Source organism: Clostridium muellerianum (assembly GCF_012926525.1).
Taxonomy (GTDB): Bacteria; Bacillota; Clostridia; order Clostridiales; family Clostridiaceae; genus Clostridium_AM; species Clostridium_AM muellerianum.
This window is the reverse complement of record NZ_JABBNI010000020.1, coordinates 1-57671: the sequence shown is the minus strand read 5'-3', so window position 1 is coordinate 57671 and position 57671 is coordinate 1. Positions and strand designations below refer to the sequence as shown.

Below are 57671 nucleotides of genomic sequence, written 5' to 3'. Positions count from 1 at the left end.
CAGATTTGCTGGATCCAGAAGTAATAATTGCAAGTCAAATGCTGGATTCTATTTTGGATGAGTATTACAGAATTATCCAAAAGGAAAACATCAAGAAGTAGCTAAAAAACAGGAGAGGTAATAATAGGACAAGCAGATTACAAGAACATAATGAACAATATATGAAAATACTGTAAAAGATGAAAAAGTAAACATTAAAGGAGATATGATTACCTCTTCTTTAAATAAAAAGTATTGAGTTTTTATACACAATATATATAATATAAATTGTTGAATATATAGAAAGTAGAAATATCTACAACTTTGATATAAGTTGTAGTATTGAGGTAGGTAGTCATCGGAGATTATATTGGGGAGGAAATTTAATGATAAAACTTATAGCAAGTGATATGGATGGTACTTTGGTAAATGATGAGGGAAAGATAAACGAAAAAATGTTTGGATTAATAAATGATCTTCAAGAAAAAAATATAAAATTTGCAGCAGCTAGTGGCAGATTTTATTCACAGCTTAGCAAAAATTTTAAAAAAATAAAGACAAGCATTATATTTATATCGCATAATGGTGCACTAGTAAAATATAATAATAAGGGAGAAACTCTCTATTCTAGCTGTATTTCGCCAAAAGATATAGAACATGTAGCAAATTTGAAAAGAGATTTTGGAGAAGAATTATTTTTAGGAGCTGCAGAGGATGCATATATAGTAGATCCATCGCAGACTATATTGGAGGAGTTTAAATTTGTTGAAGTACCTTGGGTAATAGTAAAAGCTTTTAAAGAAGTAAAAAGTTCAATTTATAGAATGACTTATTATATAAAGGATGGTGTAAAACAAGAAACTGTTGAATATTTAAAAAATAATTTAAATGAAAATCTTGAATTTGTAGTGTCTGGTGGCAAGTGGATAGATATAATGAATAAGGGTACTAGTAAAGGAAATGCCATAAAAATACTTCAAGAAAAATTTGATGTAGATGAAAATAATACAATGGTCTTTGGAGATTATTATAATGATTTAAGTATGTTTAAAGAGGCATATTACAGCTATGCTATGGAGAATGCTCCAGAAGATGTTAAAAAACATGCTAATTTCATTGCAGAAAATAATAATAAAAATGGAGTGTACAATGTAATTCAGGAATATGCTGCTTCTATTTAAGCGGGAGATCAAAATCCTGATTTTGTGCTAATGGTTTACTCCTATGAGAAAATGAAAAGGAGTTTCCAATAAAATTGTAATAAAAGCATTATGCCGTACAATGTAGTCCAAGTAACTTTCAATTGTATTATATCTGATATGTGTTTTGAAGGAACTGCTCGCTCCAAAACATATATCAGCCTCCATACAGTTGAAAGTTATTTCTTAATTCAGTACTTTTGTTAAAAAAATATATACAAGTTAAGTATTGAAATAATATAAGGTTGGAAATTTACTTTGAATTTCCTAAGAAAGATGATCTATTTTTAGTTTAAACCAAAATGTACTGCTTTTACCAATCTTGGATTTGTATATTGTTAATTGTTCAAATTTGGGCTATAGTATTAATATATTTTTTTACATAAGAAAAAACTAATTATAAATACAAATTATAAGAAGTAGAGGAGAAATATTTGTGGAAAGTATAGATAAAGTTACTGATGATGCATCATTTTCAGAAGAAAACTATTATAAATCAATAACAGTTTTGGGTATTCTTATTTGTATTCTATGGATTTCTATAGTAAAGACTCAGCCTTTTTCAGATTTTGCATATTATAATGGCATTGCAAAACAGATTGCTAGGGGGGGATCCTGGGGAAATACCTATACTTCTGTGGGATATTCCATTATCTTAGGAGGCATATATAAAGTATTTGGAAGCAGTTTAGCAGTGGCAAAGGTATTTAATTTAGTTTTGACATTTTTCAATTATATGTTAATATATAATATTTTAAAAAATACAAATTTAGAGACAAACAAACGAAAACTAATATATACATTATTTGTGCTTTTTCCAGACAATATTTTTTATAACAGTATTTTAGGAACAGAAATACTATTTACAACTATATTGCTTTTAATAACATTAGTATATCATAAAGATATTAAACACAAATATATAGTTATCGGTATTCTAACGGGTGTAAATACTATGATTAAGCCATTCTTTATAATATTTTTCTTCGCTGTATTTATCATAGAGATAATTTTAAAAATTAAAGCTATAAAGGTGATAAAACATTCGCTAATAATTTTAATCACTAGTGTATTAGTTATATCACCTTGGATATATAGAAATACAAAGCTAATAGGCCAGTTTACATATGTATCAAATAATAGTGGTATAGTTTTATACATAAATAATAATTCTCAAAATCACTATGGTGCATGGATGCCTGCAAGTGAAGTTGAAGATTCAATTGTAAACAAGAAAGAGTATATAAAAGCTAATATGACAGAAAAGAATAAAATGCTAAGTACTGCAGCTAAAAAGTGGATAAAAGATCATCCAATGCAGTTTATAGAATTAGGATTTAAAAGATTATACAATACATATCTTGGTGGGTATTCTATAAGCTACAGCTTTAATGGAGCTGGTTTAAATAAGTATATAGAAGATGGTTTAACTGTTTATTCAAGTAGCGTATCAATATTTACAGCTTTAATATCAATTATAGTGATGATTGTATATAGTAAAAGGATAATTTGCAGCATGTTTAATAAAGAAAAGATTAATCCATACAGCGTTTATAATTTAATTTGCTTTTATATGTTTTCATGTGTGTACTTTATTACGGAAGGACAGCCTAGATATAATTTTCCTGTTATATTTATAATGGTTTATTTCTTTTCAAATTTAACTGAAATTAAAAGAGTTAAGGTATATGAAAGAAAATAACAAGTCAAATATATTCAATATACTATTTACAATAATAGTAAAAAGCGTTATACTAATTATAAGATAACGCTTTTTATTATAGTTTTAAAAAGTAAATAAAGGATAATACCAGACTTGAAATATAATTTCTATATCTAGTTTAGGAGTTATAAAAAGCCAAGGTATTACCCATTAAATAATTGTATTTTTCTTTAAGAAAATTTATTTCTAATCTATTTATTATGGCAATGCAATTAGTTAAAAAAAATAAATTAGCCCAAAGATATTTATAATAATCTTTTTTAGGGAGAGTAGTACTAAGGCATCTTCAAAAAATAATAAGTCCATTTACTATTTTATTTTGCGTCATGCGGCGTCAGCAGAATCCTTAGATAGTTTATTATCTGCGGAACCTGCCTCCTTGCCAGATGCAAAATATCCTTCGCATTTGGAAATATTATTTTCTTTCAGATGCCTAAGAGAAAAAACTATAGAAATAATTAAGCATTTACTTCATAAGTATCTTTTACTACTCCCATTTTTTTACGCAATTCAGTATACTTTTGTGCTAGTTCTTTTTCAGCTAAAGCTTGATCAGGGAAAGGTTCTACTTTAACTGCACAATATTTATATTCTGGAGTTTTTGATATAGGATCTAAGTTGTTACAAGTAAGTTCATTACAAGCTCCAATCCACCATTGATAAGTCATGTAAGTATCGCCACTTCTAACTCTATCAGTGACTGATGCCCTTGACATAACAGAACCTCTTCTTGAACTTACCTTTACTAAATCTCCATTTTTGATTTTAAGTTTTTTGGCATCAGAAGGATTCATCTGTATTTTACCAGGTTCATCCTCAAGCATCTTAAGAGCACGACAGTTTCCAGTCATTGTTCTTACAGAATAATGTCCTATTTCTCTAACTGTACATAAGCTTAGTGGATATTCATTATCTGGGGATTCTTCAGTAGGCCTCCATTCAGAAGCAAATAAAATTCCTTTTTCACTTGGTGTACTAAATATGTTATTTTCATAAAGTACAGGAGTTCCAGGATGATCTTCAGAAGGACAAGGCCATACTATTCCTCCTAGTTTTTCCATTCTTTCATAGGATGCACCAGCAAATTTTGGAGAAAGACTTCTCATTTCGTCCCATATTTCCTTTGTATTATTGTAATACATTGGATATCCCATAGCAGTAGATATTAGAGAAATTATCTGCCAATCAGGTTTAACATCACCAGTTGGCTCAATAGCCTTACGGAATATTTGGAAACCTCTATCTGCACAGCTGTATACACCTTCATGTTCACCCCAGGAAGTGGCAGGAAGTACTACATCAGCATGTAAAACTGTTTTATTCATAAATATATCTTGAACTATTACAAGCTCTAATTTATCCAAAGCTTCTTTTACTTCATTTGAATTTGGATCACTTTGAACAGTATCTTCTCCCATTATATAGTAGGCCTTTAGTTTATTTTCCTTTAAAACCAGTCTAGGAACTTCAGTTAAGTGATATCCAACTTTATCAGAAAGTTTTACATTCCAGGCTTTTTCAAATTTTTCACGAGCAGTTTTATCGGTAACTTTTTGGTATCCAGGAAAACAGTTAGGGATAGCACCCATATCGCAAGAACCCTGTACATTATTTTGGCCTCTTACAGGTCCTATACCAACACTAGGTCTTCCATAATTTCCTGTTAATAAAGCTAAACCAGCCAAACCTTTAACTACATCTACAGCCTGACCAAATTGACATACTCCCATACCGTAAAGTATCATTGGATTTTTTGCACTGGCATACATTCTCATTGCCTGTTTAATATTTTCAACAGAAACATTTGTTATTTTCTCCACATATTCAGGAGTATATTTATTTACAACAGCCTTGTATTCTTCAAAGCCTTCAGTATATTTAGAAACATATTCTTTATTGTATAAGTTTTCATTAAGAAGTACATTGGCAAAACCATTTACAAGTGCCATGTTAGTTCCGCCTTTTAGCTGAAGCCATAGATCTGAAATTCTTACGCTTTCTGTAACTCTAGGGTCTACAACTACAATTTTTGCACCTTTTTCTTTTGCCTTTACTACTCTTCTGGCAACTATAGGATGAGATTCCGCAGGATTATATCCAAAAATAAGTAGTAAATCCGCGTTTTCAATTTCGGGAATGGTATTGGACATTGCACCGTTACCAAGAACTGTAGCTAGTCCTGCTACAGAAGGACCATGACAAACTCTAGCACAGTTGTCCACATTATTAGTACCTATTACAGCACGTATAAATTTTTGCATTACATAGTTTGTTTCATTTCCAGGGCCTCTAGAACAGCCTGTACCCATTATGGAGTTTGCACCATACTTATTTTTTATTTCTGTTAACTTTTCTGCTGTAAATTTAATAGCTTCATCCCAGGTAACTTCTACTAATTCTCCATTTTTCCTGAGCATTGGTTTCTTTATACGGGCAGTTAAAAGCTGAGGATCGTTTAGAAAATCCCACCCATAGTATCCTTTTAGACATAATTCTCCTTCATTTGTTCTGCCATTTGCAGGTTCTGCTCTTTTAATTTTGCCGTTTTCAACTACTAAGTACAAATTACAGCCTGCACCACAGTAAGGACATACAGTTAAAACTTTTTCTTCCATACTTTAATACCCCATCATCTTAATATTTTTGTAAGTATACTTACCTACTTTTACTATACATGGATATGATGCGCAATTCAAAAAATATAAAAAATTGCTATTGCTTTACGGCGTGATATAAGCATTTGTAATAGTATCTATAAGAAATTATAATAACATCTATAAGTAAATTAACAAAATAAAGTTGTTTGTGTTTATTATTGTAAAGTTATAGGCGGCTTAAATAGTCATTTAAACCGCCTACAGATAGTACATTTCTAATTTGTAAAAATATGAAAATTTATAAAGTTTTATTATAAGAAATTACTATTTTATATTAATTGAATGAAAGATTTTTAGAATTTGTAACAATCCAAGGATTTTTTATACTGCTATCAAAGATTACATTTTTAAAGGTGCTATTGCTCATATAAGATATTTTAGCTGGTTTAGTATCTTTAAAGGATACATTTTCAAAATGTATATCATCATGATAAGCTCCAGCCAATCCACATACAAAGATAGCATTATTTTTAGAGCCGTTAACACTGCAGTTTGTAACAAAAATGTGCTTAAACTGTGGTAAGTTTAAAGCAGGTTTATAAGTACTAACTTCACTTGCATTAGAATAATCAGAAGTAAATATAAATGGTTCACCAGCACCATCAGTTATATTTTTAAGTGCAGAGTCACGGAAGATAATATTTGTTGCTCCACCACCTACGTTAGGAGCTGTTTTACAACGAAGGCCTGATCCTGTACCATTTAATACATTATCTTCTGCTAATATGTTTTTTATCCAGGCAGCTGTATTACTACCTGCCACTACAGCACCGTGACCTCGCCCAAAGTAATTGTTAAATATCCATACGTTATTTACTGGTTTACGGTTTTTTTCAGCATCTGCTCCTTTTCCAGCAGTAAAGTTTATATCATCATCACCAGTATCAAAAACACTATTTAATACAGTCAAACCCTCTGAGTCAAAATCTATTCCATCGCCATTATTGCAATCAAAGGTTTTAATTAAAGCATTATTTATAACTACATTATTACAATTACTGCTTCCTATAGTTTGTTGAGATGGGTTAACGAAAAAAAGTCCATCACCATAATATACATTGTCTACATGACTAATTGAAATTAAATTGGATCTTGTTGAATATGCTTTAGTATCAGAAAGACCATTACTTTTAGCTAGTTTGAATTGATTAGCTGCAAGAATACCATTCGCTTCAACTGTTTTTAAACTACTTTTTAAAGAGTTCGGAAATCCAGTTGTTGCTTCAGGGGTGCCTTGTTTCCATCCATTTCCGTCAATTACACCGTTTCCTATGATTTTAATATTCTTAGTTTTTTCATTTCCAGTACCATTGGCATTAATAAGTGCATTACTTTTAATACTCTTTTTTGTAGTGCTATTGCTATTTAAATAGTCCTGTGGGTTTTCAGATCCCAAAAGTTTTCCATCAACTTTGAAAATAATATCGCTTTTTAACCAGAGAGCTCCTGATTTAAAGGTCTTTGTTGAAGGAAGTAATACTTCTCCGCCAGGTGTACAGGCATCAATGGCTGCTTGAATAGATTTTGTATCAAGAGTTTTTCCATCACCTACTGCTCCAAATTTAGTAACATCAAATACATTTGGAACTTTAGTTGTGCGTTGTACTACAGCATTGCTAGCTTTTAATTCATTACCTTTATTATCAACAGCTCTAACTGTAAAATTATAAGAAGTGTCAGGTTTAAGTCCTGTAACGGTATAAGTGTGATTGCTTATTTTTACAGCTGAACTGTTGCTTGAATCTTTATAAAAATTATCAATAAATGGTTTAGCTTTTGAAGTTGTATTATTATTTGCGTTACCTATAAGTTTTCCATTCATATAGATATTATAATTTACAATATTGTTGTAGTTGCCTGATTTATGCCATGCTAATGTAATACTAGTATCATTATAAGATAAAGTGGGAACTGTTAAATTTTCAGATTCGGATGCCTTTATATCTACTAGATTTGCAGCTGTTGCATTTACATTATGGGATTTAAAAGAAACAAGTCCTAGAATTAAGGCGGCTAAAGTAGGTAGAGCAATTATTTTCATTATTTTTATTTTGTTCAATTTATATGCATCCCTTCCATACAATTTATTGTTTTTATATTTGAAATCTGTTGTGGAAAATTTTAATAATTATATTTTACTACAGATTATTTGTACATAAGTTAACGATTTATGAATAATGAGTTAATAATATCAACAATAAAGAGTATTTTAAAATTGTAATTGTTTAAATATATTTGTATGTATTATTATGATTTTGGGTTGAACTTGCTAAAAAATGTAATATGATTTATTCTTATTTATGATAAACAATATGAAATTCAATGTAATTTAGATGTATTGAGAAATAGGAATACAAAAGTTAGTTATTATAATTTTTTATATACATAAGTATAGATAAGAGAAAGGACTTTGATTATTTTGAACAGCGAAAAGATTTTTACAGACCCCAAATTTGTTGCTATTATTGCAACAATATGTTGCTTATTATGGGGAAGTGCTTATCCTGCAATAAAAATCGGATATGCACTATTTAATATTTCTCAATCTGATGTATCATCAGAACTTGTATTTGCAGGTTATAGGTTTACTATAGCAGGTATAATTTTGCTTATTATTGCACAAAAGTGTGGAAAAAGCGTATTTAACATTTCAAAAAAGAATGTTCTAGAATTATCTCTATTGGGTTTTACTCAAACTACATTACAATATATATTTTTTTATATTGGAGTTGCCAATACTACGGGCGTTAAAAGCTCTATAATGAATTCTACTGTAACATTTTTTAGTGTTATTTTAGCTCATTATATATATGTAGATGATAGAATAAATAAGCAAAAGGCAATTGGATGTATTGTAGGATTTATAGGAGTTATAATAGTAAATTTTAATAATAATTTATTAAATTTTTCTTTTAGCTTTCTTGGAGAAGGATTTGTAATAATTGCAGCATTTATTTTTTCGGCTTCTGCTATTTATGGAAAAAAACTTACTAAAAGTATGGATGTAATTATAATAACAGGTTACATGCTTTTTATAGGAGGAGTAGTTTTAGTACTTATTGGGGTTTTATTTAAAGGAGGAGTTTATCATTTTACAATGGAATCTTCTTTAGTGCTTATTTATCTGGCTTTATTATCTTCAGCAGCATTTTCATTATGGAATTTGCTTTTAAAATATAACAAAGTAGGTCCAATATCTATGTTTAATTTTTTAACTCCAATATTTGGAGCAGTACTTTCAGCAATTTTTTTGGGAGAAAAGATTCTTGAATTTAAAAATATTATTGCTCTCATATTAGTATGCTTAGGTATATGGATGGTTAATAGAGAAAAGATTAGTATTTGTCAAAACCCAGTGAAGTTTCAACATGGTAGAAACTGAAAGTGTATAAGGCACATTCAATAAAATAACTAATCAGTATGTTAGCCTATTTTGCATCATACTGCGTCAGCAGAACCCTTTGATAGAACAACTATCAGCGGAACCTGCTTCCTTGTCTGATACAAAATAGACTAACATCTTTGACTAGTTATTTTATTGAATGTGCCTAAATGAATGAAAAAATTCTCTGTACGATTGTAGTGGTGTTGTATAGAGATTTTTTTATTATGCAATTATAAATTCTAATATAATTTAATAAATAACAAGTAGCAAAATTGCAGTTTTTATGTGTTAAAATTTTCATATTTATGTTGACATGTGGAAACCACTGTGCTAAACTAACACTGATTTACATAAAGTGTCCTTCGTGGGATGGGTGAAATTCCCTATCGGCGGTAAAGCCCGCAAGCCTTATAAGGCATGATTCGGTTAAATTCCGAAGCCGACAGTATAGTCTGGATGGAAGAAGGTGAATACAGTTATATGTATTTTTTAGTATGTATATTTATTGTATTTGCAAATCCCCTTAAGGTTGCTTAAGGGGATTTTTTACATGTAATTTGGGAAAAGTTCAAAAAATATATAACCACCAGTTAAAAACCAGTGGTTATAAAAAATTATAGAAAAATAAAATTTAACTTTTATATATAATGAATAGAGTCCAAGCTATCATTATATAAAAGAAAAGTTAATTTTTATGGAAACAGAGTTCTTGTTTATAATCATGTGCATCTGATATTTAGAACCTGTTATCCAGTGACAAAACTACTCTGTACTTTCAACTGAAAAATGTGGAAGTATTAGAAGTAGGGAGTCATCGGATAAAAGTTTAGCATATAGAAAACAGATGTGCAAGTATTATGTTACATTTACAGGTGAATTTCACAGTAAAATAATATAAGTCCAATTTTAAAGAGAAGGATATTTTATGTAAAATTTATTTTAATTTTGGAGGTAATTTTTATGAATGGATCATTATTAAGTCAGTTTGGAAACTCTTTAGAACGTATGGAAAAGGCATTAAATAATCTTAAACAAGGAAATGGAATACTTCTTGTTGACGATGAAAATCGTGAAAATGAAGGAGATCTTATTTTTCCTGCAGAAACTATTACACAACCTCAAATGGCCATGTTAATAAGAGAGTGTAGTGGTATTGTTTGCCTTTGCTTAACACATGAAAAGGTTGAAGAATTGAATTTGTCTCAAATGGTATCTAAAAATACATGTAAGTATGAAACTGCATTTACTATATCAATTGAAGCTAAGGATGGAGTAACTACAGGAGTTTCTGCTGCTGATAGAGTTACTACAATTCTTACTGCGGTAAAAGACAATTGCAGACCTGAAGATTTATGTCATCCAGGTCATGTTTTTCCACTTTGTGCACGTAAAGGTGGTGTTTTAGTTAGGCGTGGTCATACAGAAGGTACTGTTGATCTTATGAGTTTAGCAGGTTATAAGCCAGCAGGAATTTTATGTGAACTTACAAATTCTAATGGTACTATGGCTCGTTTACCACAAATAGTTGATTTTGCTAAGAAACATCATATGACTGTAGTTTCTATTGAGGATATTGCAGAATATAAAAAGAATATGTAATATACTTTTAATACTGCTATTTTGAAAATTTTTAATTATAATTTCAACTTGAAATATAATTTACTGAAATATTTATATTATGCTATTTATACTTAAAAATGTTTAATGATAAATAGTATAATGTTAATGTATATGAAAATTATTTGTTGAATTTAGGTTGAAGGAAAGAGGAAAGATGAAACAAAATATTTATGATAATAGTACTTTTTATAACTCGTATATTAATTTAAGGATTAATTCTAATGGGCTTAATGATGTGTTAGAGATTCCAGCATTTAGATCTTTATTACCAGATTTGAATAATAAGGAGATACTAGATTTAGGATGTGGGTATGGTGAAAATTGTAAGTGGTATGTTTCTCAGGGAGCTAAAAAAGTTGTTGGAATTGATATTTCTGAAAAAATGATTGAACGAGCTTTAAAACTATATAGTGATGAGAAAATAGAGTATAAAAATACATGTATGGAGGAAATAAAATTTAGAAGAGAAAGTTTTGATATGGTACTGAGTTCACTGGCTTTTCATTATGTGTATGATTTTACAGACATAGTAAAAAGAATTAGTAATGTACTAAAACCAGGTGGTATACTTATTTTTTCTCAAGAACATCCAATTGCTACTGCAAAAAAAATTCCTAATGGTTGGTTTCAAGATGAAAATGGAAAGAGACTTCATTGGATTTTAGATAATTATAATGAAGAAGGTATTAGGAAACAACAGTGGTTTGTTGATGGAGTGATTAAATATCATAGAACAACTTCTACTATTGTAAATACGCTAGTTGAAAATGGTTTTAATTTAGTTAAAATGTTAGAGCCTACTGCAACTAAAAAAGCTGAAAATTTAAATACTAAATTAAAGCAAGAAAGAAAAAGGCCTCCATTTTTAATAATAAAGGCACAAAAAGTTAATTAGAAATATAATCAAACTTTTTTATTAATGCTTGTTTTTTAAGAGAAAGTATAAAATTTGATATAGTTATATTAGCTAAGTAATAGAAGCTTTTTATTTTTATCAGTAGAAGGTACAGTATTGCCAGGATGCGCAATACTGTACCTTCATTTTACACAAGTATTTTTGGCTATTTTCAATAGGAGAGCAACAATCTTTTAGATATTTATAGGTAGTAAATTTGCTAGAAAAGCAAACAGGTATGTAGTTAAATTTCTATCTTAATGCCTTTTCTTATTTGCACATGCTTTATTTACCAGCCCAGAATAGATATAAAATTTAAGTTAAATTGAATAACTCTTAGTGATGCGAGGGAAAATTATATAGCAGGAGGTTAAAAAAGGAGTGTGATGGGTTAATAATGATAAAAAAATTTAATTATATAATCTTTTTTACTTTGGCTATAATTATTAGTTTTATTCTAGGCTATAAAGGTGAACTTAATTATATTAAAGAAGCACAATTAAAGAAACCTTCAAAAGTTGTGAGTACAGAATCAAATGGAAATAGATTATATAAAAATAGTGCACAAATTAATAATTGGCAAAAGAATAAAATTGTGCAGAGTACTATTGAACCAGGTAATAAGAAAGAAAATGAGCCAGATTCTAAAAAACAAAATTCAATTGAAAACATTGATGAGAATCAATTAAAATCCGAACTTGAAAGAATATATAATGCGCGTTCAGCGGCTTTTGTATCTGGAGATGTATCACCTTTAAAAGCACTTTTTGATACCTCACAAAGATATGGTAAGTGGGCACTGGAGCATGAGATTAAACGAGTAAAATATCTTAATGATTGGGCAAATCAAAGAAATATAACCTTTGGCAAAGTAGAATCTAAAGTGAGAATAAAGAAAATTTATCCTAGAGGCAGTGTAATAAGAATAGCTTTACAAGAATCATACAAGTTTGATTATGTTTATAACAATGACGATAATTCTCCAATTAATTCTTTTGGAGTTGGAATAAGACATACTACCAGTTTAACTAAAAAAAATGAAAAATGGATTATTTATAATGATTGGTATACTGATTGTTTTGAGGATGCCTTACATGGTTATTCTATTACTACTGATAGTATTCCAGAAACAACAAACACTATTTTGGATATAGATAACAGTTATAAAGAAGTAGACTATAGAAAGCGTTTTTATGATAGAGAGAAGGCAGCTTTTTATGCAGATAAATACTGTGGAGCTGCCTGGGGAAGTAGTAATAATTTTAAATACAACAAAAAATATAGTGATTATAATGGTATAGGAGGAGATTGTAGTAATTTTGCATCACAAGTTTTGGGAGATAAAGAAGGCGGAGGCATGCCTATTGGCGGTTCGTGGACTCCAGGCAGTAGAGCGTGGTCTAATGCAGATGGTTTAAAAGATTATTTAATAAGTAGTGGAAGAGGAAGCGTAATTAGTGTTGGTACCTTTAAGGAATTAACTAAGTCTTCAGAAAGACTACCAAGTGGTGCAGTTGCGAAATTACAAATTGGAGACTTGGTTGCCTATGAGAAAGGTAGAGGTAATATAGACCATTTTGCAGTGGTAACAGGCTTTGATAGTCACGGTTATCCACTAATAAATTCTCATACTACAGATAGATATCATGTGCCTTGGGATTTAGGCTGGGGTGATGCAAAAATTAGATTTTTTCTTATACACATAAATGGATAAGATATCTTTTGGGATATCTTGTCTTTTTATAATGCATTTTAAAATTTTTAATAATTTGAAAACTTTAGATGTTATAAAAAAGAGTTATCTCTAAATTCTGAGATAACCCTTTTTTATATTAAATATTTTATTAGTGTACACCCTGTCCGTGATGATATTGATATCCTTGTTGCATTCCCTGTTGGCTCATTTGACCCATTTGACCCTGTTGATTCATTTGACCTTGCTGGCCCATTTGATTTTGCATTCCTTGCTGACCTTGTTGATTTTGTTGAGACATTTGATTTAATTGACTTTGAACTTGATCTATAAGTTGATTAGTTTGTGTAAGTGCATAATTTGCATTTATTTGATCATTAGCTTCATTTAAAGCACACATAGCCTGTTGAATAGAAGACTGTAACTGCTGCTGAACCTGTTGCTGTTGTTGTTGAGCACGAGTTCTAAGTCCTTGAATTTCAGTTTTGAGTTCACTTGAAATTTGTTGATTATTTTGAGATTGACCTTGTGATTGAGACATTCCTTGAGTTGAAGAACTTTTTTTGTTTAAAGTACTTCCTAATGTTGATTTAATTTCGTTTAATGTATGTTCTAAAGAATCCTGTTGATTTTTAACAGTATTTAGTTCTCTTGCAACTTCTGCATCTGTCTTTTTTTCTTTGAAGCTTTTTAAAATTTCTTTATTTTTTTCATCCATGTTTTTTTCCTCCTTTATAATTTATCACAAAAATATATTTCCCTTTATAGTTACATCTATACTTTATTATTAAAAAAGTTTCTCTCCAATTACAGGATAATTCGGAAATTTTTTTAAAGTTTTGGAATTTTAATGTATATAATCAATGATGCTGCTAATAGAACAAATGATAAAATAATTGGTTACATAATAATGTAATAAAATGAGGTTAAAGTAAATATTTTGACACTTAGCATTATATGGTATAATTTTACTGGACAAGGATTATAGTTTTAATTGAAATGTAAGTGTGGAGGAACAAAAAAGTGAATGAAAAAATACTTTTAGTAGATGATGAAAAGAGCATTTTAGATGTAGTTACTTATGCACTAAAAAGAGAAGGATATTTGGTGGAAAGAGCTTATGATGGTGAAGAAGCACTTGATAAAGTAGATATTTATAAGCCACATATAGTAGTTTTAGATTTAATGATTCCTGTAATAAATGGATATGATGTTTGTAAAAAGTTAGAAGATAAAAATATTGGAATTGTTATGCTTACAGCAAAAGAAGATATTGTAGATAAGATACTTGGGCTCGAACTTGGAGCAGACGATTATATAACAAAACCTTTTGATATAAGGGAACTTATTGCAAGAATTAAGTCTCTTATAAGGAGGCTTAATAAAACTATTGATGAAAAAAAAGATGTTGGAACTATAAATATAGGTGATCTCAGCATCAATAAAAAAAAGAGAACTGTAAGTATAAAAAATTCTTTAGTAGAATTTACACCTATGGAATTTGATTTATTGTATTTACTTCTTTCAAATTCAGACATAGTGTATTCTCGTGAGCAGATCTTAAACATAATATGGAATATGGATTATGCTGGAGGAACACGAACTGTAGATACACACATTCAAAGAATAAGAAAAAAGCTAGGTAATAGTTATCAAGATTTAATACAAACTGTATATGGTATTGGTTATAAAGGGGTTGATGAATTAATTGAAAATGGGAATTAAATTTAAGCTAATATCTTTTACAGCTTCACTATTACTTATTGTAATATCATTTTTAAGTTTTTTTGTGCTTAGTGGAATAAAGGGATATCAGGATAAAGAGACACAAACTATTTTATTTAAACAAAAAGATATGTTTGAAGAATATTTTAGTGAGCGAATGAGTTTAAATAAAAGTGCTAATTATAGTAGTAGTTTAGCAAGAGGAAGCATTTTTAACAAGACATGGTTAAGAACTATACCTGCTAATATATATAATACAAAAGGAGAACTTCTTTCAGGATTTAAGACAGATGCAAAATTAAATGAAAATGATGAGAAAAAAATTATGATAGGCTATGCCAATAAAAATAAGGTATCTTTTAGAGAAATTAAGGATGTAATATATTTTTATTCACCAATTAAATATAATGGAAATACAGTAGCAATTTTAGAATTAGAATATTCAATTAAGGAAAATAATTTGTTTTACAATAATATAAAGAAGTTATTCTATGGTATAGGTTTTTTAGCTTTGATACTTGGTATAGTTGTGGAAAGTTTTTATTTTTCTAGGCTAACTAGAGATATATATGAAATGAAAAATTTAGTAGAAGGTATCCCCAGAGGTGAATTTAGTAAAGTACATAAAATAAACCGAAATGATGAATTAGGTGAATTGAACAATGGTCTTATATTTATGAGTAATACTATAGAACAAAATATTAAAGATCTTAAAGTTGAAAGAGATTCTTTAAGCAGAGCAGTGGATAAACTAAGAAAGATGGACAAGCAACAAAAAGAGTTTATAGGAAATGTAACACATGAATTTAAAACTCCAATTACCAGTATAAAGGCTTATGCAGATGTTATTGGAATGTATAATGATGATGTAAAATTAATTGAAGAAGGAACTTTAAGTATATCTAAAGACTGTGAGCGGCTTTCAAGCATGGTAGATAATGTATTGAATTTATCTGCTCTTGAAAAATATGATTTTGAAATTGAAAAAAGTGAAGTTAATTTAAGAAGATTATTAAATGAAACATGTAAATCAATGATGGCAAAAATAAAGAAAAATAGTTTGATTTTAAAATGTAATGCTGAAGATATTGATGCAAACTTGGATGAGGAAAGTTTAAAACATGTTTTCATAAATTTAATTGACAATGCTATAAAATATAATAAGTTAAAGGGAAGTATAAATATTGAATGCTATAAAAATGACAAAGGCAGAATAATCATAAGTGTTGCAGATACTGGAATAGGTATGAGGGAAGAAGTGCTTACTAAAATTTTTGAACCGTTTTACAGGGCTGATAAACATAGAAGCCGTGAAACTGGAGGAGCTGGATTAGGACTAGCCTTAGTTAAAAAATTGGTTGAAAAACAAGGAGGAACTATAAGTGTAAATTCTAAGTTAAATGAAGGTACTACCTTTTATGTTGAATTTTCTCCATAAAGTTTACAAGATTGTGACATTTGTTTATAACTTTGTGAAAAAATTTTGATAACATGAATTTATCAATAACATAAGGGGGAAAATTCAATGTTAGGTAAGAAAATTTTAGCTTTGATTTTAGTTACAGGAGTTATAGGAGGTGTAAGTATATTTAAAGTAACCAGTGATGTATCTGCTAAGTCTACCAGTGATATAAAAGTTATGGAATATAAGCCTTCTGCCAAAATTAATGAAAATGGATATCAAATTGACAAGTACGAGAATATTGAGAGTGCAGCATGGATGAATGAAAATGAGGTTTTGACTTTAACTAAAAAAAGTGAATTTAAAAATCCTGATTCCACTACAATTATAAGATATTGTAGTATATATAATTTAAATACAAAAAAATCTAGAGATTTTAAAAATGTTAATATAGATGAATTTTTAGGAGTGTCACCAGATAAGAAATATGTTCTTTATGCAGAAGCAAGGAGTATTCCTAAAATTGAAAGTGAAGAATGGAAAAAAGCCCTTGAATCAGGGGATCTTCTTCATAAAAATGTAAAATTATTAAATTTGTCTACAGGTGAAATTAAAGATGTAAATACTGAAAAATTAAATAGTGATGCTCAATTTATATGGATAAGTAGCAATAAAATCTTAGCAAATTACTTCAATCATTGGGCAGTAATTGATATAAGTGGAAAGGTATATACTGATGGAAATTATAATGGTGAAGAACATGATAGTGCATGGATATCTGGTGTAGATGATATTAAAGATTTAGGAAACAGTGTAGAAGGTAAGTTTTATTATACTCAATATAAAAATGGTAAAGAGGGAGCAAAATTATGCTCCATAGATGTAAAAACTAGGGAAATAAAGGATATTTATTTCGATAAATATTCTTCCCATGCAGATAAAAAAGGAAAGATAATTATTATGGATAAGCTTGATAATAATGGTGATGCAATTAATGGAGTTTATATAAATAGAACTTTTGGAGCACTTATTATGAATGAATCTGGTAAAGTATTGGAAAATGTTAAATTACCTAAAGGTAGAATAGCTTCAGGATCATTTACATCTAATTACATACTCTCACCTGATGGAAGTAAGGCTGCCTATGTAGAGAGTAATAATCAAATAAATTCTAATAGTAATAAACCAGATGCGTCAGTCAAGGTTATAGATACTAAAACTGGAGACATAAAGGAGATAGTAAAAGCATCTAGTTTAAAAGATAAAAACGAAGAAAATAACTACGATACAATTAAAATTGAAGATAAAGATGGTAATATGAAAGAAAAGAAAATTAAAAGAACTCCTTGTATTTCAAATATTTGTTGGGATAGTGCAGGAACCGCATTATCATTTACTTATGGTGATTCCTTTGATATTATTAATAAAAATAACGTAAATACTTATGTAGTTACATTTGATAAATAACAAATTTATTCTAGATAGGTATACAAAAACAAGATATAAAATAATCTGTGTAAAATTTATAAGAATATTATAATGTTTTTATAGGTTTTATGCAGATTATGTTTTTTTATAATAAGTATTTATTTTTTTTCTACATGACAAAGTATAAGATTATCTTATATAATAGTAACATGCTAAAAATTTTTGGGAGAAGGTAAAAGAGGATAATGAAGAAAATAAATGAAATTTTTAGTGATTATGAAGTAGGTGGAAATATAAATAATGCCACTGTAGAATCTGTAGTCTTAAGTAAAAAAACTAAAACCTTAGAAATGAAAATCAGCTCAGATAAATATATTGAAATAAAAGAATTTGAATATCTTAATAAGTTTATAAGAGAAAGATTTGCATTAAATGGTTCTAGAATTGCTGTAAAGTATGCTGAAGGAACGGATAAAAAGCCTATAGAAGAGGAATTGAAAAATATCGTATTTTCAGTGTCAAATAAATATCCTGCCTTAAAAGCAGTGATAAATAATAGTGAATATAAAGTGTCTGAAAATACCATAAGTTTCAATTTTAAAATCCCAGTATCGAACTTTTTAAAAACTATGGATTATGATAAGAAAATCCATAAAGCCGTAAAAAACTTATATGGTACAGAATATAAGATAAGTTTTGTTGATGATGTAAGTGGTGAAGAATTATTAAAGATGGCAGAGGACAAACGTGCAAGTGAAATGTTATTTATTAAAAAAGAAATTAATAGCACATCAGATATTAGTGCTCCTAAATTGCCAAAGATGGTTCTAGAAAAAAAACAGGAAGTAAAATCGGAAGCTGTCTTGAAAAAAGGAACTTCATGCTTAATATTAGGGAGAAATGCTAATATTAAGGAACCTATAGTGAAAATTACCGATATCACACCAGATGAGGGTAGGATAGCCATAGAAGGTGAAATATCTAATATAGAAGCAAAGGAATTAAGAAGTGGAAAAACGTTAATTTCTTTTGATCTATATGATGGATCAAGTTCAATGACCTGTAAGGTTTTCTGTAAGCCTGGTGAAGAAGGTGGCGTATTATCAAGGCTTAAAAAAGCTAAGGGTATTAGGCTTGCTGGAAATTCAGGCTATAGTAAGTTTTCTGATGAAATTGAAATTATTGCTAATACTATAATTGAAACAGAAGGTATCAAGAAGTTTAAGAGACAGGATAAGGCAGAAGTGAAGAGGGTAGAGCTTCACATGCATACCCAAATGAGTCAGATGGATGCCATGACCAGTGCCACTGACTTGATTAAAAGAGCTATGAGCTGGGGAATGAAATCAATTGCCATAACGGACCATGGAGTAGTTCAGGCATTTCCTGAAGCACATAAGCTTTTAGGAAGAGATAACCCTGATATGAAGATTATATATGGAGTAGAGGCTTATTTGGCACCAGATAAAAAGCCATCTGTAACAGATATCAAGGGACAGAGTATTGATACTACCTATTGTGTGCTGGATTTGGAAACTACAGGTTTTTCTCCAGTTATAGAAAAAATTACTGAAATAGGAATTATGAAAGTTAAAGATGGAAAGGTAATAGATGAATTTAGTTGTTTTGTAAATCCTAAAAAGCCTATTCCACCAAGAGTTGTTGAGGTTACAAATATAACCGATGATATGGTAAGAGATGCAGAAACCATAGATCAGGTATTTCCTAAAATGCTGGATTTTATTAATGGAAGTGTTTTGGTTGCTCATAATGCTGAATTTGATGTGGGCTTCTTAAAGAATAATGCAAAGAAATTAGGGTATGACTTCGATTTTACATATTTAGATACATTGTCTTTAGCACAGTCGGTATTTCCTGATTTTAAAACTTATAAATTAGGAAGAATTGCTAAAAACCTTGGTATAAAGGTGGAGGTTGCTCATAGAGCTTTAGATGACGTAGCTACAACTGTTAAGGTATTTAATATAATGATTGAAAAACTGAAGGCAAGAGGAGCAAAAACTCTTGAGGATATAGATATATATGCTCAAGATGAGGCTGCACACGCACAAGCGTATAAAAAGGTTAAGACCTATCATGCAATAATATTAGCAAAAAATTATGTAGGTTTAAAGAATTTGTATAAGCTTGTATCATATTCTCATTTGGATTATTTTTATAAAAAGCCACGTATATTAAAAAGTTTGTATGAAAAATATTCAGAAGGTTTAATTCTCGGAAGTGCTTGCAGTGAAGGTGAGCTGTATCAAGCAATACTACTTGGAAAATCTGAAGAGCAAATAGAAGCCATTGCAAAGTATTATGATTATTTGGAAATACAGCCTTTAGGAAATAATGATTATTTAGTAAGGCAGGAGCAAGTGCCAGGTAAAGAATATCTAAAAGAAATTAATAAAAAAATTATAGCCCTAGCAGAAAAACAAAATAAGCCTGTAGTGGCAACAGGGGATGTTCACTTTATGGATCCTGAGGATGAGATATACAGGCGTATATTGGAAGCAGGTCAGGGTTTTAAGGATGCAGATAATCAGGCTCCATTATATTTAAGAACCACTGAAGAGATGATTGAGGAATTTTCCTATTTAGGAGAAGAAAAGGCATATGAGGTGGTAGTTACAAATACCAATAAGATAGCAGATATGTGTGAGCAGATTAGTCCTATTTCACCAGAAAAATGTCCGCCGCATATAGATGGCTGTGAACAAACCATTAAGGATATTGCTTATGGTAAAGCCCACGAGCTGTATGGAGATCCACTGCCAGAAATTGTTCAGACTAGATTAGATAAGGAGCTGGATTCCATCATAAAAAATGGATTCTCAGTAATGTATATTATTGCTCAAAAGTTAGTATGGAAATCAAATGATGATGGGTATTTGGTAGGCTCCAGAGGATCTGTTGGTTCTTCTTTTGTTGCAAATATGACTGGCATAACGGAAGTAAATTCACTTCCGCCTCATTATAGGTGCCCTAGCTGCAAGTATTCGGATTTTTCAGATTATGGAGTTAAAAATGGTTTTGATTTACCGGATAAAGTGTGTCCCGTCTGTGGAGAAAAACTATTTAAAGATGGTATAGATATACCATTTGAAACCTTTTTAGGTTTTAATGGAGATAAGGAGCCAGATATAGATTTAAACTTCTCAGGAGAATATCAAGCAAAAGCTCATAAATATACAGAAGTTATTTTTGGAAAGGGCACAACCTTTAAGGCTGGAACTATAGGAACTATAGCAGAAAAAACAGCCTTTGGTTATGTAAAAAAATATTATGATGAAAAGAATGTTCCAGTAAATAAAGCGGAGATAACCAGAATTTCAGTTGGATGTACAGGTATAAAAAGAACTACAGGACAGCATCCGGGAGGAATCATAGTTGTTCCAAAGGGGCGTGAAATATTTGAATTTTGTCCTGTACAGCATCCTGCAGATGATCCTAATTCAGATATTATAACAACACATTTTGATTATCACTCCATTGACCAAAACTTATTGAAGCTAGATATACTGGGGCACGACGATCCTACAGTTATAAGAATGCTTCAGGATATAACGGGAATAAATCCTCATGAAATACCTATGGATGATAAGGAGACTATGTCTATATTTTCATCTACAGAAGCCTTGAAAGTAACACCGGAACAGATAAATTCAAAGGTAGGAACCTTTGGTATTCCTGAATTTGGTACTAAGTTTGTACGTGGAATGCTTTTAGATACAATGCCAAAAGCATTTTCAGATTTAATATGTATATCAGGACTTTCTCATGGTACTGATGTATGGCTTGGAAATGCAAAGGACTTAATTGATCAGGGAGTAGTTACACTAAGTGAAGCAGTGTGTACCAGGGATGATATTATGATTTATCTTATCAAGAAAGGTTTGCCCAACAACACTGCCTTTAAGATAATGGAGCTTGTACGTAAGGGAAAAGCATTAAAAGACCCTGCAAAATGGGCCGAATATGAAGCTTTAATGAGAGAACATGATGTTCCTGAATGGTATATAGATTCCTGTAGAAAGATAAAATATATGTTCCCCAAGGCCCATGCCGCAGCATATGTAATGATGGCTTTTAGAATAGCCTGGTTTAAGGTTCATATACCTAAGGCGTATTATGCAGCATATTTCACCATCAGAGCAAAGGCCTTTGACAGCGAATTTATGATATTTGGAAAAGAAAAGGTTAAAGAAAAAATGAAGGAAATTGAAATGATGGGTAATCAAGCTGGACCTAAGGATAAAGATATGTATGATGATTTAGAAATAGTTTTGGAAATGTATGAGAGAGGTTTTAAGTTCCTTCCAATTGATTTATATAAGTCTCATGCAACTAAATTTTTAGTAGAAGAGGAGGGGTTAAGACCTCCTATAAACAGTATATCTGGTATGGGAAATGTAGCAGCAGAAGGTATATATAATGCTGCTAAAGAAAATCCATTTAGTTCTATAAAAGATGTAAAGAAACGGGCTAAAATTGGTAATTCTGCTGCAGATTTACTTAAAAAGTTTGGATGCTTAAAAGGGCTTCCAGAAAGTGACCAAATGAGCTTTTTTGATGTGATTTAAGGCATCTGAAAGAAATAATAAGTCCAATATGTGATGGATATTTTTGTAACACAAGGAGACAGTTTTCTCAGAAGTTTATATATAAGAAAGTGTAAATATAATTGCACTTTCTTATTTTTTTAAAAAATTATGTATGTATTTTCCATACATGTTGATGTTTACCCAGATGTGATATAGAATTTAAGTAATTGATAATTTTTTAAAACTGAGTTGATAATGTTTTCTAGAAAACAAGAATGGATTCTACTAAATGTCACAACTACATTATATAAGGGGGATAATGTTATGAATACTGCTATTAATGAATCACAGGTGCTTTTAAGCGATGAATTAAAAAAAATGGAATATAAAAAACAAAGATATGCTGAGGACAAAAAACAGTATTTTCAAGGTAAAAACTATTCTACAAAGGACAATAATGCTTTGAATTTTATAAAAAGTGATGATTTTAAAAGATTATGTATTGCTGCGTATTGCTATTTAGATAATAGCTTTTCGTATATTATGTATAATTATGAAAATCATAATGGTATTTGGTGTACGGCACAAAGTGATCCTGAATTATTTGATAACAATAATAGTATTGTAGAGTATATTCAAAATTTAATGGATAAATATAATTTTGAAATTATAGATTTTATTAATACTATAGAAAGAGAAGAGTATAAATCTTTTAATTTCAATTACTTTGTGGTAGATGAAACTAGTAAGTCATTAAGAGAAAAAATTCAGAATTATTATAAATCACAACTTTCAGATATGGTAGAAGATTGTAATGATGAAATAAGTATGAATGTTACATTTAGACCAAGTGTTCCTTACGAAAGATGTTCGGCCTATAGACAAAAGCAGGTGAACTTTGTGGAAGAAGTAAATAAATCAAAAAAGGAACTTAAAGAGAAATTAGAAAAGTTTATTTATAAAGTACCAGATAAGTTCATAAAGGAAGAAAGTTTAGAAAAAATACAGTCCTACTACTTAATGAAATTCCAGGAAGGTCATGGTGAGAATGGATCTAATGGTATCTTGAAACCTTAAGGAAATGAAGTTAATGAATAAAAATACTGATTATAAAAAGGTTATAGAGTGTGGCAATGATACTCAAAAATTGTACTTAACAATTTTGAAATTTAATAAGTAATGTGTGAATTTTATTAATAAGATAAAATGTTAATGATGATAAAACAATAAGACATTTTTACATGTAAAAAAGCAAAATTAATCTATATTTTGTTATATGGATTAATTTTGCTTTTTTATATTTTAATAATTGTTTAAGAGTAAGGTTATGATTTATTGAACATGATCTGCTAAAGCTTATCTTTTTTACTGGTTTCGAACTTTTGCAATATAATAAATTTGTATTTACAACCATAAGTAACTAGTTTATAATAAAACTGTACTAACAATAATAGTACAGTTATTACGGAAGGAGGGTGTAAATGTTTCAGTTAGACTTAAGAAGTAGATTACCTATTTATGAACAATTAGTAGAAAAGTTTAAAGAACTTATCATTAGTGAAGTTTTAAAAAAGGATGAGAAGCTTCCTTCAGTGAGATCCCTTGCGAGTGAAATCACCATTAATCCCAATACTATCCAAAAAGCATATAGGGAGCTTGAAAGACAGGGATATATCTATTCTATACCCGGAAAGGGGAACTTTGTAGCCTCAATAGAAAACAATGAAAATAGTGAAAAATTAAGCATACTAAAAGAGGAATTAATTAAAATTTTATCTGAGGCAATGTATTTGGGCATGAAGAAAGATGAAATTTATAGGATAGTTTCAGAGATAGATGAAAATATTAAGGGAGGGGATAGTAAATGATTCAAGGAAAGAGTGTAAGCAAATCTTTTGAAGCCTTGGAAGCATTGAAAAATGTAAATATAAATGTGAATAAGGGTTCTATTTATGGATTAGTGGGTTCTAATGGAGCGGGTAAAACCACTCTTTTAAAAACTTTAGTTGGAATTTATAAACAGGATAGTGGGGAAGTACTTATAGATGGAGAAAGTGTATTTGAAAATGTAGATATAAAGTCTAGAGTTATATTTATTCCTGATATGCTGTATTTCTTTTCACAGTACAGTATAAAAGATATGGCTAAATTTTATAAGGGAATATATGAAACTTGGAATGAAGAAAGATATTTAAAGTTGAGAGAGGCTTTTGATATAGATGAAAATAAAAAGATAAACAACCTTTCAAAAGGAATGCAAAGACAGGTGGCATTTTGGCTTTCTCTTTCTGTGCAGCCTCAGGTATTAGTGTTGGACGAACCTCTAGATGGATTAGATCCTGTTATGAGACAAAAGGTTAAAAATTTAATTGTTCAGGATGTAGCAGAAAAGCAGATGACAGTTTTAATTTCTTCTCACAATTTAAGAGAACTTGAAGATTTATGTGATTACATAGGTATAATGCATAAAGGTTCTTTAATTTTAGAAAAAGATTTAGATGATTTAAAGTTAGATATTCACAAAATTCAGGTGGCGTTTAAGGAAAGCGTGCAGGAAGAAATTTTAAAAGATGTTGATATCCTATATGAGGAAGAAAGAGGCAGCGTAAAATTATTTATTGTTAGAGGAAAAAAAGAAGAAATTATAGAGCAGATAAATAAGTATGATCCTGTAATTTTAGACATTTTGCCTTTAACTTTAGAGGAAATTTTTATCTATGAAATGGGGGATGTAGGATATGAAATCAAAAACATCATTTTTTAATAAAGGAATAATTTTAGATGATTTAAAAAGATTTGGATGGATAAGTATTGCGTATACATTGTTTCTATTTTTAACAGTGCCATTAAAAGTAATAATGATAAACAGCGGTAAGCAGTATGCTTATGATTATAATATACTTAAAAAAGTATTCTATTTTGCTAATGGTTACGCGCAAATTCTTTTTATTCTAATAGCACCTGTTTTTACTGCTATATTACTTTTTAGATATATTCAGGTCAAAAATTCGTCAGATATGATTCACAGCCTTCCTATTAAAAGAAGTGTACTGTATAGAAGTCATGCAGTTGTAGGGGCTTTACTATTAGTTTTGCCAGTAATTATAAATGGCTTTATATGTGTATTTTTAGATATAGTAATGTATTTGGGCAAATATTATAGTCCTTATGATGTGCTTCAATGGATTGAAATTATTATTATAATATGTTTGCTACTTTTCTTTATGTGTATATTAGTTGGAATGGTAGTAGGAAGCTCAATTATGCAGGGAATGTTAACTTATATCTTGTTAGTTTTGCCAGTAGCAATAGCAATTTTATTATCAGGAAATCTTGATGGATTTTTATATGGCTTTGTATATAATGATGATAACATAGAAAAATTTTCACCTGTAACAAGGGTTTGGCAAATGGCTACTAGTATGAATAATAATAGTAATAGTATTAATAAAATAAGCATTAATGAAATAATGATATATATTTTTGTATGTATTATCCTATATTTTATAGGAATGTTTATATATAATAAAAGAAAATTAGAGGCAGCATCTAAAAGTATTGCTTTTAAAGGTTTAGAATATGTGTTTAAGTATGGTGTAACATTTTGTGCTATGTTGGTAGGTGGAATATATTTTAGAGTGGCACAAAAAAGTGTACACTGGCTTTTAATTGGTTTTTTAATTGCTTCTCTTATAGGATACTTTGGCGCAGAGATGATTGTAAAAAAATCTATAAGGGTATTTAAAAATGTAAAAGGTTATTTAATTTATGTTATTGTAATTATTTTAGTCATAGTAGGAGTAAAGCTTGATATATTAGGGTATGAAAAGAAGATGCCATCATTAAATAGTGTTGATAGTGTATATTTTAGTGAAAGCTTTGATCATTTAAATTTTTATAAACATAATAGAGATGTTTATTTTGATAAAAAAGATATTGAAAATATTCACAATTTTCATAAACAACTTATAGAAGAAAAATCAAAAAATAATGATAAGAACAATGGTGGACAAAGTAGAAGAGTCATTTTCATATATAATTTAAAGAATGGAAGTAAAATCCAAAGGGGATATAATGTTTCACTTGAAGATTATACTAAGTATTTAAAACCTATTTATGAATCTAAAGAATACAAAAAAATGAATTATGACATTTTACAAGTAAATAGTTCAGATATAGAAAAAATTACAATGTGTCCTTATGTAAGTATCAATAAACAAACAGTAATAATTGATCCAAAGGATATTAAAGAAGCTGTAGAGGTTTTAAAACAGGATATTAGTAATGAAACATATGAGCCAGATAATGAACAAATAAAACCATGGTCAAATATAGATTTTATGATTGATGATAATAATTTAAAAAAGTATCCCCAGTTAATCGATGAAAGAAATAATAGAGAAAGTAATGTACATCTTCCATGGAAAAAATCTTATATATTATTTGATCAGTGGTTAAAGCAAAAAGGGTATTTAGAAGGGTCAAGGATTACGTCTAAAGATATATCATATGCTTTAGTAGAAAAAGTTGATAATATGGAGGATTGGTTACAAAAATTAAAGAATGGTAAAGTTAAAATTGATGAAAATAGTGTAAAGAACCTAAAAATAACTGATAAGAATCAAATAGAAACTTCTATTAGAATTTATAAAGATGAGTGGCGAAATAAATCAGCAAAATATATTATAGGATTCTATAGTCAAGATGGAAAAAATATTGAGTATGGAAGTTTTTCTGAAAAAGATTTGCCAGATTTTATTGCTAAACATTTTAAATAAGTAAATTGTATAGCAAATGTGCATTTTATGTTATAAGCACATTGTGACGCAAGTAACCGAAGAAACGTTAAGCTGTATTACGGCTGATATATGTTATGCAGGAACACTAACTTCATTAAGAAGTTCTAATTACTTGAGATATTGAAAAATACCTACCTCTTCAAATGCGACGTCCTGTCGCTTTCAGAGCTTTTGCCGTCCTAGCAAAAATTACGGTATTTTTAGAGTAATGAAACTCCACTTCCTTTTGTCAGAGGAGTAAGCGATTCGCACAAAATCATAGATTTTAGCTCTCTGCTTAACAACTTCTAAAATTTGCTCGAATGTTCCAGCACAACATATATCAGTCTTCATACAGCTTAACGTTTCTTCTTACTTCAGTCTACATATATACTACATAAAAATCCAAACTTTCACTGCACTTTGCTTTGCATTATTTTTAAATTATAAAATTACATTGTTAATAAATTCCGTAATCTAATATGCATAACTCTCTATTTTCATCATATCCAAAGGTGCTGAGTTTGGAAAATTCATATTGAATAGCAGGAGAATTAAATACTAATTTTTCCTTAAATTCATCTAAAATTGATAAAAATAAATTTATATTGGAAAAAGATGAATCCTTTTCAATATGGGAATATATAGTGTCAGGGCAGTCGTCATTTTTGGCTAGAGGTACAACCGGCTTATGTATAGTTAAATATATAAAATTACTTTTATATATAGCATAAACAGGACATAATATTTTCTTAAAAGGGTTTACTGAACTATCCTTGGAATGATATAAATTAAATTCATTAATACATTGTTCAGCACCAAAGGGTAATTTGCCAAAAGTTGAATCAGAGGATGTTTTTATTATGAGATTATCTACTAAATATACACATCTAGCACTGCGTGCAATAAGATTTTTTCTATTTAGCTGTTTCATTAGTTTTTTACTTATAGTTTTATTTTCGCCTAAATGCATTCCATAGATATTCGTTAAATAATCTTCAACTTGTTTTAAATTATAATCCATAAAAACACCTCCAATTTAAAAAATGATAAAACTAAAGGGAATAAATGCAATTGTTTAAATATTCTATATTTAATATTATAATATAAACAGTTAAATGTCTAGGGGGAGATATCAAACTATAATTGACAATGAAGAGATTTTTATCTAAAAAATTACAAATAAATTAAATATGCAATTGTTCTATACATAATTTAATTTTGCATATTGAGTATAATATGTATTGTAGTTTATAATCTTTAAAATAAAGTGAATCTTGATTTTAATAAAATGCTGTAGAAGGCAAGAATAAGAAGAAGTAGGTTTATGCTGTTAAATTTGAAAAAACACTCATAAGCCTGTATAATAAAGAAAGGAATTTTATATGTATTTCATCGGAAAATATGAATTTCTATGTGAATTATAGAAAAAAGTGCAGTTTTATGATATATTTATTTCATTGGAATTGAAAAGTTTAAATTAAGCTAATAGAAAGAGAAGTGGGAACCATGGAAGAAAATAACGTTAAATCCAATTTTATTAAAAATATTATTGCAGAAGACTTGGAGTTAGGAAAACATAAACAAATAGTTACTCGTTTTCCTCCAGAACCAAATGGATATTTACATATAGGTCATGCAAAATCAATAACATTGAATTTTGAATTAGCAGATGAGTTTAATGGAAAAACTAATTTGCGTTTTGATGATACAAATCCTGTAAAGGAAGATACAGAATATGTAGAGTCAATAAAGGAAGATGTTAAATGGTTAGGTTTTGAATGGGATGCATTATATTTTGCTTCTAATTATTTTGATGAAATGTACAAGAGGGCTTTAATACTTATTAAAAAAGGCAAAGCTTTTGTATGTGACTTAACAGCAGAAGAAATAAGAGAACATAGGGGGACTTTGACAAAACCAGGAACAGAAAGTCCTTATAGAAATAGAACAATAGAAGAAAATTTAGATTTATTTGAGCGTATGAGAAGTGGTGAATTTAAGGATGGAGAAAAGGTATTAAGAGCTAAAATTGATATGGCTTCGCCTAACATAAACATGAGAGATCCTGTAATTTATCGTATAGCTCATTCTACTCATCACAATACAGGAGATAAATGGTGCATATATCCTATGTACGATTTTGCACATCCTATTGAAGATGCTATTGAGGGAGTTACACATTCAATTTGTACTCTAGAATTTGAGGATCACCGCCCTTTATATGATTGGGTAATAAGAGAGAGCGAAATGGAATGTCAGCCTAGACAAATTGAATTTGCAAGATTAAATGTTACAAATACGGTTACAAGTAAGAGAAAGTTAAAAAAATTAGTAGATGAAAAGTTTGTGGATGGATGGGATGATCCACGTATGCCAACTATTGCAGGTATTAGAAGAAGGGGATATACTCCTGAATCTGTTCGTAATTTCTGTAGAGAAATTGGAGTAGCAAAAGCTAGCAGTGTAGTAGATGAACAAATGTTGGAACATTTCTTAAGAGAAGATTTAAAAGCAAAGGTTCCAGCTACAATGGCTGTTTTAAGACCATTAAAGGTTATTATAACAAACTATCCAGAAGGCAAAGTAGAAATGCTTGATGCTGAAAATAATTCTGAAAATGAAGAATTAGGAATACGTAAGATCCCATTTTCAAGGGAATTATATATAGATCAGGAAGATTTCATGGAAAATCCTCCAAAGAAATACTTTAGATTGTTTCCAGGAAATGAAGTAAGATTTAAAAATGCTTACTTTATAAAATGTAATGAAGTTATAAAAGATGAAAATGGAAATGTAGTAGAACTTCATTGTACCTATGATCCAGAAACAAAATGTGGAACAGGATTTACAGGAAGAAAGGTAAAAGGAACTATTCACTGGATAGATGCAAACCACGCTCTTCCAGCAGAATTTAGATTATTCCAGCCTCTAATATTAGATGAAGAAGAAGAAGAGGATGATGGAAAAGACTTTTTAGATAAAGTTAATCCAAATTCATTAGAAGTATTACAGGGATTTGTAGAAGAGAATATGAAGGGTGTAAAACCACAGGAAAAGTTCCAATTTATCAGAGTAGGATATTTTAATGTGGATACTAAATATAATACTGAAGAAAAGCCAGTATTTAATAGAATAGTATCATTAAAAAGTTCATTTAAAATAAAAAAATAAGTTAATATATATTTTTTAAGTACCGAAAAAGATTAAATGTTGCTAGGCATTTATAAATTCAGGTGGTACTACATAATTAATACTCTCGTTCTTTAGCTTTTTAGCTGAGGATGGGAGTTTTTTTTATTGTGAATTTTAAGGTGAATTTGTTTTAAATATTATCAAATGTTATAATATTTATTATCATTTGAAATTCATTATGTTTTAATTTTGAAAAGGAGAGATATATGATTCTTTGTACTTTAATAGGTAATCCTAATGTTGGTCAGGAAGTTCTATTTAATAAGATAGCAAAAGCTGAAAAAACTTCTGATGAAGATGGAAATTCTAAAATTGAAAAACAGGAAGGATTTATAGATAGCAATACTAAGATAGCAGTTTTCCCTGGAATATATTCTATGGATACTGGTTCAAATTTAGAAAAAATATTTAATAATCATATAACTAATAACAAAGTGAATTTAATAATAAATGTAGTAAATGCTCTTAACTTAGAGAGAAATCTTTATCTTACTATACAGCTTAAAAAATTGAATATACCTATGGTAATAGTTTTAAATATGGTGGATAAGGCAGAAAAAAATGGGATACATATAAATGTAGAAAAATTATCTCAAATTTTAGATACAAAAATTATACCTATGAATAATATAAAATATAAAGAAGTAAAGAAGTTAAAGAATTATATAAAAAAGAAAGCATTTAATGTATCTAAGCCTGTAAGTGTTGATACAAATAGTGAAAAGGAAACTTATTCTTATATAGAAAGTGTTGTAAGTACATGTACTGTAAGAAATATAAAGAGTACAGCTAAAGTTTCAGAAAAAATTGATAGATTTGTTTTAAATAGATACTTAGCATATCCTATATTTATAGCTATTATATATTTTATATTTAAGTTAGTTTTTTCATGGGTAGGCACACCCTTAGCAGAGGTATTTAGAAGTGCACTTTTTAATTATGCTATACCTTTTTTAAGCAGAATTTTAGAGAATCAAAGTCCATGGTTTAAATCACTTTTAGTTGATGGAGTAGTATCTGGAATCAGTTCAGTTTTAGTATTTTTACCTGTAATACTTACACTTTTTGCACTACTTTCATTAATGGAAGACAGTGGATATATGAGCAGAGCAGCTTTGTTAATGGATAAAATTATGAGTCTTGGAGGAGTATCTGGAAAATCCTTTATTCCTATGATTATAGGGTTTGGATGTTCTGTTCCAGCACTTATGGCTGCAAAAAATATTGAAAATAAGAGAGAAAGAGTAATTACAGCACTGCTTATACCTTTTATGTCCTGCAATGCAAAGCTTCCAGTATATATGCTTTTTGCTACTATATTTTTCCCCAAAAAAGAAATTATAATTTTAGGTATGCTGTATTTTACAGGAATTTCAATATCATTCTTCTTTAGTTTAATTTTTAAATTTATATTTAAGGAAAAGGAAGATGAACCTTATATGGAGGAACTACCGGACTATATTATGCCTGATTTTAAACTGCTTTTAATGCATACCTGGGAAAAAGGAAAAGGATTTTTAAAAAAAATTGGAACTATAATCTTTTCCATGTCTATTATAATATGGGTATTGTCTAATTTTAATTTCAATGGTATGGTAAATATAAATTATAGTTTTCTTGCAGCGGTTGGAAAGTTTATATCCCCAATTTTTAATCCACTAGGCTTTGGCAATTGGCAGAATTCAGTCTCTCTTCTCACAGGGCTTATGGGTAAGGAAGTTATAGCAGGGACATTAGGAGTTTTGTATGGAGGAAACTTATCTTTGGTTATTCCACATCAATTTAATTTAGCATCGGCTTTAAGTTTTTTAGTGTTTATACTATTATATAGTCCTTGTGCATCTACGATAATAACAATGAAGAAAGAATTTGGAGTGAAGATTACCCTTCTTTCCATATTTTATCAATTTGCTACTGCGTGGATAATTTCCTTTCTATTTTTTAATATAGGAATGAGGTATTTTTATGGATTATAAAGAAATAGAGGAGTTTATTATTGCTGGAATTATAATAATATTAGCTGTGTATATATTATGCAAAAATGTGATAAATCGAAATGACAAATGTAGTGGTTGTGGAAGCTGCTCAAAGATGTGTCCTTACTATAAAAATAAAAAAAATATTAAAGAAATTAAAAAATAATAAATCAAAAGATATTAAAAAGTATTAATATCTTTTCCAAAGTGTCAGTAATCACTACAGTGAATTTGCACAATTTAAAAATAATAATTTCGATATTTTTGGGGGAGATAGATGTGGGAAAAAAATGTGTATTAGTTTCGGATTGTAAAGCAGGTGATGTAATTTCACAAAAGGTAGTAAGCAAATATGGCGCAACTATTGCAGTAGAAAATACGATTATAAATTATTATATAATACAGAAACTTGCTGCGTTTGAGATAAAATATGTTTGGATTTATGCTGCAGGAATGGAAGGAACCCCTAAGTTTATTAGTACTAATTTTTTTGATGTGAAGAAAAATTATAAAGAGAATGTTATAGAAATAAGCGAAGTAGTAAATGATCTATCTAAAGGAAAAAAGGTAGAAGTTGCGAAAATGAATAAAATATCTAATTCTATCTATAAGGCTATAAATGATGAATATTATATTGTTAAATGTCTTAGTGAATTAAAAAACTCTGAAGGATATGTATATAGTCATTGCGTAAATGTATCTTTTTATGGAATGCTTCTGGCCAAATGGTTATGTTTAACTAAAAGAGATATAAGCCAAATAGTTGAGGCAGGGCTTCTTCATGATATAGGACAAGTAAAAGTACCTATAGAAATTTTAAATAAAAAAGGAAAAGTTGATATAGAAGAATTTGGTGAAATAAAAAAACACCCTGTATATGGATATAATATGGTGAAGGGTACTAATATTGTTTCAGATATAGTTAAAGAAGTTATTTTAATGCATCATGAAAGGATGAACAGTACAGGATACCCTTTAGGGAAAAACGGTGATGAACTCAGTATATATTGTAAAATAATTGCTGTTGTAGATGCTTATGACGCAATTACTTCAGATAGAGTTTATAGGAAAAGAGAAACTCCTTTTAAAGCTTTTGAAATACTTAAAAACAACAGCTTAGAATATTTTGATATACATGTAATGAATACATTTCTAGAAAATATAGCAGCTTGTTATGTAGGTTCAAAGGTATTGTTGAATACTGGTGAAGAAGGCGAAATTTTATATGTACCTCCACATAATATTACTAAACCTGTTGTAAGTATTGGAAAAAGATATATTGATCTTTCAAAGGAAAAGAGTATTGAAATTAAAGCTATGTTGTAATTTGTAATTATATATTTGCAATTATTCAGCTATGCTGATAGCATAGCTGAATTTATATGATTAGGGCCATTTGTTGCTATACAACATATATAAAGAAATATAATTATCTTCTAAAAGAATTTTATTACTTTTTTTGTATAAGCCTTTAAAGTTATTGTAATTCATATTTAGATTTCTATTATATAAATTTAGAATTGCTATTATTTTTAATATTTTATCCTTTATTTTATTCACAGCTTTTGCTGCTGATCTATAAATTTTCATAATCATTAAACCATGTCATTATGTGCGTTCTTTTTTTATTGCACTTAAAACATATAAACTTTATAAATTTTAAAGTCTACATTTGTATCCCCCCCCTAAATTTTTGTTAGTTCTTTATTTTCAACTTACTCATACTTATCATCGTTTCCAAATGGTAAGTATGTGACTAAAAAGTGCGTACTAGTATGTATATTATAGTAACATTATAATTAGTTATATAATAACTTAATATCAATTTATAGGAATTTATAAAATGGATTGCAATCTATAAACTTTTAGGAGGCAAGATAATGATAAGAAAATATAACTTGTATCAAATTGATTCATTTACAAAGGAAAAATTCACAGGAAATCCAGCAGGAGTAATAACAAATGCAGATGGATTAACTGACTGTGAAATGCAAAAAATAGCTAGAGAGCTTAACAATTCAGAGACGGCTTTTATATTTTCTTCGAACAGTAGTGAGTATGATGTTAATGTGAGATTTTTTACTCCAACGAATGAAGTGCCAATCTGTGGGCATGCTACTATTGCTGCTCATTATGTGCGTGCTATTGAAAATGAACTTGATACTTCAAGGGTTTATCATAAAACAGGAGCTGGAATTTTGCCTGTTGATATAACAAAGGAAAATGGTGATTATAAAATTGTTATGACTCAGGGAAAAGTTGAATTCGGCAATATTATTGATAGCACAAATAAAAAAGAACTTTTAAAAGCACTTAATATAAAAAACAGTGATTTACTGGAAAATTATGAAGTTCAGATTGTTTCAACGGGCCATTCTAAGGTTATGATTGGTATAAAAAGTGTTGAAACCTTAAATACACTTAAACCAAAGCACGATGCACTTTCTAAATTAAGTGGCATTATTAAGTGTAATGGATATTATGTTTTTACAGTTAATGAAGAAGATAGTGATATTTTAGTACACGGAAGAATGTTTGCGCCTGCAATAGGTATTAATGAAGATCCTGTAACTGGTAATGCAAATGGTCCTTTGGGAGCATATCTTGTTCATCATAATCTTGTTAAATGTAACAATTCTTCATTTAAATTTAAGGCAATACAGGGTGAAACTATAAGAAGGAAAGGTATCATTGAAGTTGAGGTAAAAATAGAAAATAAAGAACCTGTAGAAGTTAAAGTCTCTGGAAATGCAGTAATAGCATTTAAATCTGAATTGTTGTTAGAGGATTAACTTGAATTATAAAAAATGGAATATTAAAATTTAAAAATTTTAATATTCATATCTGAGAAAAGCCTTTATGCATCCCTCATTAATTTTTGGCAGCAGCTATTTATAGTACAATTTTTATTCAGTTTTTTTCAACGAACTATTTGCACTTATAATATCCTGCAGAGAAATGTTAGGGTTTTTGTATCTTTTTTTATTTATTGTATCCGTTCCTATTTGTATGGAGACTTTTGGACACAAATGTATGCAGGCAAAACATTGCTGACATCCATGATGCCAATTAGGTTTACCATCTATGATTTTAATATTATCAAAGGCACAAACTTTGCTGCAAATTCCACATCCTATACAATTATCATCAACACAAAAGCTTCTGTCTTTAGTAGGAAAGTTGTCCATGGATTTTTCAAACTTTGGTGCTAAAAGTCTATCAATAATTAATTTGCTTTTTTCAATACCATGATTTTTACAGTTTTCTATGCAATCTATAATTGTAGTAATTTTTTTATCCTTTTGTTTGAATTTTTTTATTTGAGTTTTTTCTGAATTTGCACCATACATAGCTATATAAGTTCCAGGCATTTTTATTACAAACCCACTATTTAATTTCTTTTTCTTTTCTTTTAATATAGAATCAACTTTGTCAAGTGCAAGTCCAGGTAAGAAATTACAGGTTACTGTAGCAAAAATATAACTTGTATTAGATAAATCCAATTTGTTTAAAAAATCTTTTACTACTAGAGGAATACTATAGTCATATACTGGAAATACAAAACCTACTTTTTCTGCGGCAGGTGCTACAATTTTATAATCACTTAATTTAGGTATAGATATAAGTTCAGTTTCCTCAAGAGATTTTTCAATACTTTTAGCTACGTCCAAGCTGTTTCCTGTAGCTGTAAAATAATATATTATGGTTTTCATTTCGTGACACTCCTTATTTTTCATTAATTATTTAAATAAATTGGTAACTCCAAATAGATGATAAAGATTTATAATTTTAAATGACTTTTTTATATCTTCAGAGGAATTTGACTCCTTAAGAATCTGCATTATCATTTCAATGAAATTTTTATATATGATTTTAATAATCCTATAGTTCATGGAATCATAGATAATTTTATTGTTTTCTTTTGAATAATTTTCTTTTATGATTTTTATCATATAATTTATAGCTTCATCCTTTAGACTTTCATATCTTGTACCTTTACTTCCAATAAACATTATTAAAATTTGATCTCTGTTTTTAATCATATAATCGATAAATTCTTCATTTACAAGTTGAAAATCATTCTTTGAGTTTAGCTCACTTAACGTTTTGTCCTTTGCAAATGTAAGCTTATTGATCAAAATACTTTTTAGGTTTTCTAATACACTTTCAGGGGCTATTGAATAAAATATTTCTTCCTTGCTCTTATAGTACCTATATATATTTCCAACTGAAACATTTGATTCTGTTGCAATGTTAGAAATTTTTGCTTTTTCATATCCTTTTTCTACAAAGATTTTTAATGCTGCGTTATCAATTTTTTCTTTAATATCTTCTTTTTTGTATTGAACCATATTTGTACCTCCTATAAAAGAGAATGACATATTCTCTTTTGATTGCATTATACTCCTTCTTTTTCTAATTGTCTAGAAGTTTATAGTGGAAAAATTTTATTGAACAGAATAATTATGGATAAAAAATTGCGTCAAATTTCTACAATATGATATAATGTTTTGAAAAATATGATTTGTGAAGAATATAATAGTGTCATTATTTTGATATTCATAAAAAAGCGAGAGGTAGTATGAAAAAGAATAATTTTAGTTATTTATTTGATAGGTATCAGATATTTAAAAGAGATCGTAGAATAAATAAAAGGTATGGTTATAATGATATGTTAAGAATTATAAGTGTAAATTCTAAACATGTTCATTTGGAAAGGTTAACCGTAGATGTTTCTATTTCAGGAATAGGATTTATATCAAATACAAAGTTTGATATAGATGATATACTAGAAGTGATATTTAAGTATAACAAAATGACTATACCTGCTATTGTTAAAGTAGTTCATATTAATCTGTATGATGAGGGGTACTTTATTGGAGGCCAATTTGTAGCCATAAAACATATTTATAGGGAAATGTTAAAGCAGGATTTATTATAACTCAACTTTACGAACACATGGCAAAATGAAAGGAAGTAAAATTAATGAACTTTAATGCAATGTGGACACTCCAAGGTACAATGTTTTTAATAGTGATTATTGGAGTGTTTATGAGGAAAAAGGGAGTACTTACAGAAAAGGCAAAATCAGTATTAACTGAATTGGTTTTAAATCTTATTTTACCATGCAATATAATCACTTCTTTCAGAATTGATTTCAATATGGCATTACTAAAGAAGTTTGTAGTTATTATAGTGATTGCTGCACTTGCGCAGACCCTTTCTTATATTATCTGTAAATTTGCTTTTAATAGTTATGATATAAGAAAAAGAAAGATTTTCAAATATGGAACACTAGTATCCAATTCAGGTTTTTTAGGGAATCCTATTGCACAAGGTATATTTGGAGCAACAGGACTTATGTATTCGTCTATTTTTTGTATTCCGAATAGAATTGCTATGTGGTCAGCTGGATTGTCACAGTTTACGGATGAAACTGATAAAAAATCAGCAATTAAAAAAGTAGTACTGCATCCTTGTATGATAGCTGTTTACATTGGATTTTTATTAATGGTTACAAGAATACATCTACCTGTATTCATTGAGAAAACTATAAGTAATTTAGGTCAGTGTACTACAGCACTTACCATGATATTGATAGGTTGTATTATAGCAGAAGTTGATGATTTAAAAACTATGATTAATAAGGATGTTATATATTTTACTGTAATCAGACTTGTAATGATTCCTGGATTGGTGTTTATTGGATGCAAATTAGCTGGGATTGATAAGCTTATTATTGGTGTAGCAGTTCTTTTAACAGGAATGCCAGCAGGGAGTACTACAGCTATTTTAGCAGCTAAGTATGATGGAGATTATGTATTTGGTACAAAACTAGTGGTGTTTTCTACTGTTATGACTTTATTGTCAGTGCCTATTTGGAGTATGATACTGAGATAAATCATATGATTGACAAATAAACAATTTAGTACTAACATAAAAATGAATTATAAATTCAGTTTTAAGATAATGGAGAATAAAATGGTTCAAGTAAAAAAAGATGAGGTTAAAAAAGCAATTGAAAATGCAGCAATAGATATATTTTTAGAAAAAGGATACTTAAATACGAAAATGAGTCATATTGCTGCAAAAGCAAATATTTCGGTAGGCAATATTTACATTTATTTTAAGAACAAAGAAGAGTTGTTTTATACTGTTTTACCGCAATCTTTTGCAGATATATTGAGAGATTATAATTCTAGAATATTTCCAATATTAACAAAAGCTTTTTTGAAAAATCAGCAAAACTTAGAAAGGTACCTTCCAACCCATAGAAGAATAGATGATTTAATAGCAAAGAGAAAGAGATTGTTAATTTTACTTAGATATAGTAAAGGAACAAGATATGAGAATTTGAAAAAAGAAATAATGGAAAATATGACACAACATGAAATTGCATTTTTACAGAAGTGTGGTTTGAATAATTGTGATATGGTTCAAAGTTACAAAATTATAAGAATGGTATTTGATAATATGCTTAATCTATTATTGGATTCATTGGAAGGTGATATGGAGGTTAATGAACGAAGGAACGTAGTAAGATTTTCTTATGAATATAATTTAAATGGATTCAAAAGGTTGCTTAGAGAATACATTAAATAAAACTATTTCATAAATTGGAGGTAACAATATGATTGATTTAGGTTTAACTGATAAAGTGGCGTTAGTAACAGGAGGAACACGAGGACTTGGGAGAGCTATTGCAGAGAAATTAGCAGCAGAAAAAGTAAAAATAGTGGTAACGGGAACTAATGAAGAACGAGCAAAACAAGCAGCAAATGAAATATCATCAGCTTATGATGTTGAAGCTTTAGGCTTAAAACATGATGTGAGTTCAGAGGAATCAACGAAAGAGGTTGTAAAAGCTATAATTGCAAGGTTCAAAAGGATAGATATATTAGTAAATAATGCTGGGGTTACAAGTGATGGTATAATGATGACCATGAAAAAAGAAAACTGGGATAAGGTAATAAGTACAAATCTCACGGGAGCATTTAACTGTACTAAATTTGTATCAAAGCAGATGTTAAGACAAAAATCTGGCAGTATAGTTAATATGGCTAGTGTTGTAGGTATAACAGGAAATGTTGGTCAGGCAAATTATGCTGCTTCTAAGGCTGGGCTTATAGGTTTTACTAAAACAACAGCAAGAGAATTAGCAGATCGTGGCATAAAGGTAAATGCTGTTGCTCCAGGATATATAGCAACAGATATGACAGCAGCACTTCCAGAAAAAGTAACTGAAGAGATGTTATCCAAAATTCCAATGAAAGCTTATGGTAGGCCTGAAGCAGTAGCTAGTGCTGTTTTGTTTCTCGTTTCAAACATGTCAGAATATATTACAGGGCAAGTTATAAATGTTGATGGTGGTATGGTAATGCAGTAAAACCATTGGGAGATTTAGACGGTGGAAAATCCTAACTATTATATTGATATTAAGGTGGAAAATTAAATGATAGATTTATTTAAAGCATTTACTATGAAGGAAGATTTTTTTTACGATGGTGCATTTATTGCCAAAGTAAAATATCAACGCTTCCAATCAAAACTAGATAATGAAATTTATAAAAATGAAATTGTAAAAAGCAGCAGAAAGCTTTGTGTAATTAACTGTAGTGGATATGTTAATAATGAAATTGCAGAAACATTAACAGTTTATTTAATGATGAATGTAAAGGTTAAAGAATCTGTTCAAAAAGAAAATGTTAAAGACTGTGGAACTTTATGGCGCAGTTTTTCAAAAGAAGAAATTTCAAATTTTAGTCACGTAACAGGAGATACAAATTCTATTCATCTAACAGAAAATCCTGTTGTACAAGGGTTATTTATTCTTAAAGAACTTTGTGATACTACTCAAAGTAATGAAATAGAAGTGAAATATATTCATCCTGTTTATGGTGGTAATCCAGTATACATAAAGCATGAAGAAAATCTCATCAAAGGTTATAGTAATGATACATTATGCTTTCAAGCACTTTGTATTAAATAAAATCCATATAGTACTAAAATTTATGCGATATGAGGATGCAGTGAAAGTTTGAATTTTAACTTTTACTCCGTGATATATGATAAGTGTGTCATCACGGCTAAATGTTTTAATTATTCTAAAGTCCTAAGTTTTGGAAAGCCTAAGAACTTTGTCAAACTCGGTTCCCTCAAACAGGACTAAAGTTCTAAGGCTTTCCAAAACTTAGAACTAAGAATAATACTAAAACAATTTAGCTAATGTGATGACACACTTATCATATATCACTGCATAAAAGTTAAAATCAAAACTAGTAACTTCAAACGTACACATATAATTATATTGTCATAGGTGATTTTATCAATTCAAAATTATATTTAATCTATAACTTATAACGCTTAGAAATTAAGGTGGAGTCTTACGCTGTAATAATGTATTATGTATACAGTTTAAAGTTACTTCGCTTACATTCACTTGTGTAGCATTATGCTCATATTAAGTCAAAATTGCATGTACAAAAGTTAAGTTATACTTAGTGTAACAGCGCCCCAATTTACTTTAAGCATAAAGTAAGCCATTTCATTATATATATCTAGTAGTGTGATTGATATTAGGAGATGGTATTTATGAAATTTAAATCTATAGCAAATATTCTAACAATACTAGCGTTTATTATGAGTGCAGCTGAAGTGGCAGCAATGTTTATGAGAGTGAAATTACCAGAAATCATAATAACAATAATTATAATATTTTTATTTGTTGCTAGTATGTCTGAATTTGTGGAGACTCGTAAACTGAGAAAATTAGCATATCCTCTAATTATAATTTATTTTCTTATGGTAATGCCTTTTATAGGAGAATTTATACATAGCAAAACTCTAAATATCGGTTTTGCGGTATTAAGTTTTTTTATTACTATGATATTTTTATATAGGGACTTAATGCGAACCAGTAAAGAAAAAGGATAACTAATATAATTAAACTCTCCACTATAACACCAGACTTTTGATTGATGGTATTATAGAATAGAGGTGAATTAAAAAATGAATACCTATAGGACGGCAGAAGTGGCAAAAATAATAGGGATACATCCTAACACGGTGAGGCTATATGAAGAACTTAGCCTTATTCCTAAACCTCGCAGGCAATCTAATGGTTATCGTGTTTTCACAGACCTTCATATTGAGCAATTTAAGCTTGCAAGAATTGCTTTTAAAATTGAAGTGCTTCAAAATGGTCTGCGTAAAAAGGTTGTTGAGATTGTAAAATTATCTGCAGCAGGAAATTTTAAAAAAGCTATTTCTCTTACACAGGATTATGTAGAGCAAATACAAAAAGAACAGAGTAATGCAGAAGAAGCCATAGAAAGTGTAAAACAATTATTATCTAATGAAACAACAGATACATTATCTTTTAAAAGGAAAGAGGCTGCTGAATATTTACAAGTTTCCATGGATGCTTTGAGAAATTGGGAAATGAATGGATTATTAAGTGTAAAGCGAAAACAAAATGGTTATCGTGTGTATAGAGACGAAGATATTAGACGATTAAAAATTATTCGTTCCCTTCGTTGTGCAAATTACTCTCTTGAAGCTATATTAAGGATGATTGAAGCATTATCTAAAAATCCAAATGTGAATATTAAAAAAGTGCTTGATACTCCTAGTGAAAATGATGAAATCATATCTGTATGTGATAAATTGATTACTTCTTTGAAATGGGCTGAAAAAAATGCTCATGTAATGCTGTTTCACATTAAAAAAATGAAAAGACAATTTTCATAAAATGATTTTTAAGTTCATATAAGGTATCTGAAAGAAAATAGACTACCAGGTGCCTTATTATTTTTTTGAAGATGTATAAGGCTTAATGATAAGAAATGTGATGGGGTAAACCCTACACTTTAACACCAATCTTTGTATTGGTGTTATTCTTTTTGTGTAAATAAGTTCAAAGGAGGAGAAAGTTATGAAAACCGTCATTAAGGTTGAAAGATTAAGCAAATTATATGGAAGAGTGCCGGCAATTGAAAACGTAAATATTACAATTTCTCGTGGTATGGTATTTGGTCTTTTAGGAGCAAATGGTGCAGGTAAAAGTACGACCATTGAGTGTATTTTAGGAACAAAAAAGCCGGATAGTGGAACAGTGTCCATTTTGAATAAGAATCCACAAATAGAACGTAAAGAGCTGTTTGAAAAAGTAGGTGTTCAATTTCAAGAATCAAATTATCAGGAGAATATAACAGTGGCCGAATTGTGTCAGGTTACGCAGTCACTTTATAAATTATCTGAGGATTATAAAGCTTTGTTAAATCAATTTGGACTTTCTGATAAGACAAAAAGTCTTGTCAGCAAGCTTTCAGGAGGGCAAAAACAAAGGTTATTTATTATACTTGCATTGATTCCAAAGCCTGAAGTTGTATTTTTAGATGAGCTAACCACAGGGCTTGACACAAAAGCAAGGCGTGATGTTTGGAAATGTCTTTTACAATTGAAGGAGAAAGGTCTTACTATCTTTTTAAGTTCTCATTTCATGGATGAAGTTGAAGCTTTATGCGATAAAATTTGTATTCTTAAAAGTGGGGAAATAATATTTGATGGAACAGTACAAGAAGCAGTTGATTTAAGCCCTTTTGAAAAATTTGAGGATGCTTATCTTTGGTACACAGAGGAGGAAAACAAATATGAAAACATTTAGTACAATGCTTAAAATTGAACTAAAGCTATCCCTGAGAGGAATGGATATGTTCATTTTTGCAATATGCATGCCAGTGGTAGTAATGATTATTCTAGGTATTATATATGGAAACAAGCCCGCTTTTTATGGATCAGAATATACTTTTTTAGCTCAATCTTTTGGAGCAATATCCACCATAGCTATTTGTGCTGGTGGCGTTATGGGACTTCCTTTAGTAGTATCAGATTATCGTAATAAAAAGATTTTGAAGCGATTTAAAGTAACGCCAACAAGTCCAGCATTAATTTTAGCAGTTCAGGTAGTCATTTATACTCTCTATTCACTTGTTTCATTAGTGCTTGTTTATGCTGTTGCAGCAATTTTCTTTGGTTATAAGTTAAACGGTTCATGGCTTCAATTTTTAGGTGGGTATTTTTTAGTAATGATGTCCATGTTTAGCATTGGCATTATGGTTGGAGGCATTGCACCAAATACAAAAATAGCAAGTGTTATAGCGAGTATTTTGTACTTTCCAATGCTAATCTTTTCTGGAGCAACATTACCATATGAAGTAATGCCGAAAGCACTTCAAAAATCAGCTGATATATTGCCTCTAACACAAGGAATAAAGCTTTTAAAAGCTGCTTCTCTTGGTTTGCCTGTGGAAGGTGTTATTTTTCCTATTGTTATAATGGCTGTACTTGCTATGATTTGTATAATTGTTTCTGTTAGATTTTTTAGATGGGAATAATTTATAAAATTATCACAAATAATATTAAAAAAGAAACTTCATGAAGTGATGTGAAAAAATATAGGTGAGGTGTTAATTGTGAGTGATAAATCAAAAGTTATGAAGGTAAAGAAAAATTCTCAAGGTGATATAACTGATGTAATGCTTGAAAATGGCAATGTGTATTCAATAGACGAAGCAGTAATGATGGCAAAGGACGATTTAATAGAGGGAGTAAATGTTGGAAAAGCTAAAAATGGTAGAGAATATTTGAGAAGTAATCCAAATGGTAGCGAAGGTGATAATTTAGACAATAAACCAATTTTTTAGGTTTTAAATAGCATCTGAACTAAAAATGTTAGTAAAAAGGATATGCTGGGTATAAACAGTATATCCTTTTACTAATATCTAAATATCTGGTTATATATTGATTTATTTTTACTAGATTCCTTGTAGCGTTTTTTAAGTAAAAAACAGCAGATTTTTTAAACGCTAAATTTAATTTAATAATGAACGACGCGAAAATGTTATAAACTAAATTTAAAGCTTCTAATTGCTAAAATTACATCAGCAATACTATTTATATTCTTTTCTGAAACACTAGATATACACAGTCTTAAACAATTAGTATGCTTTGTATTATATTCTTTTAGAAAAAATTCTTCAGCAGTTTTTATCAAAATTCCGTGGTTATAGAGCTTCTTCTCAAGTTCCATAACATTTACATATGTTGGCAGTTGTAGCCATATAAATATTCCATGCTTTGGAACATGCCATATGAGTTCTTCAGGACTCAATGCTTTAAAAATTTCTTTAGCTTTTGCTAGCTTTATTTCATAAGATTTTTTCACTTTTTTTATATGTTTTTCATACATGCCTGATTTTATGAAAATATCTAAAGCTGCCTGTGTAAGATTGGAGGAACTAAGATCACTTAGATACTTAAGATTTAATACAGGTTTAATAATGGATTCAGGAAATACAGCTGCACCTATTCTTATTCCGGGCATAAAAGTTTTTGAAAAACTCCGTATGTAAATAGAACTTTTATTAATATCATAATAATGAATAGGCATGGATCTATTTTCATTTCCCAAATCTGCTAAATAGTCATCTTCTATGATAAGTACATTATATTTATTACAAAGCTCACAGGTTTTTCTTTTACTGTTTTCAGAGAGTGTATATCCAGTGGGATTATGATGCCTTGGAATTATATAAAATGCAGTAACGTTTTCGTTTTTAAAGATTCTTTCTAATTCATTAAAATCATATCCGTTAAATCTCCTTTCAATACCTATAGTTTCTATCTTTAAGAACTTTGCAAATTCTAATGCAAGATTGTATGTAGGCACTTCAACAAGTAAATTTCCTTTGGTGTTTTGAAAAATTGCTTGAAGTACAAGAGTTATGGCTTGTTGAGCACCATGTGTTACAACAATATTTTTAGAAGTTGTATAAATACCATCCTTTTCAAACATGGATTTAAGAGTATCCCTAAAGGGTGATAATCCAGCTTTTGTCCCATAGCCAAACAAAGTGTTTTTATATTGATCTACAGCCTTATTGATTACGTGAGTAAACTCTTTATAAGGAATTAGTTTATCATCAGGTTTTACTGTATTAAAATCAACTTCCTTTTGAACTATCTTTAAATCTTCTTCATAATCAACTAGATAAAAGCCTCCTCTGGGAATACTAAATAATTTATGTTCTCTTTCAAGTTCATTGTAGGCTTTATTTACAGTGATTTTATTAATAGAAAGTTCAGATGCTATTTTTCTGCAGCTAGGAAGACGATTACCCTTTTTTATGTTTCCATCCTTAATCTCTTTGAATATATATTTTTTTACTAAGTCAGTCTTATTTATTTTTTTCATAATGCACCTCAAATTGATTTTGTAGTAGTACAGATTAAATATATTGAAATTGAACTATTAATTCTTTAATTATATACTTAATTTATAATAGTTTAAACACTATTTAATGTATTCTGCAGAATACAATACAACTTTTTAATTTGAAAAATTAGTTCTATGAAAGCTGGGATATAATGAAATTATTAAAAGAAAATAAATATAGACAAGTATTAGAAAAAATATATGAGATTCCATATAATACTTTATTTGCAAGGTGTGTGCTGCAATCAAAGGCTCCTGGAAAAGTGTTTGTTGATAACTTAGATAAACCTAGAACTGTTCTTATTTCTACTCTATATGGTATGTCTCTACTTTTTGGAGATACTGAAAATTTAGAGTTTAATACAAGCCTCGCTGATTATATGTTAAATGTAGATGGTCATAGATTGAAATCTGAATGGTTGCAGGTCTATCCTGAAAAATGGAATGATAAGTTGAGAAAAATATTAAATAATAAAATAATAGATTATTCAAAGTTATCAAAGCAGTATTCCCAATCAGAACTTAAAATTTTTCTTGAAAAAAATAAAAAGGACCATATAATTCAATGGGCTCGAGTGAACTTTGAATATAAAAATGCTGATGAAAATATGAAGCTTGAATCTGAATATAGCATAAAATTAATAGATTCTGATATTTACGATGGCATAGAAGGTACTGTGATACCGAAATATTTTTGGAAGTCCAAGGAAGATTTTTTAGCAAATGGGGAGGGATATGCGTTAATGAAGGACAATAATATAGTATCTGCAGCATTTTCCTCATGGAAGATTGAAAATGAATTAGAAATTGGTATAGAAACATCAGAAAAATATAGGGGTAATGGCTTTGCAAAAGCTATTTGCAGCGTTATGTTGAATTATTGCAAAGTAAACGGATATTTACCAATATGGGCTTGTAAAAGAGAAAATACTGGCTCGTATAAATTAGCAAAGAGTTTAGGATTTAAAGAAACTTTTATTATTCCTTATTATGAATTGGTAGAATAAAATTAAATTGCAGGATGTATTTCTATATATATGGTGGCAAGAATTAATAGATAAATTCTTTATAGAATTTATCTAATCACTTTCCCTTGTAAATTGTAATTTCTCAAAATACATGATTATTTCAACACTTTAATATAGTATATATTTAAAAAAGTAAATTTGTGATATTATATAATAGTAAACGTAGTAAGTAATAAGGGGTGATTAAAGTTGTGCAGAATAAATCCAAAGGTAGATTTTGCATTTAAAAAGTTGTTTGGAAGCCCAGAAAATAAGGATATATTAATTTCATTTATAAATTCAATAATAAGAGAAGAAGAAAAAATAAAAGATATAGAATTAAAAAATCCTTATAACATAGCAAATTATAGAAATGGTAAAATGACAATATTAGATATAAAAGCAGTAGATGAAAAAGGAACCTGGTATGATATAGAAATGCAGCTTGCAGAGCAGGGATATTATGATAAAAGGGCATTTTATTACTGGGCAAAGGTGTATTCAGATCAAATGGAAAGTGGAAATGATTTTACACTTTTAAGAAAAACTATATCTATAAATATATTGGATTTCAACTATCTAGAAGAAGAAGATTTTCACAATGTATATAGAGTGTATAATGAAAAAAGTAATAAAGAATTATCAAATTTATTTGAAATGCACTTTATAGAACTTGATAAGTTTAAAAAGGATTTTAATGAGGTAAATAGTACGTTAGATAGATGGATAGCGTTTTTAAATAGGGCCTATGAATTGGATTTAGATAGAATACCTAAGGAATTAGCAGAAGATGAGGTAGTAAAAAAGGCTGTAGAAAAGCTAGAAATAATGTATCTTGATAAAGAAGAAAGAGAAGAATATGAAAATGATTTAAAAAGATTAAGGGATTATAGAGCAGCATTTAGAACGGCAGAAGAAAAAGGTATACAAAAAGGCATGGAAAAAGGTATACAAAAAGAGAAAATAGATATAGCAAAGAATTTACTGGATGTGTTAGATGAAGAAATTATAGCTTTAAAAACAGGATTAAGCGTAGATTTTATAAGGAATTTAAGAATTAAATAGAATTAATTTTATGGTGTTAGCCTAATTTAAATTTAGAAATGAAGGGAGATTATTTTTGTGTTAATGTTGATTGTATGTGCATAGCAAAGGCTAGTGTATGTACAGTACAAACTAATATGTAAATAGCCTTTGCAAAATCCTAAAATAAGTTTTAAATTAGGAGGAGCACAGAGTTGGGCTATAAAAGAGCATTGGATATATTACCAGCAGAGCTTGTATCTATAATTCAGGATTATATTGATGGTGAATATATTTATATACCAAGAAAACAATGTAATAAGAGGGCATGGGGAGAATTGACAGGAAGCAGAGATGAGAATTTTAATAGAAACTTAGAAATTTATAATAAGTATAAAAAAGGAGTGTCTATAGACTCTCTTTCTGAAATGTATTACTTGTGTCCTAAAAGTATAGAAAAAATATTATCAAAGGCCAAATTGAAAATAGAGTAATTAAAATTCGTCATTTAGCAGGAAAATGCTTTATGGCGAATTTTTAATTATGAAAAGTTTTGGCGGTTATTTAATGCAAATATAAATAGTATAATTTTCATAGTTAAAATATTGATATTAAGGAGAATGTTTAGTAATGAAATTGGAAACTAAAAGACTAACCATAATACCGCTAAATTTGGAACAATTTAATTTGATGTTAAAGGGTATGGATAAAATAGAGAATGAACTAGGATTAAATAATTCATATGAAATTTTAGATGACCATACTCAAAAGGCAATGGAGGGACTTTATAAGGAAGCTGAAAAACATAAGGAAAATTATTTATGGTATACAAATTGGCAAATAATATTGAGGAAAGAGAATGTTTCTATAGGAAGTGCCTGCTTTATGGGACAGGCTGATGAAAGTGGTATTGTTGAAATTGGATATGGTATTAATGAAAAATATAGAGGTAATGGATATATGACAGAAGCAGTAGAGATAATTTGTAAATGGGCGTTAAGAGAGCAAGGCATTTCAAGAATTATAGCATTAACTGAGAAAGATAATTTTGCATCTCAAAAAGTGCTGCAAAAATGCGGATTTATAAAATATAAAGAAGATGGGGTAAATAATAGTTATTTTATAATAAAAAAATAAAAATGTGATTTTTGTATTGAAATTTGTTTCTTTTGAATAATTGAATACAAAGTATAAGTGCTATCAATGGAAATTTATTAATATAAAATTTAATCGTTTTTGAGGTATTATATATAACTTCTAAAAATAAATCAAATTATAAAAATATTTATGAACTACTTTTTAAGTGAAAATAATCAAAATATAATTACATGGTGTTTGTAAAATTATTGAGATGTTTTGTTAGTAAGGAATAAAGCATATGTCTTATAGTAATATTATTATAAGAGACATATGCTTTATTCTTTGTATAATAAGTGAGTAAGTTTTTACATAAGATAAAATATAATATGAAAGGTAATTTTATTAGTTTTAAAAGAGGTGCGTTATGATATCAGAAAAGAAATTAGCAGAAAAAAGATTAACGGAAGCTTATAATAATGCCAAAATTGAGTATTTTGACAATAATTCTAAATATATATTCTTCAGTGATTGTCATAGAGGAGATTGTACACCATCTGACGAATTTGCAAAAAATCAAAATGTCTTTTTATTTGCATTAGAATTCTATTTTAATAATGGATATACTTATGTAGAAGTCGGAGATGGAGATGAACTTTGGGAAAGTTCTAATTTTAAAGCAATAAGGCTGGCACATGATGAGGTATATTCTCTATTAAAAAAGTTCTTTGACTCCAAAAGGTTAATTATGTTATATGGTAACCACAATATATACTTAAAGTATAGCGATTTTGTAAAAAAGAATTATTATAAATTCTACGATGATTATAATCAGGAATATGTAGAGCTATTTCCTGGGATTATCCCATGTGAGTCAGTATTGTTTAAACATAAAAATACAGGACAGGAAATACTGATTGTTCATGGTCATCAAGGAGACAGGATGAATGACAGATTGTGGCATTTTACTAAGCTTACAGTAAGGTATTTTTGGAGATATCTTCACTCAATAGGCTTCATCAATCCTGCAAGTCCTGTAAGAAATGCTGAAAAGATTCATAAAATTGAACGCATTTATAGTAATTGGATCGAAAAGAACAAGATTATGGTTATCTGTGGGCATACGCATAGACCACATTTTCCCAAAGTTAATGAATTACCTTACTTCAATGACGGTTCCTGTGTACGTGAAAGTGGAATACAGGGTATTGAAATAGTAAATGGGAAAATAATGTTAATTGAATGGAGTATTCGATATGACTCATCGGGTGATCTTCATATAAAAAGAAAAATATTAAGAGGTCCAAAGCCAATTGAAACATTTGATTTAAGAAATAATAAAACAAATTTATGATAAAAAGGTATCAAGTTGGTTAAATAAGTGGGGAGATTTGAAAATTATATCCTGGAAGGATTAGTTTGATAATATTTGAATCATTATATTTAATCTGATAACCAAAAATAAACTATTATATAAAAAAATACAAACATGGTATAATATCCATATAAGTATATTTCAATTTTACTTAATAGTGAATTTAGAGGTGAAATGAGAAATGAATTATTTTAAAAAGTTAGTAGGAAAAAGGATTTATTTATCTCCTATGAATGTTGAAGATGCAGAAACTTACGTTAAATGGCTTAATGATTTTAGTGTTACAGATGGGATAGGAACTTCCTGTAGAATTGCATCTTTGGAAAGTGAAAAGAAATGGATTTTGCAAAATAATGACAAATATCAGTTTGCGATAGTTAATTTAGAAAATGATAAATTAATTGGTAATTGTGGGATTCAGGGAATTGAACAATCAAGGCAATGTGCAGAAGTTGGATTGTTTATTGGTGATGAAGAAAATCGTAATAAGGGATATGGACAGGAAGTACTTAATTTATTATTAAATTATGGGTTTGATTATTTAAATCTGAATAATATAATGTTAAAAGTTTTTTCATTTAATGAAAGAGCAATTAGTTGTTATAAAAAAGTTGGATTTAAGGAAATAGGAATAAGAAGACAAGCTTATTATTTTAAAGGCAAATTTTATGATGAAGTATATATGGACATTTTAAAAGGAGAATTGTAAGATTTAAAGGATTTTTTATAGTGCTGAAGAAGTTTCAGCTTAATATTATTAACACATTTTAAGTTATAGAATAAAACTGAATCATGTGTGACTTTGCATACACATGATTCTTTATTAAAATATATTTTATCTTTATTTAATACTTTTTCATAGCAGTAGAATGTTTTTTCCTTTCCTAAAAAACTCATTTCTCCAGCTAAGTCATAACCACATTTTTTAAATAATGCATTCATCTTTGTGTTTATTGAATAAGTATAAGTAAATTAGAATAGTCAAAAATGTATTGGGGGCACATATGGTAGATAAAGAATCAAAACAAAAAATATTAACAACCTGTTTGCTGATAGTATACTTGATAATATTAACTTGGATTATACTATTTAAAATGCAATTCTCAATTCAGCAATTATACCAGTTTCGTAGTATTAACTTAATTCCATTCCATAAATCTGTAATTGCTAATAATAGGATTCAAATTTCAGAGATATATAACAACGTGCTTGTATTTGTTCCTTTTGGACTTTACATTAGTATGTTGAAAAGCAACTGGTCTTTTTTTAGAAAAATTCTTCCAATAGTAATTGTGAGTTTGTTTTATGAAGTAATGCAGTTTATATTTGCAATAGGTGTGTCTGATATAACTGATATTATAGGAAATACTTTTGGAGGAATTATTGGAATTGTAATTTATTTTGTTCTTCATAGGTCATTCAAAGCAGATTTAAAAATAAATAAAATCCTTAATATTATTGCATTAACTGGAACAATTTGTGTGATAATGCTATTAACAATTTTAATTATAGCTAATGCTTGATGATTACATTATCCAATATGATAAATTTAGATGCATATTAGGAGTAATTTAATTATGTTTATTGAATAGTGTAACAATTGGGGTAGAGTGCTTAAATAAAGGAGGGGATTAAGCTGGACAAATGGGAATATAAAAGTATTAAATTTGAAACTAAAGGTTTCTTTAGTACATTGTTAGAAATTGAAGACTTTAACTTTAAACTTAATGAACTTGGGAATGAAGGCTGGGAACTAGTATCTTGTATTCCAATAGGTGGAAGTGACGGACAAACAGTAGAAGTAACAGCTGTTTTCAAAAGAAAAAAATAGAAGTTTTTTATAAAAATTACTTTCATATAAGATTCACTGATAATTTAAATTTTACTTTTGTATATGGAAATTTACCAATAATAAGAAAAGTGAAAGTGCCTTTAAATCTTTGAAATATAAGCTATAAAGGTATTTTTTTATTTAAAATTATATAAGGATGATGAAGAATTAATTGGGAAAATAAAAGCAGCGTTTTTTCATATAAAAATATTATTAGGAATAACTTTGCAGTTTAGTATTGAATATGTATTTTTGAACTAATTTTTTGTATACTACAACCAATAAGTGTAAAAATTTTAATATTAGCATGATAGAATAATTATAGGATGATTTTTTAAGGTGCGAAACTTAAGTTACATATTTTATAATGGAAGTTTCTATATAACAAGCCTATTATTAATTCTTGGAAGAGTATAAAAGAAGTTCCCTCTTCAAATGAACTAAGTGACAAAATGAGCAAACAGTTAAAAAAAGATGGATTTAAATTTGTAGGCAGTACAATCTGCTATTCTTTTATGCAAGCAGTAGGAATGGTAAACGACCATACAACAGACTGCTTTTGTTATGATTTATGCTCAAAAGAGATTTAATGATAAATGAATGTAATGTTTATAAAGTGTGTTATAATTAACCCAAACATACAAAATTAAACTTTTTTAAGAGGATAGAGGACAATGAAGGAAGATTTTTAATGACTTATTTCGCTAAATCGAAATATTGCTTTATATAAATTGGAAATTTGTTTTGCGTTAGCAAAATAAGATTTAAAATAAATTAGCTTTCTGATGTAAGGAGGAAAACTCACCTTCATTGTCTTCTGAAAAAAGTTATGTCGCATTATGCTTTTTATATTAAGCTAAAGTTTTATATGTGCAGAAGTTGAGCGGCTAAGTATTGTAATTATTAGTATTGATTTAAGAAGGTGAAAATGTGTATAATATCACAGAATTGATTGAAAGATTATGTTATAAAGATAATAAAGTTGCATATCAAGCATTACAGATGTTAGAAACTGAAAGTGAAAAATCTAATGAGGTTTATAAATTTTTTGATAGGTTTGTTGAAATGATTGAAAATAAGAATTCATATATAAGAAACAGAGGCATTGTCCTAATATCTGTTAATGCTAAATGGGACACGGAAAATAAAATTGACAAAATTATAGATAATTATTTAAAACATATCTTGGACGAAAAGCCAATTACGTCTAGACAATGTATTAAGGTATTGCCAAATATTGCAAAATATAAATCAAATTTAGTTGAGTGTATACGAGAAGCGTTAATGGAAGCAGATGTAGCGAAATATGATAATAGTATGCAGACATTATTATATAAAGATATTTCATCTTCATTAAAGAAAATCAAATGATAAACTTAATAAATTTCAAATGTGAAAGTTATTGTATATTTATTACTGATATTCCATTGAGGGAAAGGTACGGTAAAATGTTAAACAATCAATTATTAAGAGCATTAACCTATTGGAAAAGCTGAAATTACTAAAGCTTATATGACAGGGTCAATCAAATATAGTCCCTATTTTCAATTAGCCATTTCAACATTTGATGATCAAGCCGTATTTAGTGTGAATCTTTATGGAACACAAGCTGATAGAAATACAATATTATTTTTTTTGGATAAATTTATTCAAGAATTGAATATTTGTTATATTATGATACAATACAAAAGTAAATAAATTTACTATTATAAACTATAAGGGGGAATATATGTGTTAAGTAAAAAAATCAAGATAGTTACAATATTAGCAAGCTTTTTAATCATTTCATCTCTTACTTTTACTGAGGTCAAAGCGGCTGGAGTAACAAGACTAGGTGGACAGGACAGATATGAAACATCTGCTAATATAGCAGGGCAGTTTGATAAATTAAATGCAATAGTAATAGTAAATGGTGAAGATTATCATGATGCTATCTCAAGCTGTGTTTTCGCTAAAAAAATGGGGGCAGCTATTTTGCTTACAGAAAGTAATACTCTTAGTAAAGCTTCATTAGGCTTTTTAAATAGCAATTTGTCTAAAGACAAAAATGTTTACATCATCGGAAACACTAAAAGAGTTAGTTTAGCTGTAGAAAGCACAGTTAAAAATTTTGGATTTATCAATGTAGAGAGAATTTCAGGGCAAAGTGACTATGATACAAATTCAGCTGTATTAGACAAAATGAATGTTGATGAAGGAACACCTGTAATTTTTGTAAGTGGTGCAGGTTATGCAGATGGAATTTCTATAAGCGGTATAGCAGCAGCTAAAGGTTATCCAATTCTCATGACAGATGTTAATAGCATTTCTAGTTCTACAGCAGAAGAATTGAAAAAAATAAAACCTTCAAAAATTTATTTTGTAGGTGGAAATGGTGTTATATCTCAAACTAACAGAGATAATATACCAAGTATTGCTGGTGTTTCTAAAGAAAATATAGTTAATTTAACTGGTGCAGACAGATATGAAACAAATTTAAATATAATGAATCAATTTAAATTACAAAGTGACACTGTTGCATTTGCGTATGGCGGAGAAGACAATACAGATGGTAAGTTTGCAGACGCTTTAGCAGGAACAGCATATGCAGCAGCTAAAAATGCACCAATTCTTTTAGTTAACAATAATAACAATAAGCTTCAAAAACAATTCGTTGACAGCATGAAATATTCAAGTGTTTTGGTTTATGGTGGTATAGGCTCTATATCAGATAACCTACTGGGATTACTAATAAGTAATAGTAGTTCGGCAATGTCAGCCTATAGTGCAGTGTTACAAAATGGAGCTATGTTTTTTAGTACAGATGATAGCAAAAGTGAAAGCTTAAATGATTTTTTAAATGATAACAATGTTATTACTAATAAACAAAGTATAACACATTTTACAGTGCTTGATATGGATGGTGATAACATACCAGAAGTTATTCTAGAGTTATCATCAACTAATGCACCAGAAGCATATGAAATACTTCACTATAAGAATGGCAAAGTATATGGATATCATCGAGTTTTAAGAGCACTAGAAGATTTAAAAAGCGATGGTACTTTTCTAGAATCAGGTGGTGCTTTTGATCATACTTTTGCAAAACTTAAATTTAATGAAAATGGTAGTGATGAAATTCAAATAGCAGCAGAAGTCTCCAACCAAGAAAATGGAAATATATCAGAGACATACTACATTGGAAACAAAATAGTTACAAAAAAAGAATTTGACGATTTTATGAATTCAAATAGTAAAAGTAAACAAGCAAACTGGTATGTATATAATAATGAACAAGTTAGTACAGTAGTAAAATGAAAGTAGTGTAAAAATAGGTACATCATTGCTCTTTTATGCAGTGATGTACTTACTTTTTTATAATGTAGATATTAACATAATTCATAAAAAAATTTAAAGCAAAAAATAAATTGACACAAAGTCTTTTATTGAGAAGCAATTTTGTTAAAATTAGCAACTTAGTCAGTTTGTGAATGATAAAAGTGTAAAATTACCTCTAGGATTATGTAAAAATGTGGATAACGTCGTATAATTTTCATGATAATTAAATCTCAGTTGTAGGATCTTACGACTTAATCAATTAAACTTCAGATAATATATTTTATTTAGGGGGGTAAAAATATGGTAAATAACTTTAAAGTATTGAAGGGAGACGTTGAAGCTGCTATTAATATAATGAAAGAAGTAACAAAATGGGGACGTTCAGTTGGGTTAAATGTCTGGAAAGACGAGTACCTTACAAGAGAAAAATTAATGATCAGTAACAATGAAGATGACTTTTGTATAGGACAAGTTTCAGATGATAATGCTTGCTGCATGATATTACAATGGAAGGATACTCTGTTTTGGCCCCAAGAAAAAGAGAACGAGGCAGGATATATACATAAGTTATGTGTTAGAAGAAAATATTCAGGAATGGGATTATCACGAAAAATGGTTGAATTTGCTATAGGGGAATGTAAAAAAAGAAACATTGGATATTTAAGATTAGATACAGGATGGAATAAGAAAAAGTTATGTAATTTATATGAAAGCTTAGGGTTTAAATTAGTTGGCAAAACTTTATTAGCTGATAGAGGTGAATTTGCTTTATTTGAGATGAAAATACAAAAGTAAGAAAGGATAAAGCAAAAGGTATCTTTGAGTTGCTTTGGGTCATAATCTTCTTTTTTAATAAAACAACTGAAAAAATAAATAATTATTAAATTAGGAGATGCAAATTAGAGAAAAGGTAAATTTTATCTTAAGGAAAAGAATTTATAGACTTGAGGCAATATTGTTTTATAAAATATCCTTAATTTGAATGCAGGTGTAGCCTATATATTTACTGATAATGTATATATTACCGATGACAGTACATGTTTTCATGAGCGTTTAGGGTATAGGAAAGTTGATCGTTTTGGTGAATAAAATTTTATAGTGGAGATGGAGAATAAATGAATATTAATATTATACTATTTAATAACTTTGAGACTCTAGATATATTTGGACCAGTGGAAATACTAGGGCAAGTAGAAGACTATCAAATACATTATTATTCAGAAGATGGGGGTATTATTACCAATGCACAAAAGCTTAAAATTGCAACCGAACCTATTAGTTCGGCAGATGAAAATGGTGTATTAGTTATTCCAGGAGGAATGGGGACAAGAGAATTAGTTAATAATATCTCCTTTTTAAATAAATTAAAATCAATTGCAGAGAAATCTACATATTGTTTATCTATATGTACTGGTTCAGCAGTATTAGCAAAGTGTGGAGTTTTAAAGAATAAAAAAGCTACATCTAATAAACAAGCTTTAGAATGGGTAAAATCAGTAAGTGACCAAGTAAACTGGATAGAAAAAGCACGTTGGGTTGTTGATGGAAAATATTATACGTCATCAGGTATTTCAGCTGGAATTGATATGGTGTTAGGCTTTGTTTCAGATAGATTTGGTAAAGATAAAGCTACAAAAATTGCTAATGATATTGAATATATATGGAATGATGATTGTACAAATGATGTATTTGTAAGATAAATTTTAATTTGAAGTGGAGATTACTTATATTATTTGCACAGTAAGAAGTATTTTCTACTTGGAACATTAAATAATTTAATAGAATATTCCATTATTAATTTGAATTTTGAGATGTTTTTGTGTAATATTGTGAAAACACTACGCCATCAACAAAGTACGGCGTAATGATTTAAATAAGATTTTGTCTCTTTAAAACTTTATAGAATGTGTAGGATATAAGTAGTGAAGTAAAGTATGAAATGTATGTTGCAGCTATATTCCAATGATTATAATAAACTACTCTACCAATCAATACTCCACATCCCTCTAATAATGTTAGTATTAAACTTGTTATAGGCAAGCCAATGTAGGCACTAACATCATACTTTCTCATAAGTTCAATACTAATACATGGGTAAATGCAGAACAGTCCTATATTAAATGGTACTCCTGAAAGGTTAACAAGTTTAAATGGATATAGGTTCCAAAAATAGTAGAATCCTAAATTGTTGACTATAAATGATATAACACTAGCAAAGGGAGCAAGGGAATATATAATGTTACGTTCACGAATAATAATTAAGGCAATTACCCAGGGAATAATAAAACCAAATATAATATTTAAAATCATAAAGACATACCTCTATAAGTAATATTTAGATCAATAATTTATAGGATGTTAATTTTCTAATTATCTATAAGAAATTAATTAGATTTTCATATTTTATTTGGTATAGATAACAAATATATTATTTACCTAAATTTCGTACAAATATAAAACTTATATTTGCACATAATTTCCTGTTAGCATTAACCATAATATTCCTTTAGCTTCCAATTTTTTAGGCGAAGCCTACTGGGATAATATACAAATGTTAAA

General features: G+C 28.9%; 50 protein-coding genes, 1 pseudogene and 1 riboswitch (1 of these 52 running past the window's edge). Of the genes and pseudogenes, 43 read left to right on the top strand and 8 right to left on the bottom strand.

The window, feature by feature from the left end:
- From HBE96_RS11520 to HBE96_RS11510, 3 genes are all read left to right on the top strand, one after another.
- On the top strand, positions 1-101 hold the 3' portion of the coding sequence (locus HBE96_RS11520) for an aspartyl-phosphate phosphatase Spo0E family protein (RefSeq protein WP_169297898.1). 76 nt of this gene lie to the left of the window's left edge; only the last 101 of its 177 coding nucleotides appear in the window; its start codon lies beyond the left edge, outside the window; its stop codon occupies positions 99-101.
- A gap of 264 nt (positions 102-365) precedes the next feature.
- The gene (locus HBE96_RS11515) at positions 366-1160 is read left to right on the top strand and encodes a Cof-type HAD-IIB family hydrolase (RefSeq protein WP_169297897.1); all 795 of its coding nucleotides are present in this window, start codon (positions 366-368) and stop codon (positions 1158-1160) included.
- Between the two features lie 454 nt (positions 1161-1614).
- Positions 1615-2880, top strand: coding sequence for a hypothetical protein (locus HBE96_RS11510; protein WP_169297896.1), 1266 nt, complete (start codon positions 1615-1617; stop codon positions 2878-2880).
- A 479-nt stretch (positions 2881-3359) separates the two neighbouring features.
- On the opposite strand, the gene fdhF is transcribed toward HBE96_RS11510, so the two are convergent.
- Together fdhF and HBE96_RS11500 are read right to left on the bottom strand one after the other, a co-directional pair.
- Positions 3360-5516, bottom strand: a complete 2157-nt coding sequence (gene fdhF / locus HBE96_RS11505) for a formate dehydrogenase subunit alpha (protein ID WP_169297895.1) — start codon at positions 5514-5516, stop codon at positions 3360-3362.
- A gap of 316 nt (positions 5517-5832) precedes the next feature.
- Positions 5833-7617: a glycoside hydrolase family 28 protein gene (locus HBE96_RS11500; protein ID WP_243186909.1), complete on the bottom strand. Its 1785-nt coding sequence runs from the start codon at positions 7615-7617 to the stop codon at positions 5833-5835.
- A 360-nt stretch (positions 7618-7977) separates the two neighbouring features.
- Between HBE96_RS11500 and HBE96_RS11495 the strand changes: the two genes are divergently transcribed.
- The 4 genes from HBE96_RS11495 (at position 7978) to HBE96_RS11480 (ending at position 13172) form a co-directional block, all read left to right on the top strand.
- Positions 7978-8940, top strand: a complete 963-nt coding sequence (locus HBE96_RS11495) for a DMT family transporter (RefSeq protein ID WP_169297923.1) — start codon at positions 7978-7980, stop codon at positions 8938-8940.
- Positions 8941-9297: 357 nt separating this feature from the next.
- A riboswitch (FMN riboswitch) is annotated at positions 9298-9415 on the top strand.
- A gap of 488 nt (positions 9416-9903) precedes the next feature.
- On the top strand, positions 9904-10542 hold the full coding sequence (gene ribB / locus HBE96_RS11490) for a 3,4-dihydroxy-2-butanone-4-phosphate synthase (RefSeq protein ID WP_169297894.1): 639 nt from the start codon (positions 9904-9906) through the stop codon (positions 10540-10542).
- Positions 10543-10717: 175 nt separating this feature from the next.
- Positions 10718-11458, top strand: a complete 741-nt coding sequence (locus HBE96_RS11485; RefSeq protein ID WP_169297893.1) for a class I SAM-dependent methyltransferase — start codon at positions 10718-10720, stop codon at positions 11456-11458.
- Between the two features lie 397 nt (positions 11459-11855).
- Positions 11856-13172 (top strand): amidase domain-containing protein, encoded by a 1317-nt coding sequence (locus HBE96_RS11480; RefSeq protein ID WP_169297892.1) that lies wholly within the window; start codon positions 11856-11858, stop codon positions 13170-13172.
- 130 nt (positions 13173-13302) lie between these two features.
- Here HBE96_RS11480 and HBE96_RS11475 read toward each other — a convergent pair whose 3' ends face one another.
- A complete protein-coding gene (locus HBE96_RS11475) occupies positions 13303-13869 on the bottom strand; it encodes a hypothetical protein (RefSeq protein ID WP_169297891.1) in 567 nt (188 codons plus the stop codon).
- A gap of 305 nt (positions 13870-14174) precedes the next feature.
- Here HBE96_RS11475 and HBE96_RS11470 point away from each other — a divergent pair, with 305 nt between their 5' ends.
- The 8 genes from HBE96_RS11470 to HBE96_RS11435 all read left to right on the top strand — a co-directional run bounded on the left by HBE96_RS11470 (position 14175) and on the right by HBE96_RS11435 (position 27034).
- Complete coding sequence (locus HBE96_RS11470; RefSeq protein WP_169297890.1) at positions 14175-14876, top strand: response regulator; 702 nt, start codon at positions 14175-14177, stop codon at positions 14874-14876.
- The gene (locus tag HBE96_RS11465) at positions 14866-16314 is read left to right on the top strand and encodes a sensor histidine kinase (protein WP_243186915.1); all 1449 of its coding nucleotides are present in this window, start codon (positions 14866-14868) and stop codon (positions 16312-16314) included. The genes HBE96_RS11470 and HBE96_RS11465 overlap by 11 nt, the downstream gene beginning before the upstream one ends.
- An 87-nt stretch (positions 16315-16401) precedes the next feature.
- The gene (locus HBE96_RS11460; protein WP_169297888.1) at positions 16402-17745 is read left to right on the top strand and encodes a hypothetical protein; all 1344 of its coding nucleotides are present in this window, start codon (positions 16402-16404) and stop codon (positions 17743-17745) included.
- A 206-nt stretch (positions 17746-17951) separates the two neighbouring features.
- Positions 17952-22295, top strand: coding sequence for a DNA polymerase III subunit alpha (gene polC, locus HBE96_RS11455; RefSeq protein ID WP_169297887.1), 4344 nt, complete (start codon positions 17952-17954; stop codon positions 22293-22295).
- A gap of 285 nt (positions 22296-22580) precedes the next feature.
- Positions 22581-23333, top strand: coding sequence for a hypothetical protein (locus HBE96_RS11450; protein ID WP_169297886.1), 753 nt, complete (start codon positions 22581-22583; stop codon positions 23331-23333).
- 404 nt (positions 23334-23737) lie between these two features.
- On the top strand, positions 23738-24124 hold the full coding sequence (locus tag HBE96_RS11445; RefSeq protein ID WP_169297885.1) for a GntR family transcriptional regulator: 387 nt from the start codon (positions 23738-23740) through the stop codon (positions 24122-24124).
- Positions 24121-25020, top strand: coding sequence for an ABC transporter ATP-binding protein (locus HBE96_RS11440; RefSeq protein WP_169297884.1), 900 nt, complete (start codon positions 24121-24123; stop codon positions 25018-25020). The genes HBE96_RS11445 and HBE96_RS11440 overlap by 4 nt, the downstream gene beginning before the upstream one ends.
- Positions 24995-27034, top strand: a complete 2040-nt coding sequence (locus HBE96_RS11435) for a DUF6449 domain-containing protein (RefSeq protein WP_169297883.1) — start codon at positions 24995-24997, stop codon at positions 27032-27034. Before HBE96_RS11440 ends, HBE96_RS11435 begins: the two co-directional genes overlap by 26 nt.
- 460 nt (positions 27035-27494) lie before the next feature.
- Here HBE96_RS11435 and HBE96_RS11430 read toward each other — a convergent pair whose 3' ends face one another.
- Positions 27495-28058, bottom strand: a complete 564-nt coding sequence (locus tag HBE96_RS11430; RefSeq protein WP_169297882.1) for a hypothetical protein — start codon at positions 28056-28058, stop codon at positions 27495-27497.
- A 485-nt stretch (positions 28059-28543) separates the two neighbouring features.
- Between HBE96_RS11430 and HBE96_RS11425 the strand changes: the two genes are divergently transcribed.
- The 5 genes from HBE96_RS11425 (at position 28544) to HBE96_RS11405 (ending at position 34997) form a co-directional block, all read left to right on the top strand.
- Positions 28544-30208, top strand: a complete 1665-nt coding sequence (locus HBE96_RS11425) for a glutamine--tRNA ligase/YqeY domain fusion protein (RefSeq protein WP_169297881.1) — start codon at positions 28544-28546, stop codon at positions 30206-30208.
- Between the two features lie 227 nt (positions 30209-30435).
- Complete coding sequence (gene feoB, locus HBE96_RS11420) at positions 30436-32205, top strand: ferrous iron transport protein B (protein ID WP_169297880.1); 1770 nt, start codon at positions 30436-30438, stop codon at positions 32203-32205.
- The gene (locus tag HBE96_RS11415; RefSeq protein WP_169297879.1) at positions 32195-32371 is read left to right on the top strand and encodes a 4Fe-4S binding protein; all 177 of its coding nucleotides are present in this window, start codon (positions 32195-32197) and stop codon (positions 32369-32371) included. The genes feoB and HBE96_RS11415 overlap by 11 nt, the downstream gene beginning before the upstream one ends.
- Before the next feature lie 113 nt (positions 32372-32484).
- Positions 32485-33531, top strand: a complete 1047-nt coding sequence (locus tag HBE96_RS26310; RefSeq protein ID WP_169297878.1) for an HD domain-containing phosphohydrolase — start codon at positions 32485-32487, stop codon at positions 33529-33531.
- Positions 33532-34085: 554 nt separating this feature from the next.
- A complete protein-coding gene (locus HBE96_RS11405) occupies positions 34086-34997 on the top strand; it encodes a PhzF family isomerase (protein ID WP_169297877.1) in 912 nt (303 codons plus the stop codon).
- 114 nt (positions 34998-35111) lie between these two features.
- On the opposite strand, the gene HBE96_RS11400 is transcribed toward HBE96_RS11405, so the two are convergent.
- Both HBE96_RS11400 and HBE96_RS11395 read right to left on the bottom strand, forming a co-directional pair.
- The gene (locus HBE96_RS11400; protein ID WP_169297876.1) at positions 35112-35918 is read right to left on the bottom strand and encodes an EFR1 family ferrodoxin; all 807 of its coding nucleotides are present in this window, start codon (positions 35916-35918) and stop codon (positions 35112-35114) included.
- A gap of 27 nt (positions 35919-35945) precedes the next feature.
- Positions 35946-36557 carry a TetR/AcrR family transcriptional regulator gene (locus HBE96_RS11395; RefSeq protein WP_169297875.1) on the bottom strand — a complete coding sequence of 204 codons (612 nt, stop codon included), beginning with the start codon at positions 36555-36557 and terminating at the stop codon, positions 35946-35948.
- 230 nt (positions 36558-36787) lie between these two features.
- On the opposite strand from HBE96_RS11395, the gene HBE96_RS11390 reads away from it, so the two are divergent.
- The 10 genes from HBE96_RS11390 to HBE96_RS11345 all read left to right on the top strand — a co-directional run bounded on the left by HBE96_RS11390 (position 36788) and on the right by HBE96_RS11345 (position 43910).
- Positions 36788-37147 (top strand): PilZ domain-containing protein, encoded by a 360-nt coding sequence (locus HBE96_RS11390; RefSeq protein ID WP_169297874.1) that lies wholly within the window; start codon positions 36788-36790, stop codon positions 37145-37147.
- A 44-nt stretch (positions 37148-37191) separates the two neighbouring features.
- The gene (locus HBE96_RS11385) at positions 37192-38106 is read left to right on the top strand and encodes an AEC family transporter (RefSeq protein WP_169297873.1); all 915 of its coding nucleotides are present in this window, start codon (positions 37192-37194) and stop codon (positions 38104-38106) included.
- A gap of 81 nt (positions 38107-38187) precedes the next feature.
- Positions 38188-38808, top strand: a complete 621-nt coding sequence (locus tag HBE96_RS11380; RefSeq protein ID WP_169297872.1) for a TetR/AcrR family transcriptional regulator — start codon at positions 38188-38190, stop codon at positions 38806-38808.
- 28 nt (positions 38809-38836) lie between these two features.
- Positions 38837-39592: a 3-oxoacyl-[acyl-carrier-protein] reductase gene (fabG, locus tag HBE96_RS11375; RefSeq protein ID WP_169297871.1), complete on the top strand. Its 756-nt coding sequence runs from the start codon at positions 38837-38839 to the stop codon at positions 39590-39592.
- A 66-nt stretch (positions 39593-39658) separates the two neighbouring features.
- Positions 39659-40195, top strand: a complete 537-nt coding sequence (locus HBE96_RS11370) for a MaoC family dehydratase (protein WP_169297870.1) — start codon at positions 39659-39661, stop codon at positions 40193-40195.
- Between the two features lie 602 nt (positions 40196-40797).
- The gene (locus HBE96_RS11365; RefSeq protein ID WP_243186908.1) at positions 40798-41139 is read left to right on the top strand and encodes a hypothetical protein; all 342 of its coding nucleotides are present in this window, start codon (positions 40798-40800) and stop codon (positions 41137-41139) included.
- A gap of 75 nt (positions 41140-41214) precedes the next feature.
- Entirely contained in the window at positions 41215-41955 is a 741-nt protein-coding gene (locus tag HBE96_RS11360) for a MerR family transcriptional regulator (RefSeq protein WP_169297868.1), read from the top strand.
- Between the two features lie 184 nt (positions 41956-42139).
- On the top strand, positions 42140-42871 hold the full coding sequence (locus tag HBE96_RS11355) for an ABC transporter ATP-binding protein (protein WP_169297867.1): 732 nt from the start codon (positions 42140-42142) through the stop codon (positions 42869-42871).
- Positions 42858-43601, top strand: coding sequence for an ABC transporter permease (locus HBE96_RS11350; RefSeq protein WP_169297866.1), 744 nt, complete (start codon positions 42858-42860; stop codon positions 43599-43601). Before HBE96_RS11355 ends, HBE96_RS11350 begins: the two co-directional genes overlap by 14 nt.
- Positions 43602-43679: 78 nt before the next feature.
- A complete protein-coding gene (locus HBE96_RS11345) occupies positions 43680-43910 on the top strand; it encodes a DUF3892 domain-containing protein (protein ID WP_169297865.1) in 231 nt (76 codons plus the stop codon).
- A gap of 197 nt (positions 43911-44107) precedes the next feature.
- Here the strand turns inward: HBE96_RS11345 and HBE96_RS11340 are convergent, their stop codons facing one another.
- Complete coding sequence (locus tag HBE96_RS11340) at positions 44108-45460, bottom strand: aminotransferase-like domain-containing protein (protein ID WP_169297864.1); 1353 nt, start codon at positions 45458-45460, stop codon at positions 44108-44110.
- Positions 45461-45633: 173 nt separating this feature from the next.
- Here HBE96_RS11340 and HBE96_RS11335 point away from each other — a divergent pair, with 173 nt between their 5' ends.
- The 13 genes and pseudogenes from HBE96_RS11335 to HBE96_RS11270 all read left to right on the top strand — a co-directional run bounded on the left by HBE96_RS11335 (position 45634) and on the right by HBE96_RS11270 (position 56812).
- Positions 45634-46488 (top strand): GNAT family N-acetyltransferase, encoded by an 855-nt coding sequence (locus tag HBE96_RS11335; protein WP_169297863.1) that lies wholly within the window; start codon positions 45634-45636, stop codon positions 46486-46488.
- A 210-nt stretch (positions 46489-46698) separates the two neighbouring features.
- Positions 46699-47553: an Rpn family recombination-promoting nuclease/putative transposase gene (locus HBE96_RS11330; RefSeq protein ID WP_169297862.1), complete on the top strand. Its 855-nt coding sequence runs from the start codon at positions 46699-46701 to the stop codon at positions 47551-47553.
- 173 nt (positions 47554-47726) lie between these two features.
- The gene (locus tag HBE96_RS11325; protein ID WP_169297861.1) at positions 47727-48005 is read left to right on the top strand and encodes a CD3324 family protein; all 279 of its coding nucleotides are present in this window, start codon (positions 47727-47729) and stop codon (positions 48003-48005) included.
- 136 nt (positions 48006-48141) lie between these two features.
- Complete coding sequence (locus HBE96_RS11320) at positions 48142-48648, top strand: GNAT family N-acetyltransferase (protein WP_169297860.1); 507 nt, start codon at positions 48142-48144, stop codon at positions 48646-48648.
- Between the two features lie 367 nt (positions 48649-49015).
- Positions 49016-49942 carry a metallophosphoesterase gene (locus HBE96_RS11315; protein WP_169297859.1) on the top strand — a complete coding sequence of 309 codons (927 nt, stop codon included), beginning with the start codon at positions 49016-49018 and terminating at the stop codon, positions 49940-49942.
- Between the two features lie 202 nt (positions 49943-50144).
- Positions 50145-50672, top strand: coding sequence for a GNAT family N-acetyltransferase (locus HBE96_RS11310; RefSeq protein ID WP_169297858.1), 528 nt, complete (start codon positions 50145-50147; stop codon positions 50670-50672).
- A gap of 295 nt (positions 50673-50967) precedes the next feature.
- Positions 50968-51486, top strand: a complete 519-nt coding sequence (locus tag HBE96_RS11305) for a VanZ family protein (RefSeq protein WP_169297857.1) — start codon at positions 50968-50970, stop codon at positions 51484-51486.
- Between the two features lie 95 nt (positions 51487-51581).
- Entirely contained in the window at positions 51582-51794 is a 213-nt protein-coding gene (locus tag HBE96_RS11300; RefSeq protein ID WP_342590177.1) for a DUF4177 domain-containing protein, read from the top strand.
- Between the two features lie 380 nt (positions 51795-52174).
- Positions 52175-52384 (top strand): annotated as a pseudogene (locus tag HBE96_RS11295) (DNA-3-methyladenine glycosylase I); the annotation flags it as partial.
- Positions 52385-52724: 340 nt separating this feature from the next.
- Complete coding sequence (locus tag HBE96_RS11290) at positions 52725-53165, top strand: SufBD protein (RefSeq protein ID WP_169297856.1); 441 nt, start codon at positions 52725-52727, stop codon at positions 53163-53165.
- 360 nt (positions 53166-53525) lie between these two features.
- Positions 53526-55091, top strand: a complete 1566-nt coding sequence (locus HBE96_RS11280) for a cell wall-binding repeat-containing protein (RefSeq protein WP_169297855.1) — start codon at positions 53526-53528, stop codon at positions 55089-55091.
- A 321-nt stretch (positions 55092-55412) separates the two neighbouring features.
- Positions 55413-55907, top strand: a complete 495-nt coding sequence (locus HBE96_RS11275) for a GNAT family N-acetyltransferase (RefSeq protein WP_169297854.1) — start codon at positions 55413-55415, stop codon at positions 55905-55907.
- A 320-nt stretch (positions 55908-56227) separates the two neighbouring features.
- On the top strand, positions 56228-56812 hold the full coding sequence (locus HBE96_RS11270; protein WP_169297853.1) for a DJ-1/PfpI family protein: 585 nt from the start codon (positions 56228-56230) through the stop codon (positions 56810-56812).
- Positions 56813-56981: 169 nt separating this feature from the next.
- On the opposite strand, the gene HBE96_RS11265 is transcribed toward HBE96_RS11270, so the two are convergent.
- On the bottom strand, positions 56982-57422 hold the full coding sequence (locus tag HBE96_RS11265) for a hypothetical protein (RefSeq protein WP_169297852.1): 441 nt from the start codon (positions 57420-57422) through the stop codon (positions 56982-56984).
- Between the last annotated feature and the right edge of the window lie 249 nt (positions 57423-57671).

What these genes read in the sequence shown, in the direction of transcription:
- HBE96_RS11355 (WP_169297867.1), top strand. Translation starts at nt 42,140, where the DNA reads ATGAAAACCGTCATTAAGGTTGAAAGATTAAGCAAATTATATGGAAGA.
- polC (WP_169297887.1), top strand. Translation starts at nt 17,952, where the DNA reads ATGAAGAAAATAAATGAAATTTTTAGTGATTATGAAGTAGGTGGAAAT.
- HBE96_RS11485 (WP_169297893.1), top strand. Translation starts at nt 10,718, where the DNA reads ATGAAACAAAATATTTATGATAATAGTACTTTTTATAACTCGTATATT.
- HBE96_RS11270 (WP_169297853.1), top strand. Translation starts at nt 56,228, where the DNA reads ATGAATATTAATATTATACTATTTAATAACTTTGAGACTCTAGATATA.
- HBE96_RS11480 (WP_169297892.1), top strand. Translation starts at nt 11,856, where the DNA reads ATGATAAAAAAATTTAATTATATAATCTTTTTTACTTTGGCTATAATT.
- HBE96_RS11305 (WP_169297857.1), top strand. Translation starts at nt 50,968, where the DNA reads ATGGTAGATAAAGAATCAAAACAAAAAATATTAACAACCTGTTTGCTG.
- HBE96_RS11400 (WP_169297876.1), bottom strand. Translation starts at nt 35,918, where the DNA reads ATGAAAACCATAATATATTATTTTACAGCTACAGGAAACAGCTTGGAC.
- HBE96_RS11385 (WP_169297873.1), top strand. Translation starts at nt 37,192, where the DNA reads ATGAACTTTAATGCAATGTGGACACTCCAAGGTACAATGTTTTTAATA.
- HBE96_RS11405 (WP_169297877.1), top strand. Translation starts at nt 34,086, where the DNA reads ATGATAAGAAAATATAACTTGTATCAAATTGATTCATTTACAAAGGAA.
- HBE96_RS11415 (WP_169297879.1), top strand. Translation starts at nt 32,195, where the DNA reads ATGGATTATAAAGAAATAGAGGAGTTTATTATTGCTGGAATTATAATA.
- HBE96_RS11430 (WP_169297882.1), bottom strand. Translation starts at nt 28,058, where the DNA reads ATGGATTATAATTTAAAACAAGTTGAAGATTATTTAACGAATATCTAT.
- HBE96_RS11360 (WP_169297868.1), top strand. Translation starts at nt 41,215, where the DNA reads ATGAATACCTATAGGACGGCAGAAGTGGCAAAAATAATAGGGATACAT.
- HBE96_RS11390 (WP_169297874.1), top strand. Translation starts at nt 36,788, where the DNA reads ATGAAAAAGAATAATTTTAGTTATTTATTTGATAGGTATCAGATATTT.
- HBE96_RS11435 (WP_169297883.1), top strand. Translation starts at nt 24,995, where the DNA reads ATGAAATCAAAAACATCATTTTTTAATAAAGGAATAATTTTAGATGAT.
- HBE96_RS11335 (WP_169297863.1), top strand. Translation starts at nt 45,634, where the DNA reads ATGAAATTATTAAAAGAAAATAAATATAGACAAGTATTAGAAAAAATA.
- HBE96_RS11440 (WP_169297884.1), top strand. Translation starts at nt 24,121, where the DNA reads ATGATTCAAGGAAAGAGTGTAAGCAAATCTTTTGAAGCCTTGGAAGCA.
- ribB (WP_169297894.1), top strand. Translation starts at nt 9,904, where the DNA reads ATGAATGGATCATTATTAAGTCAGTTTGGAAACTCTTTAGAACGTATG.
- HBE96_RS11445 (WP_169297885.1), top strand. Translation starts at nt 23,738, where the DNA reads ATGTTTCAGTTAGACTTAAGAAGTAGATTACCTATTTATGAACAATTA.
- fabG (WP_169297871.1), top strand. Translation starts at nt 38,837, where the DNA reads ATGATTGATTTAGGTTTAACTGATAAAGTGGCGTTAGTAACAGGAGGA.
- HBE96_RS11465 (WP_243186915.1), top strand. Translation starts at nt 14,866, where the DNA reads ATGGGAATTAAATTTAAGCTAATATCTTTTACAGCTTCACTATTACTT.
- HBE96_RS11275 (WP_169297854.1), top strand. Translation starts at nt 55,413, where the DNA reads ATGGTAAATAACTTTAAAGTATTGAAGGGAGACGTTGAAGCTGCTATT.
- HBE96_RS11310 (WP_169297858.1), top strand. Translation starts at nt 50,145, where the DNA reads ATGAATTATTTTAAAAAGTTAGTAGGAAAAAGGATTTATTTATCTCCT.
- HBE96_RS11340 (WP_169297864.1), bottom strand. Translation starts at nt 45,460, where the DNA reads ATGAAAAAAATAAATAAGACTGACTTAGTAAAAAAATATATATTCAAA.
- HBE96_RS11315 (WP_169297859.1), top strand. Translation starts at nt 49,016, where the DNA reads ATGATATCAGAAAAGAAATTAGCAGAAAAAAGATTAACGGAAGCTTAT.
- HBE96_RS11350 (WP_169297866.1), top strand. Translation starts at nt 42,858, where the DNA reads ATGAAAACATTTAGTACAATGCTTAAAATTGAACTAAAGCTATCCCTG.
- HBE96_RS11515 (WP_169297897.1), top strand. Translation starts at nt 366, where the DNA reads ATGATAAAACTTATAGCAAGTGATATGGATGGTACTTTGGTAAATGAT.
- HBE96_RS11320 (WP_169297860.1), top strand. Translation starts at nt 48,142, where the DNA reads ATGAAATTGGAAACTAAAAGACTAACCATAATACCGCTAAATTTGGAA.
- HBE96_RS11265 (WP_169297852.1), bottom strand. Translation starts at nt 57,422, where the DNA reads ATGATTTTAAATATTATATTTGGTTTTATTATTCCCTGGGTAATTGCC.
- HBE96_RS11370 (WP_169297870.1), top strand. Translation starts at nt 39,659, where the DNA reads ATGATAGATTTATTTAAAGCATTTACTATGAAGGAAGATTTTTTTTAC.
- HBE96_RS11365 (WP_243186908.1), top strand. Translation starts at nt 40,798, where the DNA reads ATGAAATTTAAATCTATAGCAAATATTCTAACAATACTAGCGTTTATT.
- HBE96_RS11380 (WP_169297872.1), top strand. Translation starts at nt 38,188, where the DNA reads ATGGTTCAAGTAAAAAAAGATGAGGTTAAAAAAGCAATTGAAAATGCA.
- HBE96_RS11425 (WP_169297881.1), top strand. Translation starts at nt 28,544, where the DNA reads ATGGAAGAAAATAACGTTAAATCCAATTTTATTAAAAATATTATTGCA.
- HBE96_RS11450 (WP_169297886.1), top strand. Translation starts at nt 22,581, where the DNA reads ATGAATACTGCTATTAATGAATCACAGGTGCTTTTAAGCGATGAATTA.
- feoB (WP_169297880.1), top strand. Translation starts at nt 30,436, where the DNA reads ATGATTCTTTGTACTTTAATAGGTAATCCTAATGTTGGTCAGGAAGTT.
- HBE96_RS11475 (WP_169297891.1), bottom strand. Translation starts at nt 13,869, where the DNA reads ATGGATGAAAAAAATAAAGAAATTTTAAAAAGCTTCAAAGAAAAAAAG.
- HBE96_RS11395 (WP_169297875.1), bottom strand. Translation starts at nt 36,557, where the DNA reads ATGGTTCAATACAAAAAAGAAGATATTAAAGAAAAAATTGATAACGCA.
- HBE96_RS11460 (WP_169297888.1), top strand. Translation starts at nt 16,402, where the DNA reads ATGTTAGGTAAGAAAATTTTAGCTTTGATTTTAGTTACAGGAGTTATA.
- fdhF (WP_169297895.1), bottom strand. Translation starts at nt 5,516, where the DNA reads ATGGAAGAAAAAGTTTTAACTGTATGTCCTTACTGTGGTGCAGGCTGT.